At 67.9% G+C, this 47,362-nt stretch carries 53 protein-coding genes; 23 read left to right on the forward strand and 30 right to left on the reverse strand.

Annotated elements, in window-relative coordinates; translation table 11 throughout:
- Positions 1-179: 179 nt before the first annotated feature.
- Entirely contained in the window at positions 180-1,169 is a 990-nt protein-coding gene (locus E6J58_18760; protein TMB34318.1) for a nucleotidyl transferase AbiEii/AbiGii toxin family protein, read from the reverse strand.
- On the reverse strand, positions 1,151-1,954 hold the full coding sequence (locus E6J58_18765; protein TMB34319.1) for a transcriptional regulator: 804 nt from the start codon (positions 1,952-1,954) through the stop codon (positions 1,151-1,153). Before E6J58_18765 ends, E6J58_18760 begins: the two co-directional genes overlap by 19 nt.
- Positions 1,955-2,116: 162 nt before the next feature.
- Between E6J58_18765 and E6J58_18770 the strand changes: the two genes are divergently transcribed.
- The 3 genes from E6J58_18770 (at position 2,117) to E6J58_18780 (ending at position 4,015) form a co-directional block, all read left to right on the forward strand.
- Positions 2,117-2,998 carry a hypothetical protein gene (locus E6J58_18770; GenBank protein ID TMB34320.1) on the forward strand — a complete coding sequence of 294 codons (882 nt, stop codon included), beginning with the start codon at positions 2,117-2,119 and terminating at the stop codon, positions 2,996-2,998.
- 72 nt (positions 2,999-3,070) lie between these two features.
- Positions 3,071-3,637, forward strand: a complete 567-nt coding sequence (locus tag E6J58_18775) for a hypothetical protein (GenBank protein ID TMB34321.1) — start codon at positions 3,071-3,073, stop codon at positions 3,635-3,637.
- Between the two features lie 192 nt (positions 3,638-3,829).
- Entirely contained in the window at positions 3,830-4,015 is a 186-nt protein-coding gene (locus E6J58_18780) for a hypothetical protein (protein ID TMB34322.1), read from the forward strand.
- Between the two features lie 450 nt (positions 4,016-4,465).
- Here the strand turns inward: E6J58_18780 and E6J58_18785 are convergent, their stop codons facing one another.
- From E6J58_18785 to E6J58_18795, 3 genes are all read right to left on the reverse strand, one after another.
- Entirely contained in the window at positions 4,466-4,750 is a 285-nt protein-coding gene (locus E6J58_18785; protein TMB34323.1) for a hypothetical protein, read from the reverse strand.
- 253 nt (positions 4,751-5,003) lie between these two features.
- Entirely contained in the window at positions 5,004-6,629 is a 1,626-nt protein-coding gene (locus E6J58_18790; GenBank protein TMB34324.1) for a vanadium-dependent haloperoxidase, read from the reverse strand.
- 145 nt (positions 6,630-6,774) lie between these two features.
- Positions 6,775-7,869 carry a mandelate racemase gene (locus E6J58_18795; protein TMB34325.1) on the reverse strand — a complete coding sequence of 365 codons (1,095 nt, stop codon included), beginning with the start codon at positions 7,867-7,869 and terminating at the stop codon, positions 6,775-6,777.
- 94 nt (positions 7,870-7,963) lie between these two features.
- On the opposite strand from E6J58_18795, the gene E6J58_18800 reads away from it, so the two are divergent.
- The 4 genes from E6J58_18800 (at position 7,964) to E6J58_18815 (ending at position 11,293) form a co-directional block, all read left to right on the forward strand.
- Entirely contained in the window at positions 7,964-8,365 is a 402-nt protein-coding gene (locus E6J58_18800) for a hypothetical protein (protein TMB34326.1), read from the forward strand.
- 128 nt (positions 8,366-8,493) lie between these two features.
- Positions 8,494-9,480, forward strand: coding sequence for a TRAP transporter substrate-binding protein (locus tag E6J58_18805; GenBank protein TMB34327.1), 987 nt, complete (start codon positions 8,494-8,496; stop codon positions 9,478-9,480).
- A 14-nt stretch (positions 9,481-9,494) separates the two neighbouring features.
- Positions 9,495-10,007, forward strand: coding sequence for a TRAP transporter small permease subunit (locus E6J58_18810; GenBank protein ID TMB34369.1), 513 nt, complete (start codon positions 9,495-9,497; stop codon positions 10,005-10,007).
- Complete coding sequence (locus tag E6J58_18815; protein ID TMB34328.1) at positions 10,007-11,293, forward strand: TRAP transporter large permease; 1,287 nt, start codon at positions 10,007-10,009, stop codon at positions 11,291-11,293. Before E6J58_18810 ends, E6J58_18815 begins: the two co-directional genes overlap by 1 nt.
- Here E6J58_18815 and E6J58_18820 read toward each other — a convergent pair.
- Positions 11,290-11,505: a hypothetical protein gene (locus tag E6J58_18820; protein ID TMB34329.1), complete on the reverse strand. Its 216-nt coding sequence runs from the start codon at positions 11,503-11,505 to the stop codon at positions 11,290-11,292. The two genes, E6J58_18815 and E6J58_18820, sit on opposite strands and share 4 nt — an antisense overlap.
- Positions 11,506-11,517: 12 nt before the next feature.
- Between E6J58_18820 and E6J58_18825 the strand changes: the two genes are divergently transcribed.
- Entirely contained in the window at positions 11,518-12,009 is a 492-nt protein-coding gene (locus E6J58_18825) for a heme-binding protein (GenBank protein TMB34330.1), read from the forward strand.
- Positions 12,010-12,248: 239 nt separating this feature from the next.
- Here E6J58_18825 and E6J58_18830 read toward each other — a convergent pair whose 3' ends face one another.
- From E6J58_18830 to E6J58_18850, 5 genes are read right to left on the reverse strand one after another with little or no spacing between them, the layout of a single operon-like run.
- Positions 12,249-13,433 carry an aminotransferase class V-fold PLP-dependent enzyme gene (locus tag E6J58_18830; protein TMB34331.1) on the reverse strand — a complete coding sequence of 395 codons (1,185 nt, stop codon included), beginning with the start codon at positions 13,431-13,433 and terminating at the stop codon, positions 12,249-12,251.
- Positions 13,434-13,441: 8 nt separating this feature from the next.
- On the reverse strand, positions 13,442-14,221 hold the full coding sequence (locus tag E6J58_18835) for an enoyl-CoA hydratase (GenBank protein TMB34332.1): 780 nt from the start codon (positions 14,219-14,221) through the stop codon (positions 13,442-13,444).
- Positions 14,218-15,420, reverse strand: coding sequence for a CoA transferase (locus tag E6J58_18840; protein TMB34333.1), 1,203 nt, complete (start codon positions 15,418-15,420; stop codon positions 14,218-14,220). The genes E6J58_18835 and E6J58_18840 overlap by 4 nt, the downstream gene beginning before the upstream one ends.
- Before the next feature lie 13 nt (positions 15,421-15,433).
- Complete coding sequence (locus E6J58_18845; GenBank protein TMB34334.1) at positions 15,434-17,380, reverse strand: TonB-dependent receptor; 1,947 nt, start codon at positions 17,378-17,380, stop codon at positions 15,434-15,436.
- Positions 17,356-18,330 carry a hypothetical protein gene (locus E6J58_18850; GenBank protein TMB34335.1) on the reverse strand — a complete coding sequence of 325 codons (975 nt, stop codon included), beginning with the start codon at positions 18,328-18,330 and terminating at the stop codon, positions 17,356-17,358. Before E6J58_18850 ends, E6J58_18845 begins: the two co-directional genes overlap by 25 nt.
- A 63-nt stretch (positions 18,331-18,393) precedes the next feature.
- On the opposite strand from E6J58_18850, the gene E6J58_18855 reads away from it, so the two are divergent.
- On the forward strand, positions 18,394-19,665 hold the full coding sequence (locus E6J58_18855; GenBank protein TMB34336.1) for an amidohydrolase: 1,272 nt from the start codon (positions 18,394-18,396) through the stop codon (positions 19,663-19,665).
- A 366-nt stretch (positions 19,666-20,031) separates the two neighbouring features.
- Here the strand turns inward: E6J58_18855 and E6J58_18860 are convergent, their stop codons facing one another.
- From E6J58_18860 to E6J58_18885, 6 genes are all read right to left on the reverse strand, one after another.
- Positions 20,032-20,658 carry a class I SAM-dependent methyltransferase gene (locus tag E6J58_18860; GenBank protein TMB34337.1) on the reverse strand — a complete coding sequence of 209 codons (627 nt, stop codon included), beginning with the start codon at positions 20,656-20,658 and terminating at the stop codon, positions 20,032-20,034.
- Positions 20,594-21,370, reverse strand: a complete 777-nt coding sequence (locus E6J58_18865) for a Stp1/IreP family PP2C-type Ser/Thr phosphatase (GenBank protein ID TMB34338.1) — start codon at positions 21,368-21,370, stop codon at positions 20,594-20,596. The genes E6J58_18860 and E6J58_18865 overlap by 65 nt, the downstream gene beginning before the upstream one ends.
- A gap of 121 nt (positions 21,371-21,491) precedes the next feature.
- Positions 21,492-21,878, reverse strand: a complete 387-nt coding sequence (locus E6J58_18870) for a hypothetical protein (protein ID TMB34339.1) — start codon at positions 21,876-21,878, stop codon at positions 21,492-21,494.
- Positions 21,879-22,006: 128 nt separating this feature from the next.
- Positions 22,007-23,170 (reverse strand): DUF4097 domain-containing protein, encoded by a 1,164-nt coding sequence (locus tag E6J58_18875; protein TMB34340.1) that lies wholly within the window; start codon positions 23,168-23,170, stop codon positions 22,007-22,009.
- Positions 23,167-23,817, reverse strand: a complete 651-nt coding sequence (locus E6J58_18880) for a hypothetical protein (protein ID TMB34341.1) — start codon at positions 23,815-23,817, stop codon at positions 23,167-23,169. Before E6J58_18880 ends, E6J58_18875 begins: the two co-directional genes overlap by 4 nt.
- Positions 23,814-24,497: a sigma-70 family RNA polymerase sigma factor gene (locus E6J58_18885; GenBank protein TMB34342.1), complete on the reverse strand. Its 684-nt coding sequence runs from the start codon at positions 24,495-24,497 to the stop codon at positions 23,814-23,816. Before E6J58_18885 ends, E6J58_18880 begins: the two co-directional genes overlap by 4 nt.
- Between E6J58_18885 and E6J58_18890 the strand changes: the two genes are divergently transcribed.
- Positions 24,454-24,876 (forward strand): OsmC family protein, encoded by a 423-nt coding sequence (locus E6J58_18890; GenBank protein ID TMB34343.1) that lies wholly within the window; start codon positions 24,454-24,456, stop codon positions 24,874-24,876. The two genes, E6J58_18885 and E6J58_18890, sit on opposite strands and share 44 nt — an antisense overlap.
- Here E6J58_18890 and E6J58_18895 read toward each other — a convergent pair.
- Complete coding sequence (locus E6J58_18895; GenBank protein TMB34344.1) at positions 24,854-25,525, reverse strand: NUDIX hydrolase; 672 nt, start codon at positions 25,523-25,525, stop codon at positions 24,854-24,856. The two genes, E6J58_18890 and E6J58_18895, sit on opposite strands and share 23 nt — an antisense overlap.
- A gap of 98 nt (positions 25,526-25,623) precedes the next feature.
- Between E6J58_18895 and E6J58_18900 the strand changes: the two genes are divergently transcribed.
- The 3 genes from E6J58_18900 to E6J58_18910 are packed head-to-tail and all read left to right on the forward strand — an operon-like array spanning position 25,624 to position 27,819.
- A complete protein-coding gene (locus tag E6J58_18900) occupies positions 25,624-26,235 on the forward strand; it encodes a hypothetical protein (protein ID TMB34345.1) in 612 nt (203 codons plus the stop codon).
- A 12-nt stretch (positions 26,236-26,247) separates the two neighbouring features.
- On the forward strand, positions 26,248-27,477 hold the full coding sequence (locus E6J58_18905; GenBank protein TMB34346.1) for an FAD-dependent oxidoreductase: 1,230 nt from the start codon (positions 26,248-26,250) through the stop codon (positions 27,475-27,477).
- Between the two features lie 9 nt (positions 27,478-27,486).
- Positions 27,487-27,819, forward strand: a complete 333-nt coding sequence (locus E6J58_18910; protein TMB34347.1) for a hypothetical protein — start codon at positions 27,487-27,489, stop codon at positions 27,817-27,819.
- A 3-nt stretch (positions 27,820-27,822) separates the two neighbouring features.
- Here E6J58_18910 and E6J58_18915 read toward each other — a convergent pair whose 3' ends face one another.
- Both E6J58_18915 and E6J58_18920 read right to left on the reverse strand, forming a co-directional pair.
- The gene (locus E6J58_18915; protein ID TMB34348.1) at positions 27,823-29,334 is read right to left on the reverse strand and encodes an insulinase family protein; all 1,512 of its coding nucleotides are present in this window, start codon (positions 29,332-29,334) and stop codon (positions 27,823-27,825) included.
- Positions 29,331-30,665: an insulinase family protein gene (locus E6J58_18920; protein TMB34349.1), complete on the reverse strand. Its 1,335-nt coding sequence runs from the start codon at positions 30,663-30,665 to the stop codon at positions 29,331-29,333. The genes E6J58_18915 and E6J58_18920 overlap by 4 nt, the downstream gene beginning before the upstream one ends.
- A gap of 96 nt (positions 30,666-30,761) precedes the next feature.
- Here E6J58_18920 and E6J58_18925 point away from each other — a divergent pair, with 96 nt between their 5' ends.
- A complete protein-coding gene (locus E6J58_18925; GenBank protein ID TMB34350.1) occupies positions 30,762-31,871 on the forward strand; it encodes an AI-2E family transporter in 1,110 nt (369 codons plus the stop codon).
- Between the two features lie 3 nt (positions 31,872-31,874).
- On the opposite strand, the gene E6J58_18930 is transcribed toward E6J58_18925, so the two are convergent.
- Together E6J58_18930 and E6J58_18935 are read right to left on the reverse strand one after the other, a co-directional pair.
- Positions 31,875-32,459, reverse strand: a complete 585-nt coding sequence (locus E6J58_18930; GenBank protein TMB34351.1) for a septal ring lytic transglycosylase RlpA family protein — start codon at positions 32,457-32,459, stop codon at positions 31,875-31,877.
- On the reverse strand, positions 32,237-34,474 hold the full coding sequence (locus E6J58_18935; protein ID TMB34352.1) for a penicillin-binding protein: 2,238 nt from the start codon (positions 34,472-34,474) through the stop codon (positions 32,237-32,239). Before E6J58_18935 ends, E6J58_18930 begins: the two co-directional genes overlap by 223 nt.
- On the opposite strand from E6J58_18935, the gene E6J58_18940 reads away from it, so the two are divergent.
- From E6J58_18940 to E6J58_18950, 3 genes are read left to right on the forward strand one after another with little or no spacing between them, the layout of a single operon-like run.
- Positions 34,454-34,651 (forward strand): hypothetical protein, encoded by a 198-nt coding sequence (locus E6J58_18940; protein TMB34353.1) that lies wholly within the window; start codon positions 34,454-34,456, stop codon positions 34,649-34,651. The two genes, E6J58_18935 and E6J58_18940, sit on opposite strands and share 21 nt — an antisense overlap.
- Positions 34,652-34,663: 12 nt before the next feature.
- Entirely contained in the window at positions 34,664-36,277 is a 1,614-nt protein-coding gene (locus E6J58_18945) for an isovaleryl-CoA dehydrogenase (GenBank protein TMB34354.1), read from the forward strand.
- Positions 36,274-37,029, forward strand: a complete 756-nt coding sequence (locus E6J58_18950; GenBank protein ID TMB34370.1) for an alpha/beta hydrolase — start codon at positions 36,274-36,276, stop codon at positions 37,027-37,029. Before E6J58_18945 ends, E6J58_18950 begins: the two co-directional genes overlap by 4 nt.
- Here the strand turns inward: E6J58_18950 and E6J58_18955 are convergent.
- From E6J58_18955 to E6J58_18980, 6 genes are read right to left on the reverse strand one after another with little or no spacing between them, the layout of a single operon-like run.
- Complete coding sequence (locus E6J58_18955) at positions 37,013-37,450, reverse strand: DoxX family membrane protein (GenBank protein TMB34355.1); 438 nt, start codon at positions 37,448-37,450, stop codon at positions 37,013-37,015. The genes E6J58_18950 and E6J58_18955 overlap by 17 nt on opposite strands.
- Complete coding sequence (locus E6J58_18960; GenBank protein ID TMB34356.1) at positions 37,447-37,965, reverse strand: rhodanese-like domain-containing protein; 519 nt, start codon at positions 37,963-37,965, stop codon at positions 37,447-37,449. Before E6J58_18960 ends, E6J58_18955 begins: the two co-directional genes overlap by 4 nt.
- Before the next feature lie 15 nt (positions 37,966-37,980).
- Positions 37,981-38,799, reverse strand: a complete 819-nt coding sequence (locus E6J58_18965; protein ID TMB34357.1) for a dicarboxylate/amino acid:cation symporter — start codon at positions 38,797-38,799, stop codon at positions 37,981-37,983.
- 9 nt (positions 38,800-38,808) lie between these two features.
- Positions 38,809-39,150, reverse strand: coding sequence for a hypothetical protein (locus E6J58_18970; GenBank protein ID TMB34358.1), 342 nt, complete (start codon positions 39,148-39,150; stop codon positions 38,809-38,811).
- 27 nt (positions 39,151-39,177) lie between these two features.
- Positions 39,178-40,656, reverse strand: a complete 1,479-nt coding sequence (locus E6J58_18975) for a DUF3482 domain-containing protein (protein ID TMB34359.1) — start codon at positions 40,654-40,656, stop codon at positions 39,178-39,180.
- Entirely contained in the window at positions 40,653-42,746 is a 2,094-nt protein-coding gene (locus E6J58_18980) for a DUF2868 domain-containing protein (protein ID TMB34360.1), read from the reverse strand. Before E6J58_18980 ends, E6J58_18975 begins: the two co-directional genes overlap by 4 nt.
- Between E6J58_18980 and E6J58_18985 the strand changes: the two genes are divergently transcribed.
- The 3 genes from E6J58_18985 to E6J58_18995 are packed head-to-tail and all read left to right on the forward strand — an operon-like array spanning position 42,523 to position 45,138.
- Positions 42,523-44,016 (forward strand): hypothetical protein, encoded by a 1,494-nt coding sequence (locus E6J58_18985; GenBank protein ID TMB34361.1) that lies wholly within the window; start codon positions 42,523-42,525, stop codon positions 44,014-44,016. The two genes, E6J58_18980 and E6J58_18985, sit on opposite strands and share 224 nt — an antisense overlap.
- A gap of 13 nt (positions 44,017-44,029) precedes the next feature.
- Positions 44,030-44,575: a hypothetical protein gene (locus E6J58_18990; GenBank protein ID TMB34362.1), complete on the forward strand. Its 546-nt coding sequence runs from the start codon at positions 44,030-44,032 to the stop codon at positions 44,573-44,575.
- A complete protein-coding gene (locus tag E6J58_18995) occupies positions 44,572-45,138 on the forward strand; it encodes a hypothetical protein (protein TMB34363.1) in 567 nt (188 codons plus the stop codon). The genes E6J58_18990 and E6J58_18995 overlap by 4 nt, the downstream gene beginning before the upstream one ends.
- Positions 45,139-45,141: 3 nt before the next feature.
- Here the strand turns inward: E6J58_18995 and E6J58_19000 are convergent, their stop codons facing one another.
- Together E6J58_19000 and E6J58_19005 are read right to left on the reverse strand one after the other, a co-directional pair.
- Positions 45,142-45,594, reverse strand: a complete 453-nt coding sequence (locus tag E6J58_19000) for a hypothetical protein (protein ID TMB34364.1) — start codon at positions 45,592-45,594, stop codon at positions 45,142-45,144.
- 225 nt (positions 45,595-45,819) lie between these two features.
- Complete coding sequence (locus E6J58_19005; protein ID TMB34365.1) at positions 45,820-46,026, reverse strand: hypothetical protein; 207 nt, start codon at positions 46,024-46,026, stop codon at positions 45,820-45,822.
- Between the two features lie 122 nt (positions 46,027-46,148).
- Here E6J58_19005 and E6J58_19010 point away from each other — a divergent pair, with 122 nt between their 5' ends.
- The 3 genes from E6J58_19010 to E6J58_19020 all read left to right on the forward strand — a co-directional run.
- The gene (locus tag E6J58_19010; GenBank protein TMB34366.1) at positions 46,149-46,805 is read left to right on the forward strand and encodes an RNA polymerase sigma factor; all 657 of its coding nucleotides are present in this window, start codon (positions 46,149-46,151) and stop codon (positions 46,803-46,805) included.
- A complete protein-coding gene (locus E6J58_19015) occupies positions 46,802-47,062 on the forward strand; it encodes a zf-HC2 domain-containing protein (protein ID TMB34367.1) in 261 nt (86 codons plus the stop codon). The genes E6J58_19010 and E6J58_19015 overlap by 4 nt, the downstream gene beginning before the upstream one ends.
- Positions 47,059-47,362 (forward strand): hypothetical protein (locus tag E6J58_19020; protein TMB34368.1); only part of this gene is annotated, 304 nt, incomplete at its 3' end. The genes E6J58_19015 and E6J58_19020, both read left to right, overlap by 4 nt.

Genomic DNA, 47,362 nt, shown 5'->3' on the forward strand with positions numbered 1-47,362 from the left:
GGCGGCCGGGGCCACTCACTTCAAGCACATGCGCGATTTTGCCTGCCCTCGCGCTTGCCTTCGCGCATGCCTCGCCGCGTGCCTAGTTTGACTTCAACCCTCAGAGGCACCCGCGAATGCGGTCTCGAAGGCATCCTGGAAGGCAGGCGCGTCCACGTGGACGAAGCGTCTTGCGCACCTCACTCCGCTTGCTCTGCAGTCGGCAACCCTCGATGCTTGCGCACGTTGATCGCCTTCCAGCGAAGCGCTGGGTGCTGCTGAATCGCTCTCCCCATCGCAGTATCGTCGGTGAGCAAGTTCGGCGCGATCTCGCCACGCTCGTTCAGGCGCTCGATGAACTCGCGCTCCTCGCGCGTCAGCGGCAGGACTGCCGAGAGGAGGTCGCGGCAGTCGGACACGAGCGTTTTCGCTTTCGCCTTCGGCAGCGCTCCCGGCCGCACCGTCGGAAGGAGTTGGCTCTTCAGCTCTGCGGCATCGAGCTTCACGTCCTTGGCCGAGACGGTGCGCCAGTCCTTGCGGTTGGCGCCGCCGTAGACGACGAAGCCCAGGCGCAGCTTCGCGCGATCGAGGTCCTCGGGACGCAGCAGCTCGACCGCGTCGAACACGTCCCGGCTTGCGTTGCGGGATAGCAGGGCCGCAAGCTTGCCGGCAGCGAGCTCGTGAAGATCCAGCAGCCGCACTTGCGTCGCCTGGAACGAACCGACCGGGTGCGAGTCCGCAAGCTCGGCGGGCCACAGCGGCGTCCTGAGCAGGTAGTTCACGTCGAGCTCCAGGTTGCCGCTCCGCCCAGACGCCGCGATGTACGTCAGCCGCCACTTGACGCCTGCGTGATCGGACGGGAGACTTCTCACCGTCAGCCCCTCGCGACCGCAAACGGCTTGCAAGGCTTGCTCGAGCTTCGGCCGCTCGGCGAGCATCAAGTCGCGGTCAGGCGCGCCGATGTAGTTCAGGTCGATGTCGACCGAGAGGCGCGGTACGTCGAAGATGAAGAGGTTGAGCGCCGTCCCGCCCTTCAGGGCAATGCGCGTCTTCAGAAATGGATGGCTGCGCAGCACATTCAGCAGGCTCACGATCCGGATGGATTTCTCCAGCGTCTCGGCAGGAAAGCCTGTCGCCGCCGCCTCTCGCTGCAGATCCTGGAGCGAGAGGTTCAAGGCACCTCCGCCCACGAGCGCGAGAGCACGTGCTCCGGCACGACCAGGTTCCACGGCCGCACGAACTTCCCGGGTCCGCGGTCGCCGTCGAAGTAGCGCGGCTGCGCCGGCGCCCGCGCACGCAGCGCCTTGAGATGGCGATCCTCGACCATCAACTGCTCGCGGTGCTGCTCGAGGTAGAAGCCGACGCGGGCGACCGTTAGCGCGGAGCCCAGCTTGAGGGCGTACTCGATCACGGCGTCGAGATCGAAGAACTCGATCGACTCCAGCGAGCGCCAGATCTCCTCCCAGCCGCCGCCGTGCTCGGGCGCGTCGAGCACGTCGACGAGAGTTCGCTCCAACGAGGTCACGCGAACAAATCCGCCGGCATGACGTTGCTCCAGGAGACCGCCGGCCGGACGCCGCGAAGCCCGCAGCCTTGCAGGCAGCAGTACAGCGACGAACTCCGCGCCTCGGAACTCGAAGGACCGCAGGCGATGCCGCGTGAGGTAGGTGAACCGCCTCGAGACCGAATAGGCCTTGCCGTGGAACTGGAGCGCCGCGTGATAGGCCACGATCGCGTCATCCGTGGCCTGCGTCGCGATCAGGTACGAATCCGGCTCGAACGATTTCGGATCGACGCCGGACGGCACGGTCGCGTACAGGCCCCGATGGACGCGGAGCAATCGACCGCCCGCGACATGCTGCGCAAGGACGTTGTTCGTCGTCTGACTGCTTCGACGGCCGCCCCCAGAGTGCGCCAGGGCGAACTCGCGGTGCGTGAAAATGACATGCTGGTCGAAGAAGGCGAGCGGCTTCATGATTTGCCTATTTGGGTCGCTGCCACCACACATACTAGCTGCTTCGGCGCATAATAGCAAGTATATATTGCTGCGACGCATCGATACACACATTGCGAATAGCGACATCGGTGCCATTTAGCAAGCGGCGCCCGAACTCCAGCTGGCATGTTAGACGTGCTCATGCTTTACGCGATCAAGCTCGGCCCCATCGAAACTAGCGAAGGACGAGTCAGCGCGTACGTCGGCTTCACCGAGACCCATGCGCTACCGCCCGTGGTTTCGAACCAGGACAAGGACGGCCTCGAGCAGCTTGCCCAGCAAGCGCAGGGCCACGATCTGCGCTGCGACCGCGGTCTTGCGCGGGCCGGCAAGCCGCTGGGCTTCACCGCGGCGCCGCTGCCGGACTGGGCACGCTTCGGGCGGGCGACTCTCGCGTTCGCGCTCGCGCGTCCAGGAGGACGTATTCGCAATCTGGACGTGGTCGAAAACTTCCTGGCGAGCGTGGCCGCCTTTTGCCGTGCAACACCATGGCGCTTCTGGAGCGACAATGATCCGCTCAGCCTGACCGTCTCCGGCAGCGAGTTCGAGGCCTGCATCATGGGGGCTGGCTGCCAGGAGTATGGCATCGCGCTGTATGAACAGAAGGGCGCCGTCAAGAAGATCACGCGCCTCATCGATGCCGGCCGGATGCAGGATGCGGCCGCTCTCGGCAGCCTCGCAGTCACTGTCGATGACGAACCGCGCTGGGCTGCCAAGGCGATCGGCGATGCATTCGGAGCGGCGTGCGTACCCGTCCCGCTCAAGATTTCCGCGGGCAGGCCGCGGCAGGTTGATGAGGGAGAGATGGTTACGCTCGCAGCGGCGTTGCGCGCCATCGCTGGCCTGGATGCCGATCGCCTTGAGGCGACCTCCGACCTCTTGATCGCCGGCTCGCGGATTGCAGCACGCGTGATCGCACCGAAGCCCGATTTGGTCTTCGGTGAGCTGAGCGAAGATGAGGCGATGCAGATTGCCCTCGAGGCTCAGCGCGCTGTCCGCCGGGGCGTGCGGAAGCGCAAGTAAGGTCAGCCGCGCTTCCGAACAAACGCCGCTGACCTCCTCTGGACGGATCCGGCGGGCGCCAATCTTCAGGTCATGAGTGTCGACGGCGGGAGGGTGTCCGATTACGCATTGCGCGCCGCCTCTGGGACCGCTGCACCGAACGCGGTCGCAGTAGACGATCGCAACGTCTACTGGAACGACGTGAGTCAGCAGACGGTAAACGAGATGCCCCTTGGGGGCGGCCCGATCACCACACTCGCGTCGGGCCAAGGTTATCTTTCAGCGATCGCCACAGATGGCGGAGACGTTTTCTGGATTTCTGTCGTCGGTGCAGCGGCGAACCAAACCACCTACGTGATGAAGACGAGTCGAAATGGCGGTACCCCACAGCAACTTGCGACCCTGCCAACCACGTTCGGGGCGGCGCTAGTCGTTGACCGGCCCTACATATACTGGACCGCGCAGGCCATCTCGACACCCACTGCGATCGTCGGGAGCGGCTCGCTTTCGCGGGTGCCGGCTGACGGCGCGGGTGTGTCAGAGGTTGTAGTGGGCGAGCTGATGTTTCCCGCAGGCGTAGCGACGGACACCCACTTCGTGTACTGGATCGAGGATTCACTCGGGCCCTTCCGAGGGCGCGTGATGCGACTCGCAAAATAGGGTCGCCGAACGATTAGTGATGGGTCGGGGTCGAATGTTCGAGGGTGCAGGACGATGCTCAAGACACTCATTGTGGTCGCAATCGGCAGTGCTTCCTGTGTCACTACGACGTTCACGGGGAACCCCAAGGTCCCGCATGGCGCGGCCGGATGCCGAGCGATTTGCGCCTCGTACGAAATGGAGCTCGCGGGCATGGTCGCGCTCGGTGAATACTCCGACGGCTGCATCTGTGAAGTTCCGGGCAAACGCGCCTCCGTGGCGGGCGCGAGCGGGCCCGCGGCCGTCGCCGTGATGGGTGACATGGCGAATCGGTCGGAGCAGGGAACGGACGTGGCCCCCCCCGCCGCCTCCGCCGGTGACTCCTTACGGACCGAGTAATACATCGGCGCTGCCCATTGACGCATTGGCTGGGCAGTCCTGCACAGCAAATATGGCGAGTGCGCGATGATTTCCTGAACCAAGTCGAACCGAGTCGCGCGCGCTCGTCGTCCTCCGACCCGGCTTACAACTCGCAAGCAAATTTCGAGGTCGTGCTCTCGCCGGCGATCGTCGATGAGGTTCTGCGAGCGCTCGGGTATCGCAAGGTGCGTCGGCTCCTCCCGGGAACAGACGCTCGGCTCTGGTTCGAGGACCTCATCGGGCCGGCCGATGTCGTCGCGGACAGGCAGCTGTCGGCGTCTGCGAGGATCTTGATAATGACAAGTACCTGGCTGCGGCTTTCAAGGGCCGTGCGAGTCACGTCGTCGCCGGCGATCGCCGCTTCCTTGCCCTCGGTTAGCACGCGGGCGTAGCGCTCGTGCCGCGGCTCACACCCTCCAACCGGTTCACCTATTTTGCCGCCTTCTCGATCGCTGCCTCCACCTTCGCCTTGGGCAGCTTGAGATGCTCTTCGCAGAGGAATCGGAAGCGCGGCCCCTTCGAGCGGTTCTTGCAGCCGGGATAGCGGCAATGCATGTCCAGCTTGCGACCCTTGAGGGTGGACAACCGGCGACCATTGCCCTTGGTCATCCCGTTCCGCATCCCGCTCTGAACGCGCTCGTTGATCTTTTCCAGGGCTCGCTCCGCAATCAGGTCCGCGATCTGATCCACCATGCGATCAAAGTTGAATGGCATCGCCTGCCCTCCCAAGAGAGGCAATAGCACTTGGCTATGCTGGGCGCTAACCCGCCCCAGATCTGGGGCTCCATTCGCCACCCGGCGTATTGCTGCCCCGCACGGCAGTCGTCATCGTGCTTCGCGGCGCATGAACGTGCAGATCCTCAGCCGCTGGACGGAAGCTGAGGATCTGCCGCACCGGTGAACGTTTTACTCGCCGCCATCTCCTGCAGTGATTTGCCCGTCGGGAGTCATCTCCCGGACGCCGTGGTCATGCTTCGTCTGACCCGAGCGCCGGGGATGAGCGCGGCTCCGCCACGTGGGCCAGCACGTACTCGGCGACCGCCTTGCCGGCGGCGCGTCCATCCACGACGGCAGATCGGAAATGGATCCCGAAATAAACGCGCGCGTCATTGACCTCGAGGGCCGCGTCCGAGAACCGCGCCCAGTTCCGCACGATACCGGGAAGTGGATCGGACGTGGCGCTGAAGCTCGTCTCGTCGCCGAAGAACGCCGCGAGCACCACCGCCGCCGCCCCGGTGTTCGTGCTATGCGCGGATGGATACTCCTGGTGAGGGGGTGTCAGCGGGCGCAGCGGAAGCCAACCCGGATCCGCCTCCGTCCAGGGATTGCTGTCGGTGGCACCCAGGGGAATCGCAGTCACGGGGCGCCAGGAGCTGTAAAAATACTTGCCGTCCCACGCGGCGATCCCTGCGTCCGCCAAGGCGATGTTGAGCATCGCGAGCAGACGGGCGTTCTCCGACAACGTGTTGTGGTGGTGGGCAGCGACGGCAACCGCGATCCGATTCCACTGCACTCCGCCGTTGTCGTCCCAGAAGAATGCGATCTGCGTCTGCTGCGCGGTGCGGGTCGAGCTGGATCGGCTGCCGAAAGACTTCACCTCGTTGAAGTCAGAGGCGTACTGCGCGCTGGTCAACGCGGGCGGCCCAGGCGGCCGTGCCCACGACGGAGAAGGAATTGCAAACGGCACCATCGTGGCGATCTGCTGGAACACCGCCGTCCGGAAATCCGGAGGCGTCGGGCGCCACTGTCCAGGCGCCGTTCCGCCCACGTACGGAGGAAAGGCAGCGCTGAACCCGTCGGCGCTGCGCCAGGCGAGGATGTCACCGGCAACGGCCTGACCCCAGGCGATCCCGCGCGCGACATGCTCGGCGTCGTCGCCGTCGTTGTCCTCGGAGTCGCCGCCTTCCGCGGTTTCCTCGATGAGCGCGAGCGAAGCCGCCCGCCGGACGTCGAGCGTCGCCTTCTGCGCCGGGAAGAGCTTGACGAGCGCGCCGTAGGCGGCCTGGACCGCAGCAGCGCGACGAGAGGCATCTTTCGGCGCATCGAAATCGACATGGTAGGGCACGTACCGTCGCTCGATGCCGTTCACCGCATCGAACACGGCCGCATGCACGATGGCGAAGACGCGGGCCGTCGCCGCCGGAGCAGTATTCGCGGTTTTGATGGCCGCCTGCGTGTTCTCGTTCCAGTCGGTCACCACGTCCGCTCTCGCCGCCCTTGCGGCGATCACACCCGCTGCCGCAAACGCGAGTAGCCCGATCGCGGCCCTCGCCTTCATCCATTCCCGATTCATCTGAGTCCTCCCCACGAGACGCTGTCGCGGCGCTCGCAGCAGGCGAGCTCGCCGGAAACGGTCTCTACAAGGAGGTGCGCCGTCGGCCGGATTTGTCGCGCGGCGCTTCAGAATACGGCGCGATACCGCTCCGATCTGGTCTTCAGGTCGGCGATCTGCGGCAAGGAGCGCTGCCAGCGCGGAGGCCCTGCCTTCGGCCGTCGCAGCGGATGCGGAGCGTGTCGAGAAGGAAGGATCCATCGCGGTGCCGCCGCAGGCGACAGCGGCGCTGCAGAGCAACGTCATCAGGAATCGGTTCAAAGGTGCTCCTCCGGATGGGAAGGCTCGCGGACCAGCCCGCGCTCCAGGCTACGTAAGCGAACCGCGCCGAAGAGCGGAGGGAAGAGCAGCGAGTTGGACGCGCGCTGCCGTAATCCGGCCCGCGTCCGCAGCCGCTAGTCCGGTTTCACTCGATGCGGTAGCGCTCGACGGCGTCGTCGTTCCAGACGACGCCGCTCCCCGGACGATCGGGAGCGGCCGCCTGCCCATTCACGATCCGCAGCGGCTCGGCGAGGATCGGGGCGGCCCAATCGACGTACTCGAGCCAGTGCGAGGTCGGCGTCACCGCGAGCAGGTGCGCGCTTACCTCGGGGAAGAGGTGCGACGACATCTCGAGCCCGTGGGCGCTGGCGAGCGCAGCGGCCCGAAGCCAGCCGGTCACGCCTCCGATGCGCTCCAGATCGGGCATCACGTAGTCGCTGGCGCGCATCCGGATCGCTTCCGCCATGGCGAACGGGAGCGAGAAGTTCTCGCCGAGCTGCACCGGAACGTCGAGCTCTTTGGCGAGTCTGCTGCAGCCGCGATAGTCGTCGTGTCGAACGGGTTCCTCGATCCAGTACAGGCCTTCGTTCTCCAGCGCGCGGCCGCGCCGCATCGCCTCGGCGACCGTCAGCGCCTGGTTGAAGTCCGCCATCAACGCGACGCGGTCTGGCAGGCGCGCGCGCACGGCGCGTACCGCGTCGAGATCAGCGGCAAGCGTCGGGTGCCCGAGCCGCAGCTTCACCGCCGTGAACCCGCCCTCGAGCAGCTTCTCCGCCTCGTCCGCTGCCGCTTCCTTTGGCATCAGACCGAGCCCGTTGCTGTTGTACGCGGGGATCGGCCGCGGAACGCCGCCGAGGATGGAGACGAGCGCCTTCCCCGCAGCGAGGGCCAGCGCGTCCCAGCAGGCCACGTCGAATCCCGACATCGCCATGCGGACGACCCCCTGCACGCCGATGAGCGTGAACCTGCGCGCGAGTTTCGCCCACAGCTCGGCGGGCGCGACGCGGTCGCCTTTGACCACCCGGAGGACTTCCGAAAGAACGCTGGCGATGGCCGGGGCGGCGGCGCGAACGTAGCAAAAGAGATAGGACCGGCCGGTGATGCCCTCTTCGGTCTCGACGTCGATGAGCAAGAGCGGCGCGGCGCGGATGGTGGCCGCGCTGGTCCCGAGCGGCAACTTCATGGGGACTTCCACGCCGATGGCGCGGATCGAATTGACGGTGAGCAGTTCTGCAGTCATGGCGACTGCGTTCATAGCACCGGCCGTTTCTTCCATGCGGGACGTGCGCGCGAAAGGGTTGACGGAGCGCCGCACCAGACGCAGAACCGTGCCCATGAAGGGCGTCGTGATCGCGCTCATCGCGCTCGGCTGCGCTCCGACGGGGCACTGGCCTCCACGTCCGGCGGAACATCCGCCGACAGCCGCTGAGCTCGCCTTCTACGAGCTGACGGTCCGCGCGGCGTCCGCCGACGAGCGCACCGGTTTTTCCCAGGCGCTGGCGGCGAGGGGCTTCAACGTGGTCGATCACGACCCCAGGAAAGGGCATCTCGAGGTCACCCTTACGCACGAGGGTGATTCCCTGGTGGAGACGCTGCGCAGCGATGGCTGGTTCGTCGACGAAGCGGTCGGCAAGGACCTGGGCGCGCTGGCGTACACCTTGGCAGTCTCGCAGCGAGTGACGGACTTCATCCGCAACAGCGGGCTTCCCCAGCAGCACATGATCCCGGAGAAGTGACGGGCGCCCGCGCTCCGTCTCGCTGAGACGCCCTCTGCGGACCTCCCCTTGACTTCGCCGCGCCGTTTGGGCTGTACCATTCGGCGCCGAGTCCATCCGCTTCCACTCTTGCCACGCGGAGCATATCCATGAGAGCGCTCTACGCCGCAGCAGCGCTGATGCTGGGAAGCATCGTCCTCCCCCGCGCCGCCGTCGCCCAGACCATCGAGCTGAAATTGGGGCACGTCGGTTCGCCAGGATCGCTGTTCGACCTTTCCTCCATCGAGTTTGCAAAGCGCGTGAAGGAGAAGACGGGAGGCAAGGTCATCCTCCAGGTTTACGGCGCGAGCCAGCTCGGCGACGACACCGAGCTGATGCAGAAGGTGAAGCTCGGTACGGTGGACATGGCGCTGCCGTCGACCGTCATGTCCTCGGTCGTGCCGGCGTTCGGACTGTTCGAGATGCCGTACCTGGTGAAAGACCGCGATCACATGAAGCGGATCGACAAGGAGATCGTCTGGCCGACGCTGGTGCCGATCGCGGAGAAGGCCGGCTACCGGATCCTCGCCACCTGGGAAAACGGCTTCCGGCAGATCACGAACAACCTGCACGCGATCAAGGTTCCAGCGGATCTGAAGGGCATCAAGCTGCGCGTGCCGAAGGGGAAGTGGCGCGTGAAGATGTTCCAGGCCTACGGCGCGAGCCCATCGGCGATGGGGCTCTCCGAGGTGTTCGTCGCCCTGCAGACGGGGGTCATGGACGGTGAGGAAAACCCTCTGACCCAGATCTACACCTCCAAGTTCCAGGAGGTGCAGAAGTACCTCTCGATGACCGACCACGTGTACACGCCCGCGTACGTCGTCACCTCGCCGCGCAAGTTCGACGCGCTGCCGGAGGCGCTCCGCAAGCAGATCCAGGAGGCCGCTCAAGAGACGCAGGCCTTCGTGTACCAGACCGGCGCGAAGATGGACGACGAGCTCCTCGGCAAGCTGAAGCAGGGGGGAATGCAGGTGAACCAGGCCGACAAGCTAGCCTTCCAGAAGGCCAGCAAGTCCGTCTACGACGACTTCTCCACCGAGGTCCCGAACGGCAAGCAGATGATCGAGAAGGCGATCGCGCTCGGATCCGCGAAGTGACGGCGACGCGCGCGATCTGGCGCCGGCGGGTCGAGCGGATCCTGGAGTGGATCAGCGGTACGCTGCTGGTGGCCCTCGCCGTCGAGGTGCTCGCCGGCGTCATCTTCCGCGCCGCTGGACGGTCCCTCTCCTGGTACGACGAGGTCGCCTCCGTCCTGCTCGCCTGGATCACGTATTACGGCAGTGCGCTTGCTGCGTTGAAGAAGTCCCACATCGCCTTCCCGGGGCTGGTGAACGCGATGCCGACGCCGGCGCGTTTCGTCGCCCTCGCCGTCCGCGAGGTAGTCGTCCTTGGCCTCTTCCTCGTGCTCGCCTGGCAGGGGACGGCGATCCTGCACGCGCTGGCGGGCGAAACGCTCGTCACCGTGGACATCCCGGTGACGCTGACACAGTCGGTGATCCCGATCGGGGCGGCGCTGTTCATCCTCGCGGAGATGCTCAACCTGCCGGACCGCCTCGAATGGGCCCGGGGACGAACGGCTGCAGCAGCCCCGGAACAGGGCGTGGAAAAGGAGCTGTCGCACTGATGGCCATGTTCGTCCTCTTCGGCGCCGTGATGGTGCTGGTGCTCCTCAACGTGCCGATCGCCATTGCGCTCGCCGTCGTGGCGCTCGTCGCCATCCTCCACACCGGCGGCATCCCGGCGCTCGCGAACGTGCCGCTGGTCATGTACACGGGCTCGACCAGCTTCCCGTTGATCGCCATCCCGCTCTTCATCCTGGCCGGCGCGATCATGAATGCGTCCGGCATCTCACGGCGGCTGATCGCGCTCTCTTCGGCGGTCTTCGGGTTCGTTCGCGGCGCCCTGGCCCAGGTCACGATCGTGACGTCGCTTTTCTTCGCCGAAATCTCGGGCTCGGCGGTCGCGGACGCGGCGGCGCTGGGGACCATCCTGATCCCGGCGATGAAGAGCAAAGGCTACACGAAGGAATTCTCGGCGGCCGTGCTGTCGTCGGCCTCGACGCTGGCAGTGATCATTCCGCCGTCGATCCCGATGATCCTCTACGCGGCGATGGCCGACACGTCGGTGGTGAAGCTGTTCGTCGCCGGCGTCGTCCCGGGAGTCCTCGGCGGGCTGCTGATGATGGTCATCGCGTACCGGTTCGCCCGCGTCTACAACCTGCCGGTCGAAGAGAAGTTCCAGCTCAGCCGCGTCTGGGCGGCTTTCAAGGAAGCCTCCTGGGCGCTGATCCTCCCTGCGCTGATCCTGGGCGGAATCTTCGGCGGGGTGGTCACCGCCACCGAAGGCGCTGCGCTGGCGGTGCTGGCCGCGATCGTGATCGGGACACTGATCTACCGCGAGCTCAACCTGAAGGATCTCTACACCGCGATGATCGACGGCGTCGTCCAGACGGCGGTGGTGATGTTGCTGGTCGCCGCTTCGGCGTTGCTCGGTGTGCACCTCACCGAGATCCAGGCGCCGCAGCACCTGGCCGCCGCGGCATCGACGTTGACCAACAGTCGCTGGGTCGTCCTGATGCTGCTCAACCTGCTCTTCCTGCTGCTCGGCCTCTTCCTGCACTCGGCGGCGGCCATCATCCTGGTGGTTCCGGTGGTGATGCCGCTGGTGAAGGCGGTCGGAATCGATCCCGTCCATTTCGGGATCATGGTGACGATCAATCTCGGCATCGGGCAGCAGACGCCGCCCGTCGCCAGCGTGCTCACCGTCGCCTGCTCGATCGCGCGCGCCGACATCTGGGAGGTGACCAAGGTCAACCTCTGGTTCATCAGCGTGCTGCTGCTGGTGCTCCTGCTGACGACGTACCTGCCGGTCGTGCCGCTGTCGCTGGTGCGGTTGTTCTACGGCGGTTAGGCGGCCCGGTCGAACTCGGGCTCCGAACCTGCGTCGGGGTGCGCGGGCTGGGTCGGCTGGCGGCGGGTCTTTCGCGTCACGGCCGTCGCGAGGATGGCGAGGTACAGGAATCCGACGAACGCGGTGCCGGCGATCTCCATGAAGTCGAGCACAGCGACCCCCGAGAACAGGTGCGCGGCGAGGTTGCCGCGTTGCTGTAAAAGAAAGACCATCGGGCGGGTGGGATCGCTAGGTCTTGCGCTCGCACTCCGGCACCAGATATCGGCTCCACGCGCTCCTTTCCCCGCCAAGGGGTAGGATTCAGCGCACCCACGCATCGAGGAGGATCAGAGGAATGCCGCCGGCTGATCGACGCCGCTCACGCCCGCGCCGGGCAGATCGGCATCCGCGTGACCGTCGCCGTCGTCGACGAAGCCGGCCTCCTGCTGGCGCTCGCGCGCATGGACGGCGCTCCCCCCATCTCCGCCCAGATCGCTGAAGCAAAGGCAAGCGGCGCGGCCCTCTGGCACCGCGACGGCGCCTCACTGGCGCAGGTGGCGCAGGACCGTCCCGCCTTCTTCCAGGCGGTCGGAAAGATGACCCGGGTGCCGATCGTTCCCGGCCTGGGCTCGACGCTGGTGCGGCGCAAGGAAGCGGTGCTCGGCGCGGTCGGGGTGAGCGGGGGAAAGCCCGAGCAGGATCTCGACTGCGCCGAGGCGGGCCTGCGGGCGATCTGATCAGCGCAAGCCGAGCACCGCGCCGGCGATCAGGGCGCCGATGAGGAGGATGACCCGGCCCGCGGCAACCAGCGCCGAGCGCGGCTTCGGCGGCGACATCCTCGGTAAATCCGTGTTGCTCATCGTCCGCGCCCTCCCGATTTTCCGGCGTACGACGATCCCGGGGTGAGGGCGCAAGTCGCCGTCCTGCGGAAGGCGGGGCAGCTGTCGAGGAATGGCGGGGCGGCGGGAAGCTTGTCTCACTTCTGCGTGGCGTCCGCCGTCGCGGCGAGGTGCTCCATCGCCGCGGTGACGCCGCCCTGCCGGTGGGGAACGCCGGCCAGGGCGAGACCCATCTCCACGCCCGCCAGCGTGCCACACAGCGTCACGTCGTTGAATGCGCCGAGATGCCCGATTCGAAAGATCTTTCCTTTCAACTTGCCGAGGCCCTGGCCCAGCGACATGTCGAAGCGGTCGAGGATGACGCTGCGCAGCTTGTCCGCATCGTGGCCCGCGGGAATACGGATGCCCGTCAGCGAGGGCGAGTGCTCGCGCTCGTCGGCGCAGTTCACTTCCAGGGCCCAGGCGCGTACCGCCCGCCGCGTCGCTTCGCCATGGCGCGTATGGCGGCGGAAGACGTTCTCCAGGCCTTCCTCCTCGAGCATGGCGAGCGCCTCGCGCAACCCGTAGAGCAGGTTCGTCGCCGGCGTGTATGGAAAGAAGCCACTCTCGTTCGCCCGAAGCATCGCGCCCCAGTCCCAGTACGAGCGCCGCAGCCCTGCATCGCGCGACGCCGCCAGCGCCTTCTGGGAGATGGCATTGAAGGAGAGGCCGGGTGGGAGCATCAGGCCCTTCTGCGAGCCCGCCACCGTCACGTCGACCTTCCAGTCGTCGTGGCGGTAATCGATGGAGGCCAGCGACGAGATGGTGTCGACGAGCAGCAGTGCCGGGTGCCCGACGCGATCGATCGCCGCCCGCACTTCGGCAACGCGGGTGGTCACGCCGGTCGAAGTCTCGTTGTGCACGACGCAGACGGCACGGACCTTTTGCTGGGAATCGGCACGCAGCTTGTCCTCGACGACCTTGGGATCCACTCCATGGCGCCAATCGCCGGGAACGAAGTCGGCCTCGAGACCGAGGCGCTGCGCCATCTCCAGCCAGAGAGTGGCGAAGTGGCCGGTCTCGAACATGAGCACGCGGTCGCCGGCAGAGAGCGTGTTGGCCAGCGCGGCCTCCCACGCGCCGGTGCCGGATGCGGGATAGATGATGACCGGCTGCTTCGTGCGGAAGATGCGTTGCAGCCCGCTGAGGACTTCCTTGCCGAGCTTCGCGAACTCGGGCCCCCGGTGATCGATGGTGGGCCGGTCGATGGCGCGCAGCACCCGGTCGGGCACGTTGGTAGGGCCGGGAATCTGCAGGAAGTGACGGCCGCTGGGAAACGCCATGATGACTCCTACTTGCCGGTCCAGCGCGGCTTGCGCTTGGCGAGGAAGGCTTCCACGCCCTCGCGAAAGTCCGCGCTCATGTAGTTGCGCACCACGAAGTCGTCGCCCCCGCTTGGTGGCGCCCAATGCCGGATGACCCGGTTCAACGCTTCCTTCGCTGCCCGCAAGGTCAGCGGGGCGTGCTCGAGGAGCGTACGAGCCAGATCCTCCGCGCGTGAGTACAGGTCGTTTTCGCCCGTGATTTCGTTCAGCAACCCGGCGGCGAGCATCTCCTGCGCGTCCATCAGACGCGCGCGAAAGAGGATGTCCTTCGTCCGCGCCACGCCGATCAAGGCCGCGAGGCGCGCGTGATTGCGCATCGAGAGCGTGTTCCCGAGCGTCCGCGCGATGGGAAACCCAAACTTCGCCGACGGAGCGCCGAGCCGCAGATCGCACGCCGCGGCGATCCCCGCTCCGCCTCCGGTGCAGGCGCCCTGGATGGCGGCGATGGTCGGGACGGGAACGTCCTCGAGCGCGTCGAAGACGCCGTCCATCGTTGCCTCGTACTCGATGGCGTCCTTCGGCGTCTTGAACTCCCGGAACTGCGAGATGTCGGTGCCGGACACGAACGCCTTGTCGCCCGCGCCGCGCAGGACGAGCACCCTCACGCGCGGATCGGGCTTCCGGCAGATCTCCCCGAGGCGGCGGTACATCCCGAACGTCATCGCGTTGCGGGCCTCGGGCCGGTTGAACGTCAGCCAGGCGATGCCGTCGCCGCCGATCTCGAACAGCGTCTCTTCCGCGCTCATCCAGGCCCCCGGATCACGCCCGCGCTGGTGAGCTTGCCGATCTCGTCGCGCGAGTATCCCAGCTCGGAGAGGATCTCGGCGGAATGTTCGCCGAGCAGCGGACCGGCGCGGACCATGCGCGTCGGCGTCTCCGACAGCCGCATCGGCGAACCCACCTGCTTCACCGGGCCGAGCTTCGTGTGCGGCGCGTCGGGAAAGAAGCCGCGGGCGTTCAGGTGGGGGTCGTTGAACACCTGATCGTAGGTCTGCAGCAGCCCGCAGGGCACACCGGCGCGTTCGAGGGCCTCTACCCAATGCCGCGCCGGGCGCCTCGTGGTGACGTCCTCGATCAGCGGAATCAGCGCATGGCGGTTCTGGTGACGGACATGGTTCTTCGCGAAGCGGGGATCCTGCTTGAGGCCGGCGAGCCCGAACACGTCGCAGCAGGCTTCCCAGTTCCGCGTCGTGGTCGCTCCCAGGGTGAAGAACCCGTCGGAAGCGCGCAGCGCCTGGTAGGGAGCGGAGGTCTGGTGCGCCGAGCCCAGGGGCTGCGGAACCTCGCCGGTGGCGAAGTACCGGCCCGCTTCCCAGACGGCCAGGGCAACGCCGGCCTCGAACAGGCAGACGTCGATGAACTGGCCGCGGCCCGTCCGCTCCCGAGCCCGCAGCGCCGCCACGGCTGCGAGCGCGCCCCAGAGCGCGCAAGTGAGGTCCGTCACTGGAACGCCGATCTTCACCGGCGCCTTGCCTCCCTCCTCGCCGGTGATGGACATCAGTCCGCTCATCCCCTGGGCCATGATGTCGAGGCCGGGCCGCTGGGCATACGGACCGTCCTGGCCCCACCCCGACGCGGCGACGAAGACCAGGCGCGGGTTCAGCTCGGAGAGGCGCGGGTAGTCGAGCTCCAGGTCGGCCATGGTGCCGGGACGGAGGTTTTCGACGACGACGTCCGCGCGTCGAATCAGGCGGCGGAACACTTCCTTGCCCTCCCGCGACTTGAGATCCAGCGCGAGAGAGCGCTTGTTCCGATTCAGGCGGACGAAGCTGGACGACTCCCCGTCGAGAAACGGAGCGGTGGTGCGCACCTGGTCGCCTCCGTCGGGGTTTTCGATCTTCACCACGTCGGCGCCGAGATCGGCGAGTTGCAGCGTGCAGAAGGGCGCGGCCATGAAGTTGCCAACCTCGACGACGCGGATGCCGGCCAGCGCGGACTCGGGCATGGGCGCACCTTTATCAGAAGAACCGTGCGCGGACGCCGGCCCGGACGCACAGCGGTTGCCCCACGGTCGCCACGCCGCCCTGCAGCCCGACCAGGTACCGCCTGTCGAGGAGGTTCTCGGCGGCGGCGAACAGCGTCCACCCCGGCGCGAACATCCGTGAGAGCTGCACGTCGAAGACGGCGAACCCGGGCAGGCGGAAGACGTTGCGATCGTCTTCGAACTGGTCGGAGGTCCAGCGCAGCGCGAGGTCGGCCTCGAACCAGCGCAAGTCGGCGAAGCTCGCCGCCGCTGCGATCCTGTGGCGTGGATCCTGCGGCAGGGCGCGGCCGTTCAGGTCGCCGGAGGTGACGCGCGCATCGGTGAAGGTCCAGGCGAGCGAAAGTCGAACGGCTTCGAACGGCGCCCAGAAGGATTGCACTTCGACACCGCGGACGCGCGCGGACCCGAGGTTCTGACGCATCTGGAGATTTGGGACGTTGGGCACGGTGGCGTTGGTGATGGGATCGCGCAGTCCGGCCAAAAAGGCGGTCGCGCGCAACCAGCGGGTCTCGAATCCCGCTTCGGCGCCTAGCAGCGTCTCCGGGCCGAGCTGCGGATTCGCTTCGGTCCGCACCGGTCCGGCCTGGAACGGACGATACAGCTCATTGAGGGTTGGGGCCCTGAAGGACCGGTAGGCGGCCGCACGCACCGATAACCAGGGGAGAGCCTGAACGTGAACCCCAAGGCGCGGACTCACCGCCACGTCGCTGCGATCGGGCAGATCGGGATCCGGGACCGACGACGGGACCTGGTGACGCAGACCGCCGAGGTTGTGCCAGTAGTCGAAGCGGACCGCGGCTTGCACCCGCAGCCAGGGCAGCACGTCGAGGAGGCGCTGGGCGAACGCTCCGCCTTGACGCTGCTCCCCAGAGACGGAACGTGACACCGCCGTCGGCAACCGGACGTCTTCGAGCGATCTGCCGAAGACGCGTCTCGCGTCCGCGCCGATGAGGAAACCGCCGCCTGACCACTGGACCGAGATCCCCTCATCGTCCGCCGGCGCCTGCTGCCTGGAGGCGAGCTGTTCCCCGATGCGGCCGGCTTGCACCTGGGCGCGGTCCTGTGCGAACCGCGCCCAACGCGCGAATGCGCGGGCCTCGACTCCGAAGGCCGATACGCCGAACGCGACCAGACCTTCGCGCGCCAAGGCGGTGGTATAGCGTGTGCCTCCGTTCTCCTTCTCCACGAATCCAGCGAGTCGGGCGCTCGCGGTGACGTTCTCGGTGATCCGCGCCTCGACGCGCCCGCGTGCCGCCGCACGCCGGGACCAGGCCGGCTGATCGATGGGCCCCGGGAGGGCGATCACGCCGTAGCCATCGGTGCGCAGCCCCTCGACGTCCAATGACGCGCCGATCCGTTCGCCAAGCATGCTCACGGTCGCCGCTCCTTCGGCGGTGCCGAAAGCGCCTGCCTGGAGCTCGAGCTCCGCGCGATCGTCGATGGGGCGCGTGAGCACCTGGACTACGCCGCCGAGCGCCGAGGACCCGTAGAGCGCAGAAGACGCTCCGGGCGCAATCTCCACGCGGGCGATGCCCAGGCGCGGGACCGAGCCCCAGTACATCCAGCCGCCGAATCCGTCGTTCAGCGGGACACCGTCTTCCAGGACGAGCGCACGGGAGACTCCCGAAGGCCCGATGCCGCGCAGGTTGACGCCTTGCGAGCTGGGGTCGGCGACCAGACTGGAGGATCTGCGGAAGACCGCGAACGAGGGGTCGCGCCGCAGCGCCTCGTCGAGGGATTTGGCGCGCCCGATCTCCGTCCCCGGAATGACGGTCACGGGCGCGGTCGCCTCTCCCGACGCCTCCGCCGCGCGGGCCGGCGTGATCACGATGGTCTCGCTCATCTCCTCGCCGCCTGCGGGCAAGGCGAGCGCAAGCATCGCCCCAGCCAGGCACTTCACGGCGCGACAGCAATGCCCCATGGCAATTTCCCTACCGTGATCCGCTGGACGATCTGGCCGGTCGCGACGTCGATGACGGAGACGTCGTCGGAAGGGCCGTTCGCCGTGTAGAGCCGGTCGCCCTGCGGGCTCAGGCCGATGCCCCACGGGCGCGGTCCGACCGATTCGAACGTCCGCAGGACCTTGCCCGAGCGCGCGTCGATGCAGGCGACGGCGCCGCCGCGACCTGTAGTGACGAAGAGGCGCGAGCCGTCCGGCGCCATGGCGAGCCCCATCGGCTTCGCTCCCGGTCCTTCGATGCGAATGCGGCCGCTGCGGCGGCGGGTGCGCGCGTCGATCACGTCGACGGCTGCGCCCTGCTCGGCGCTGACGAATGCGCGCTTGCCGTCGCGCGCGAATGCGACCGCTCGCGGACGGGCGGCGACCGCAGGCCGCGCCAGCAGCTTGAAGGTGAGAGCATCGATGATGTCGACCTCGTTGTCCTCCTCGCTGGTGACGTAGATCGCCCGACCGTCGGGAGCCACGGTCACGCCCTCCGGCTGTGCGCCGACCTTCACCGTTCGCACGATCCGCGCCGCCGGGATGTCGACGACGCTCAGCGCGGCTGCGTCCTCGTTGGAGACATAGAGAAACCTGCCGTCGGGGCTGAGATCGAACGATTCCGGATCGGGCCCGCCCGGAAGGCGGCCGACCGCGACGCCGCGGGCGAGGTCGACGACCGCGATGCCGTCCTGCGCGCGATCCGGAGGCGGAAGATCCTCGTCCCGCTGCCCCGGTCCGCCCCGCGGCGACCCGCTGACGGCGACGTACAGCTTGCCGCCGGGGCCGAGGCGAATGCCGCGCGGGCGCTTTCCCACCGGGATGTGCGCGACGACTGCGTCGTTTTCGATCACCGCGACGTCGTCGGATGCCTCGTTGCTCACGTACACGCGGTACGGCGAGGCGAGCAGCAACGCGGCGAGGATCACCATCGCCCTGCTTTGTCTCCGAAGGATCGGTCGTGTCAATGCCGCAGGCGGAGTATGTTGCGCGCCATGCTCACGTTCCTCGCCGTCCTCCTCGCCGCCTCGTCGCTCGATGGCCTCGACCAGATGTATCCGCAGCTCGACGCGCTCTACCTCGACCTGCACAAGAACCCGGAGCTCGCGATGAAGGAGCAGCGCACTTCCGCGCGCATGGCGGAAGAGCTGCGCAAGCTCGGGTACGAAGTGACCACCGGCGTCGGAGGCACCGGTGTCGTCGGCGTCTTGCGCAACGGGAAGGGGCCGACGGTATTGCTCCGCACCGAGCTCGACGCGCTGCCCGTGGAAGAGAAGACGGGCTTGCCGTACGCCAGCACCGCCACCGCCGTGAACGCGGCCGGGCAGACCGTGCCGGTGATGCACGCCTGCGGTCACGACGCGCACATGGCCGGCTGGACCGGCGCCGCCGCGTTGCTGGCCCGGATGAAGGACAGCTGGCGCGGCACCGTCTTGATGATCGGTCAGCCGGCCGAGGAGACCGTGCAGGGGGCGAAGGCGATGATCGCCGACGGCCTGCTCAAGCGGTTCCCCAAGCCGGACTTCTCCGTCGCCGTGCACGACAGCTCGGACGCGCCGGCAGGCAAGGTCTACTTCGTGCCCGGTTACGGGATGGCGAGCGTCGATTCGGTGGACATGACGATCTTCGGACGAGGCGGGCACGGAGCGAAGCCGAACACGACCGTGGACCCGATCGTGATCGCCGCCCGGACCGTCCTCGCTATCCAGACGCTGGTGTCGCGCGAGAAAGATCCGCTGGACCCGGCCGTGGTGACCGTGGGGTCGATCCACGGCGGCACCCGGTACAACATCATTCCAGACGAGGTGAAGCTGCAGCTCACGGTGCGCACCTACAAGCCGGAGGTGCGCAAGCTGCTGCTGGAGGGGATCGAGAGGATCGCGAAGGCGGAAGCGGCGTCGGCGCGGGCCCCGAAGGAGCCGGAGATCAGGTTCAGCGAGCACCAGGACGCGACCTACAACGACCCTGCGGTGACCCAGCGGCTCGCAGGGGCCGTCGCGAAGCAGATCGGCGCGCAGAACGTCCTCGAAGCTCGCCCGGAGATGGTCGCGGAGGATTTCGGCGAGTTCGGGAAGGCGGCGGGTGCTCCCTCCGTGCTCCTGCGGGTCGGCGCGGCGGAGCCGTCGAAGTACGAGGCAGCGCAGAAGTCCGGGACGCCGCTCCCTTCGCTGCATTCGTCGGGGTTCGCGCCGGATCGCGAGCGAACGATCAAGACGGCCGCAGCCGCCTTGACCTTGTCGGCGCTCGAGCTGCTCGGGAAACCCTAGCGCCTAGTGGGCCGCCTTACGGCGGGACGCGCGTACGGCCCTCGCGTCGGCGTCGGCGAACGCCGCTTCCCAGGTGGCGCCGCGGCCGCGGATCCAAAAACGGCCTCCGCGAAGCTCGCCGACCAGGCGCCGCGCGCGCGGAAAGTTGTCCGCCACGGAGACGGCTCCCGCAGGTCCCCACCTGCGTCTCGCCTCGGCAATCGCCGCGTCCGCGGCACGATGGTCGAGGTCCTCTGCGTGCAGCATCGCAGAGAAACTTGCGTCTCCTCGCGGGTGGCCGCCACGGGAAGAAAGAGAGATACGGCGGTTCCCAGGCTGTCTGCTTTCAAGGCACCGCCATACGCAGGGCAGCCGCTCGCCTGCACGTCAGCAGAAGACGAGGAAGTGTTGCTGCGGCAGGAAATCGTGCTCCGCGGCGACGCGCAGCCCGGCGGCCTTGCCGGCGCGCAGCACCCGCGCTTTCTCGACCTTCTCGTGAAAATCGATGAGCGCGATCCGGCCGCCCGGCCGAAGCGCCCGGCGGATCCGACGCAAGTAGGCGCGGGGCTCGGGGAAGTGATGATACGTGTTGATGGAGACGATCAGATCGCACCGGCCGCTCGGCAGGAATGGATCCTCCGGCAGGCCGAGGACGGGCGTGACGTTCCGGGCGTCGGCGGCGGCGAGCCGTTCGCGGAGGATCTCCACCAACCGCGGATCCGCATCGGAAGCGAAGACGTGCGCGGCGGCGCGCGCCAGCGGCAGCGTGAAATACCCGGAGCCGGCGCCGATCTCGCCGATCACCGCTTCGCGCCGTACGTCCAGGACGCGCAACACCTCGTCGGGCTTCTGCCACTCGTCGCGGCCGGGGTCTTCGAGGCGGGAGACGTATGCGTGGAGGTCTTCCGGATTGCCGAAGCGGCCGTGGGAGTGGTGATCGCCCAACCTGCTATCCGTCGTAGCGGGCGAGGATGACGGTCGAGTTGTCCACCCCGCCGTTGGCGTTGGCGGTATCGAGCAGCTTCTTCGCGCACGCTTCCAGGTTTGCCGACTGCTTCTGCAGGATCGACTCCAGGATCCGGTCCTCCACCATTCCCGACAGCCCGTCGGAGCAGAGGAGGAAGAGATCTCCGGGGCGCGGATCGTGCGGATTGATCTCCACGTCGACCTGCCGCTGCTGCCCGAGCGCGCGCAGGATGATGTTCTTCTGCGGGAAGTTCTTCGCCTCTTCCTCGGTGATCTTGCCGAGGCGAAGGTATTCCTCGACCAGCGAGTGATCGATGGTGATGCGCTTGAGCTTGTTCTCGCGGAACAGGTAGCCGCGACTGTCGCCGGTGTGCGCCACGTAGACGCGTGGCTCGCCGTTGCGCTCGGTGAAGTGAAGCGAAACGCAGGTGGTGCCCATGTTCTTCTTCGAGCTGTCCTGCTCCGCTACCTCCATGATCCGCGCGTTGCACAGCTTGATGGCGGTGACCAGCCGGTTCTCGTCGTAGCTGCGGGAGCGGTCGTCCTTGAAGGGCCAGGTGGCCTCGGGATCCTTGCCCGTCAGCTCGAAGAACTCCTTCATCTCGCGGACCGCAATTCCGCTCGCCACCTCGCCGGCCGCGTGCCCGCCCATGCCGTCGAAGACAGCGAACAGGTTCTGCTCGGGATAGACGAGGTAGTTGTCCTCGTTGTTGTCCCGCTTCATCCCGACGTCGGTCCGCGCGGCGTGGCTGATGCGCACGATGCGGCTCTACAGCAGGCGCTCCCGCGCCGCAAGGTGGCGGGCGTACAATCAAAAACACAGGCCCAATCCCGCGCCTACGCGGGAGGGGCCTGATCCGGCGCCTTGGGCGCCGGAGGGATTAGAAGTGCTGTGACGTCAGTCGGTAGGAGTCTCTGAACCCGACCGGTGCCCGGTCCGCGTTCGCCGCGGCGTCGATCGCGCCGAACACGCCGCCGATCAGCAGGCCTGCGCCGGCGCCGATGGCCAGATCGCGGCCCCAGTTGTCGCCGCCGTTCAGGAGCGCGACGCCGGCGCCGATGGCGAGACCAGCGATGCCGCCGTACAGCGCATCCTGCGCGATGATCGCGGTGGCGCTGCGGCGGGTCTGCACTTCCACGACCTCTGCGGCGAGCTGGTCTTTCGATTGCGCGCGCTCGCTCAACGTGAGCGTCTGCAGCGTACCGGCGTTCGCCGCGCCTACCACGAGCAGGGCCGCGAATGGAGCAATGAAGAGCTTCCTCAACATGGATGACCCCCGGCTGTTCGTTCGGTGATGGTGATGCCGGAAGGATGGGGAGCCCGCGCCTCAGTGGGCAACCGGACGGAGCACCACAGGGGGGCCCGCTCCCTCGTCAATCGGCCGGGCTCTCCGACCTACTTGCGCTTGACGACCAGGCTGCCGGAGAAGGCGTCGGCCTCGATCATGCCCTCCCCCTTGCCGAACGTAGCCTCGAGCCAGCCGCTGCTCATCCCGTGCTTTCGCTTGGGAGCGCGCTTCACCGCGAGGTTCACCTCGTCCCGGAGCTCGCCGCTGTGCGAGCTGTAGCTCAGCTCGAACGAGCTCTTGGGGTCGACGTTCAGCCGCAGCTCGCCCGACACCGTCTCGGCGCTGAGATGGCAGTCGCGCGCGCAGATGCCCGCCCAGTCGAGGCCGCCAGACGCCGACCGGAACTCCACCTGCGGCGCGGCGCCCGATGTAGCGACGACCGCGTGCCCGGAGACGGTATGGAGCCTCACCGGCCCCGCGACGTCCTCGATCCGGGCATCGCCGGAGATCATCTGCAAGTCGATCTTCCCCACGCCGGCGAGCTTCACGTCGCCGGACATGGTGCGGATGCGCACGTCGCCGATCCGCTGCGCGGTCACGTCGCCCGACATGGAAGCGACATCGAGGCGGCTTCCGCGGGGAAGCTCGACGCGGAGCTTCCCACGGCGCAGCGTACGGCGGCCGCGGAAGGCGGGCTCGACGCGATCGCCGAAGGCATACAGAGCGATGTCCTCGGCGGGGGCGTCGCTCAGCGTCACCGAGACCTGGCGCTTCTCGGTCGCGATCACCTCGACTTCGCCCGCCTGCGCGCGCATCTGGAACGTGACCGGACCTTTGACCTGAAGGGTCGCGCTCCCGCGGCCCCTGGACCGGGCGGTTGCGTTCTCTTCGTCGGACTCGGAGTCGTCTTCGCCGATGCGCATCCGGGGGAGTCGGATGGAGCGTTGCTGGTTCAGCTTGTAGACCTTCACGTTGCCGCCGTGGTCCTCGTCCGCCTCGACGTCGTGGTCCATCTCGTGGTCGTCGTCCTCCTCGTCATCGACGTCGCGGTCGTGCGGCATGGCGCTCGCGAGAAGCTCCGGCAGGTCGATCTCGATCCCGGACAGGTCGATCTCCGGCAGCGGGGGGAGGCCGGGAATGCTCGGCACCTGAATGTCCAGGTGGCGGTCGACGCGATGGCGTTGCGCGGGCTTGCCTTCGTCGTCCTGAGTCTGCGCCTTCGCCAGGACAGGGATTGCCAGAAAAAACACGATGACGAGCACTCGGATCACGGATTTGCCTCCTCAGACTCCTGCACGACGTCGCGCAGCGAGCGCAGGTACCCCGCGTACCCGTCGAGCACGCGCATGCGGACGTTCACGTCGTCGCTCGCCACCGCGCGCGACTCGCCGAGCTGCGCCCTGGCCCGCGTCAGCGTCTCGTCCCAACGCCGCGCCAGCTCCGGATCGAGGCGAGGCCTCAACCGCTCGTACTCGGCTTCCAGCACCTTGGCGGCATCGCGGTAATCCGATTCCGCCCGGTCCAAAGCCGCCAGCGTCTTCGGATCGATGGCCGGGCGAGGGCGCTCGGCACGCGCCGCTTGCGGCGCCGGCGGTTGTACGGGCTGCGGCTTCTGCGGACGGACCGTCACCAGCAGGACGGCGGCCGCCGCGGCGGCCCCTGCCGCGCCGACCGCCACCCGCCATGCCCAACGCGGGCGCCTGCGAGGGTGCGTCAGGCGCGCAGCGACACCCGGCCAGAGATGGGCGGTATCCGGCGAGGGCCGGCGGGCGAGCAATGCCTGTTCCGCCTCGAGCCAGGACACCTCGCGCGCGCACTCCAGACAGGTGCCGAGGTGGGCGCGCACGTCCGCCGTCCGATCGGCGGACAATTCATCGAGCGCGAGCGCCTCGAGATCCTCGATCGGGAGGTGCGTCATCGCGCCCCCTCCAGATATCCGGCGAGGCTTCTGCGCAGCTGCAGCCGCGCCCGGTGGATCTCGTTCTTGACCTTCTGCAGCGACCAGCCCATCGCCGAGGCGATCTCCGAATACCCAAGGCCGTGATCGATCCGCATCAGCAGCGCGGCCCTTCTCTCCTCGGTCAGACCGGCGATTGCGCCGTCCAGCATGCGATCCGACTCCGCGGAGAGCAGCAGCGCCTCGGGGCTGGGCGCGCGATCGATCTGGGGCGTCTCGTCGACAGGGTCGATCGGGGCGCCGTTGCGCCGCCTGCGCCGGATCTGCTCGAAAAAGACCATCCGGGCGATGCCGAACAGCCACCCCTGCAGCTTGCCGGGTTCTTCCAGCGTGCCCAACCGGTTGTGAGCGCGCACGAAGGTCTCCTGGGTCCCCTCGTCCGCCGCGACGTCGTCGCGGAGGAGATCGCCCAGGAACCTGCGCACACCCGGAGCTTCCCGATCGAAGATCACGCGAAACGCCTCCGCATCGCCGGCACGGGCCCGCGACAGCAGCTCCTCGTCGGAATGACTGTCACGGGGAGAAACCAACCCGCCCGGTAGTGACGCGCCGCCCACGCCGGTTTCAACGGGCTGGAAGCGCTGGTATGTCAGTCGGATGGACGTCAAGGTCACCAGCGGATCCGGGCTGCAGCAAGACATCCAGATCGGGAGACACCGGCTCGTCTCGGACGAGCCCCAGGCCTTCGGTGGCGCGGATCTCGGGCCCTCGCCCTACGAGCTTCTCGCGGCCGCCATCGGCGCCTGTACCTCGATGACCCTGCGCATGTATGCGCGAGCCAAGGGCTGGCCGCTGCAGCGCGTCATCACGACCATCCGTCACGACAAGATCCACGCGCGCGACTGCGCCGATTGCGAAACGAAGGAGGGTCGCATCGACCGCCTGGAGCGCGAGATCGAGCTGGAAGGCCCGCTCGACGACCCCCAGCGAAAGCGCCTGCTGGAGATCGCGGAACGCTGCCCTGTGCACCGGACGCTGTCCAGCGAGGTGAGGCTGGTCACGCGCCTGAAGACCCCCTGAGCCGTTCCGCCAGCCGCCGCAACCCGATCTCCGTCTTCATGTCGCGGATGTCGCCGCTCGCGCAACGCGACAGCGCCGCCTCCAGAGACGCCCACTCCAGTCGCGCGCCTTGCTCGAACGGCGAACCGTCGCCAGCGACGGGGTGCGTTTCCGCCTGCGCATCCACCTCGCAGCAGACGAAGTGAAAGATCTCGGCGCACATTCCCGGCGTGGGAAACAGCGGCGGACCCAGAGGCTGGACCGCCGCTGCATCGACGCGGAGACCCGCTTCCTCCATCGCTTCCGCGGCAGCCCGCGCCATCACGTCATCGCCGGTTTCCACGATTCCCGCGACGAGCTCCGGAAAGAGGACCGTTCGAGGCCTTTCTGCCCGGCCGAACTGGAGCGGAATGCGGACGCCGTGGCGCAGCAGGACCTCCACCCGATCGCCCCGCCGGAAGAGGGCGACGACCACGGCGTCCAACCCCATGGGGCGCTCGACGTAATCCCAGCTGGCCTCGCCCGTACGCGACCCGTCCGAAAGGACGAGGCGCATGCGCATGCGCCGCAGCCGCAAATGTCCTCCTTCGCCGACGCGCTGGTCGCCGGTGACCTCGAAGCCCTTCACCTCCAAGTCCGCCTCCTGTCTCCGGTTTCCCGGCAGGAACATGCCCGAATGCGACCGCGCCAGCCGGTTTCCGTCAACTGGAAAGAAAGTGGAAATGAGCGATCCGCATTCGTTAAACTGCAAAATCTGGGGGTAGGAAAATGCCCGACTCCTTCCAGCTCGAGATGATTGTCGCCGCGGAGCCGCAGCGCGTCTTCTCGGCCTGGATGGACAGCCGGGAGCACGCGGCGTTCACCGGCGGCGGGGAGGCCGTCGTCGAGCCTTGGGCGGGCGGCCGGTTCATTGCCTGGGACGGGTACATCCACGGGATCCTTCTCGGGGTCGACGAGGGGCGGCGGATCGTCCAGACCTGGCGCACCTCGGAATTTCCCCCGGAAGCGCGCGATTCGCGGCTCGTCGTTGAATTCGAGCCGGCGCGCGGGGGCACCCGCGTCATCGTCAGGCACAGCGATCTGCCTTCCAGCCACGTGAAGAAATACGAAAGGGGCTGGACCGAGCATTACCTGAAGGCACTCGCCCGCTATTTTGCAAAAGGCGCAAAGCAGAGGACTCCCGCTGCACGGGCGCCAGAATCATCCTGGGGACGGAAGGCGGAACGCCCGGCCCGGCATCCGCAAAAGGCGCCCGCGCGCAAGGCGGCACCGGGAAAAACGACCCGCAAGGCAGCAGCGAGAAAGCCGGCGCGCAAGCCCGTCCGCAAGACGCGGCCCGCTCCCCGGCGCAAGGCTTCCGCGCGCCGTTCCAGGCGCTGACCGCCCCTGGCCATGGACGCGATCGTGATCGGCGCCGGCGTGGCAGGGCTTGCCGCGGCGCGCGAGCTCAAAAAGCGGGGCTTCGAGGTGGTGGTGCTTGAAGCGCGCGACCGGATCGGCGGCCGCGTGCATACCGTCAGGCTGCCCGGGTGGCCTCTCCCGCTGGAAGTGGGCGCCGAGTTCCTCCACGGCAGGCCGAGATCGCTTCTGCCGCTCGCGCGCGACGCCCGCGAGCTCCGCGGCGGACATTATTTCGACGGAATGGAGCGCCGCGACGAGCTGTGGCAGTCGACGATGGAGAAGATCGGCAAGTTGCCGTCGGTGCTCGAGCGGCCCGTCGACAAGGCGCTGCGGACGCTTCGCTGGCGGTTGCGGACCACGCCGGACGAACGGCAGCTCGCTGCCGACTTCCTCGAAGGATTCAATGCGGCGCGCCTCGATCGCGCCAGCGTGAAGGCCATCGCGCAGCAGACGCAGGCGTCCGAAGAGAATGGAGGCAACCACATCGCGCGCCTCCCGCGCGGATACGATCTGGTGCCACGACGGCTCGCCCGCGGCCTGCACATCGAGCTCGGGGTGCGCGTGCGGATGGTGCGTTGGTCGCGCTCGCGGGTCGAGGTCCACGCCGGACACCGCTCCTGGGAGGCCCCGCGCGCGATCGTCACCGTGCCGTTGGGCGTGCTGCAGGCGGGCGCCGTGGTCTTCGAGCCCGCCCTGCCGCGATGGAAGGCGTCGGCCATCGCGGCGCTGTCAATGGGCCCGGTGGTGAAGATCGCCCTGCTCTTCGAGGAGCGTCACTGGCCGCAGGACCTGGCATTCCTGCACGCGCGCGGAGAGGAAGTGCCCACCTTCTGGCGGCCGTTGCCCTCGCGCGCACCGGCGTTGATCGGATGGGCCGCGAGCCGCAACGCGGAAGCCCTGCGGGGAAAGAATCCCGTCACGGTCGCGGTCCGATCCCTCTCCGCGGCGCTGGGCCGGCGCGTCCGGCCCATCCGGGCCGTCTCGTTCGACTGGCAGAAGGACGACCTTTCGCGCGGCGCGTACAGCTGGGTGCCGGTGGGGGCCATGCGCGCGCAGAGGGCGATCGCCGACCAGGTGGGCCCGCTGCATTTCGCCGGCGAGGCGTCGCACTTCGACGGCGCCTGCGGGACGGTGCACGGGGCAATCGAGACCGGCATCCGGGCAGCGCGCGAAGTCGCGACCGCGCAGCGAAAGTTGCCGGTCCGAGCGCGCCGGCCGTAGCATCGCCGGATGGAGGTCCTCGAGCGGATCCAGGCCTGGCACAAGGCACAGCTCGAGCGCGGGCGCGATCCTTCCCTCGGGGTCCGCATCGAGACGTTGCGGGAGCGGCCCGGCTGGAGCGTACAGATCGATCTCGCCGGCACGCGGCTCTCCGGACTGAAGCTCGCTCCCTACAAGGAGGGCGTGACGGACCGCGACTGGCTCGCATATCGCATCAAGGACGACCGCTTCGAAGGGATCGGCGACCCGACCAAGCTGCAGGCCCTGCTTTTTGCCTTCCTCGATCTCGCCGACCGCACCCTGGCGGGGCTCTCTCGCGAGCGCCAGCGAGAGAAGAAATAGAGGCTACCGTCCCGCCGCGGCGGACACGGCCTTGGAGGCCTCCCCCTCGGCGTCGCGGAGCTCGATGCGGCCGAGCTTGAGGGCCTCCAGGCGCTGCGCGATCAGCGCCGAAGGGCCGACGACGACGATGGCCATGTTCTGTGGATGCAACCGCTCGCGCGCAGCGCGAGCCACGTCATCCTTCGTCACCGAGTGCACGCGCTGCTGGTACGTCGCGTAGTAGTCGAGCGGCAAGCCGTGCGACCAGGCGCGCGCATATGCGCCAGCGGTCTGATCGTTGCTCGCGAACAGCGCAGGGATGGCGCGGATGAGCGCCTCCTTGGCGTCGGCAAGCTCCGGGTCGCTGACCTCGCCCGACTTCATCCGGGAAAGCTCCCTCATGAACTCGCCGAGAGCATCGGCGGTCTTCTCGCTGACGACGCCCCCCGCGGCGACGAACGGACCTGCCTCGCGATGCACGTCGTAGAAGCTGAAGACGCCGTACGAATAGGCGTGCTCGGTGCGAAGGTTACCGTTGAGCCGCGAGTTGAAGCTGCCGCCGAGGATGTTGTTCATCACCCGCACCGGAAAGATGTCGGCCGCGGCGGCGGAGACGCCCACTTCTCCGATCCAGATCTGCGATTGCGGCGCGCCTGGCTTGTCGACCAGGGTCACCACGCGCGTCGCGGCCTTCGCCCGCCGGGAACGAACCGCCGGGGGGTGCTTGCCGTTCTTCCACGACGCGAATCGCTTCTCGAGCAGCGGCAAGAGGGCAGCCGCGTTGGTGTCGCCGACCACGAACAGGGCCGCGTTGGAAGGCTGGAACCACGCCCTGTGCCAGGCGACGAGGTCCTGGCGGGAGATGGCCTTCACCGAGCGGGCCGTGCCCTCGCCCGGATAACCCCAGGGATGCTTCTCGCCGAAGATCACGCGCGAGAGCACGTGCTGTCCCACCGACTGCGGATCGTCGAGGGTCTGCGCGATCTGGCCGAGCCGCTCGACCCGGACGCGCTCGACGTCGGCGTTCCGGAACTGCGCATTGAGGGCGACGTCCGCGAAGATTTCCAGCACTGGATCGAGGGTATCGGAGAGCGTCGTCACCGAGACCCGCGAGGAGTCCGCCTCCGCGGCGGCGGCATACCGCGCTCCGAGATCCTCGAAAGCACGAGCGATGGCGGCGGCATCGCGAGAGGGGGTGCCTTCGTCGAGGAGGTCGAGGGCGAGGGAAGCGAGCCCGGCCTTGCCGACGGGCTCGGTGTCGGCGCCGGAGCGCAGGGCAAGATCGATGGCGATCAGCGGAACGTCGTGGCGCTCGATCAGGTAGACGGGGAGTCGATTGCTGAGGGCGAGCTGCTGCGGAACGGGGGCGCGGAATTCCACGGGGCTGCCCGGAGGCGGCGGCTGCGCGCGGAACGCGGAATCTGGCGTTCCTTGCGGCGCGGCCTCTGCCTTGGGCGCGGGTGCCGGCGGTTGGGCGGGTTTCGGGACGGCGGACGCGCAGCCCAGGAGAACGAATGCCGCCCAGAGCGGTCTCATCGGGTGCCTCCCGCCGCTGCCTGCTTCTGTTCCGGAAGCACCGTGATCACCACTCGCTGCTCTTCGTTCATGTACCGCCTTGCCAGTTGCTGGACCTGCTCCGGCGTCACTGCCAGCGTCGCCTCCAGGTTCCTGGTGAAGGCGGCGGGATCCTTCGCGAACATCTCGAAGTAGTTGAGCTGATCCGCCTTTCCGCCGAAGCCCCCGACGTTTTCCAGCTGCGCGAACAGCCCGGACTTGAGGTTGCGTTTCGCGCGCTCCATCTCGTCGGCCGAGGACGGCGCGTCGCGAAGGCGCTTCACTTCCTCGGTCAGCGCCGCGGCGACTTCCTCGGGGGCGTGGCCCGCCTGCACCGTGGCCGTGATCTCGATCAGTCCGCCGAGCTGCATCGCCGGATCCCACGTCGCCGTGACGTCCTGGGCGATCTTCTTGTCGTAGACGAGGTCGTGATAGAGCCGGCTCGACTTGCCGCCGGCGAGCATGCGCATCAGCACCGGCGGCGCAGGGTTCTCGAGAGGCCGCGGGCCGATGTATCCGATGAGCACCTTCGCGAGCTGCACCTGATCGCGCACCGTCTCGGCGACCTCCTTCGTGTGGGGCTGCGTCTTCGCCGTCACCTCCGGCGGCTGGAGGCCGCGCGGGATGGGCGCGAAGTATTTCTCCACCAACCGCTTGACCTCCGCCGGGCGGAAGTCGCCGACGATCGCCATGCCGGCGTTGTTCGGCGCGTAATAGGTGCGGAAGAATTCGCGGACGTCGTCGAGCGAGGCGCGCTGCAGATCTTCGTGCGAACCGATCACGTAGCCGAAGTACGGGTGCGGATCCGGGAAGAGCAGCTGGATCAGCCGCTCTTCGGCGCGTCCGTAAGGAACATTCTCGACGCTCTGCCGCCTCTCGTTGCGGACGACGTCGCGCTGCGTGTCGAGCTTCGTCTGGTCTACGGTATCGAGGAGGAAACCCATCCGATCGCTTTCCAGCCAGAGCGCCAGCTCGAGCCGATCCGAAGGCATGGTCTCGAAGTAGTTGGTGCGGTCCCAATCCGTGGAACCGTTCAGGTTCGTGGCGCCGTTGCGTTCCAGCATGGCGAACACAGTCCGCTCGTCGCCGTTCAGGTGCTTGCTCCCCTGGAACATCAGGTGCTCGAACAGGTGGGCGAAGCCGCTCCGCCCCTTGCGCTCGTTGACGGCGCCGACGTGGTACCAGAGATCGACCGCGACCACCGGGGCACGGTGGTCCTCGGAGAGCATCACCGTCAGTCCGTTGGGTAGCTGATACTTCTCGAACGGGATCTGCGGCAGAGCCGCGGCGGCGATCAGCATCGCGAAGAGCATGCGCGCTCCTGTATTCGGGTTCGCACCGTCTGGCAAATGACGCTGTACGGCCGCAGGGGTGCCGGATTTCACCCTCCGTGACTACCTGCGTCGTGAATGGCCGTCATTGAACGGACCCGACTCCAGCAATCGACCTTCCTGGTCCTGTTCGCTCTCGCGGCGTATGCCTTCTGGCGAACGCTGGAGCCGATCTGGGTGCCGGTGCTGCTCGGGCTCGTGATCGCAGTCGGCGTCTACCCCGTCCAACAGAGGCTGCTGCTCCGCTTCGGAGGGAAGCATCCGGGGCTGCCGGCGGCGGCGGTGACGGCGCTGGTGATGGTCCTGACGCTGGCGATCGTCACCTTTCTCGTGTTCGTGGTCGGCCAGCGCCTCCTGGAGTTCGCCCGCCAGCTCGCAGCCAACTACGAAAAGAAGGGCGCCGCCGGATTGCTCGGACACGATCTGAACGCCTTGCTCTCGCGGTTCGGCGTCTCGCCGGACGAGATCAACCGGCGCATCGCGGAGCTGGCGCGCGATTTTGCCGCCTTCCTCGGCAAGGGTGCGACCAGCATCGTCACCGGCCTGTTCACCGCCGTCTTCATCTTCATCTTCACCGCCATCACCTCCTACTACCTGTTGCGCGAAGGAACGGGCGGAACCTCATGGCTGGTGGAGATGGTGCCGCTGCCGAACGGCCAGGTGGCGGAGATCGTCCGGGACGTCCGCGACGTGACCCGCGCCATGCTCTTCAGCACGGCCGTCATGTCCGCCTACCAGGGCATCACCGCCTGGATCGGATACTGGATCTTCGGCGTCGACAGCCCGCTCGTCTGGGCGGCGCTGACGGGCGTGGCCTCCATCCTGCCTGCCGTCGGCACTGCGCTCGTCTGGGTGCCCGTCGGCATCGTGGCGATCATCATCGGGCACCCGGCGCAAGGGATCGGGATTCTTCTCTGGGGCGGCCTCGTGGTGGTCTTCGTCGCCGATTACATCCTGCGGCCGAAGCTGGTGGGGACGCGCATCAGGATGAGCGATCTCCTGGTGTTCATCGCCATCTTCGGAGGCATCGAGGCGTTCGGAATCCTCGGCGTCGTCCTCGGCCCCATCGCGGTAGCCGTCCTGCTTTCCCTGCTGCGCATCTATCAGCGCGACTACCGCCCGGAGGGACCGGTGCACGTGCACGATCCCACGCAGCCAGACCGCTCCGCGCTGCAGAACGTTCCGTGAGCGTCAGGCGCAGAGGAAGAGCTTCACGCGCGTCACGCCGCGCTGGATGAAATCGAGCGCGCGCGCCGCGGCCTCCGAGACGTCGACGATCCGTCCCTGGACGAACGGGCCGCGATCGTTGATCCGCACCTGGACCGAGCGGCCGTTGTCCAGGTTCTCGACGCGCAGGCAGGTGCCGAACGCGAGCGTCCGGTGGGCCGCCGTGAATGCATCGGGATCGAAACGCTCGCCGCTCGCCGTGCGATTCGCGCGCAGCGCGCCACCATAGTAGGAGGCAAGCCCTTCGCCGATGGGCGCGGTGGGGACCTGGGGCGGCGCATGCGCGCAGGCGGCGGCGAGTACCAGCAGGACGCCAGCGCCTCGCCTCAATGGAACCACTTTCCGAAGGTCCGCTCGAGGAACCCGGCGATTCCGCTGGCGTGCTCGGGGCAGTCGTTGGGAATGGTGCCGGGAAGGAACCACTCCCGGGAAACCTGCTGCGAGGGACAGCCGCCGCCCGCCAATCCTCCGGTGCGGGTGTCGATGTCGTGCTGCTCGAGACCCTCGGGAGGTTGCCAACGCGGCGGCAGCGGCCGGCCTTTCTCCCATGCGGCCATCACCCGCGCCCAGACCGGAGCGGCCAGCCGGCCACCCGTCGCGGCCGGTCCGAGCGGACGCGGGTGGTCGAATCCCATCCACACTCCGGCGACCAGCTCCGGCGTCGCGCCGATGAACCAGATGTCCTGCGCGCCGTTGGTGGTGCCCGTCTTTCCCAGGACCGGCAGGTCCGCGGGGAGGCCAGCGCGCGCCGCGGTTCCCGTGCCACGCTCGACCACGTCCGCAAGCAGCGACGACATGATGAACGCGGCCCCGTGCTGCAGCGCCGGCGAAGTGACGACTCCGTTCTTCAAGAGGACGTCGCCGGTGGCACTACGAACCTCGTCGATGAAGCGAGGCAGGATGCGATCCCCGCCGTTGGCGAACGGCGCGAATGCCGCGACGAGCTCGAGCGGGACCACGTTGGCGGCGCCGAGGAAGCTCGAGGGATACGGAGGGATCACCGCGTCGCCGATCCCGCAGGAGTGCGCCGTGTCCACGACCTGCGCCATTCCGACGCGCTGCCCGAGCGCGACCGCGGCTCTGTTCGAGGATACGCGCAGCGCCTCGCGAAGGTTGAGCGGCTTGTCGCTCGCGACCTGCCCGTCCGCCGGCGCGTAGTCGGCCGGGAGCTGCGCGGGATCGAGCAACGTCGACACGGGAATGCCCGCCTGCACCGCCGCAGCCCAGACGAACGCCTTGAAGGTGGACCCAGGCTGGCGCCTCGCCTGCGTCACGCGGTCGAACTCCGAAAGCGCGTAATCGCGTCCGCCCACCAGGGCGCGGACGTCGCCGGTGTGCGCGTCTAGGGCGACGAAGAGACCTTCCAGGCATTCTTCCGGATCGCCGTTGCACTTTTCGACCGCGAGGCGGCCGAGCTTCCCGGACTCGGCGGCCTCGATCTGGCGCGCCAGCTCCTTTTCTGCCGCCCGCTGCAGCCCCGCGTCCAGCGTGGTCCGCACCCGGAGACCCTGCGTCTCGGCGTCCTGCCCGAAGCGGTCGTTGAGCTCGCGCCGGACGGCGGCCACGAACCAGGGCGCACGGCCTTCCTGCTCCTGCGCGCTCAGCCGGAGCTTGCTCTTGCGCGCGATCGCTTCCTCCTTGGGCGAGATCACCTTCTGCTTGAGCATCTGCGCGAGGACGAGGTTGCGCCGCTTCAATGCCGGCTCGGGGAAGCGGCGGGGATCGTAGTTGGAAGGCGCCTTGGGAAGCGCGGCGAGGAGCGCCGCCTGGGAAACGGACAGCTCGAGCGCCGTACGCTCGAAGTAGCCATGCGAGGCTGCCTCGACGCCGTAGTAGCCGTTCGCGAGATAGATCTGGTTCAAGTACATCTCGAGAATCTGCGGCTTCGTGAATTCGCGCTCGATCCGGCGGGCGACGATCATCTCCGCGAGCTTGCGGCGCAGGGTCCGCGCGCGGGTGAGGCTGTCGGGGAAGACGTTGCGGGCGAGCTGCATCGTGATGGTGCTCGAGCCCTCGCGGAGCGAGAAGGCGCGGATGTCGCGCCAGATCGCTCCCGCTACGCGGCGCCAGTCGATGCCCGAGTGCTCGTAGAAGCGGATGTCCTCCACGGCCAGGATGGCGCCGACGAGCTTCGGCGACATGGCGGTGAGCGGAACGACGATTCGTTCCTCGGGCGCCAGCCGGGCGAGCAATTTGTTGTCGCGGTCGAAGACGAGACTCGCCTGCGGCGCCTTGTACTCCTTGAGCGCGCTCACCGGCGGGCAGTTGATCGCGATGATCCCGACGCCGGCCGCTATGAGCGCGAACAGCGCCGCGGCGCACCACGCCCCGATGCGCACACCTTTCGGCACAGGGGGAAGCCGGGGCATCCTCCCCGGAACAACTGGACGGGCGCTCTTCCTCCCGAACCACCTCATGCGACGGAGCTTCCGCCCGGCGCGTCGAATCCACAAGCTCTTTGCATGCGCATCGACCGCTTCGAGGACGAGGGTCGCTGCGAGCTCAAGGTCCACGGCGAGTTGCATCTTGACGACGCCCGGGAGTTGCTGGAACAAGTCCTGCACGAAGACTGCAACCGCGTCGTGCTCGACTTCTGCGCCTGCGACGTGGAAGACCGCGCGCTGTCGGCGCTGGCGGATCTGTTGAGCCAGTCGCAGCTGCGTCTGGGCGTGCGCGGTCTTCGCGAGCGGCAGCTGCGGCTGCTCGAGTACCTCGGCGCTACCCGGCCACTCGACATGTGAGAGAGTGGGCTCATGCCCACGCACGAGGTCCTGAACCAGGCGCCGCCCCTGCAGGGCTACGACCCGTTGGCATGCGACCTCGCGCTGCTGGATGGGTTGCGCCGGGAAGGGGCTGGCTGGGCCGAGACCGAGGTGGGCGCCTTTGCGCGGCGAACCGCCAGCCCCGAGGTGGTGGCCTGGGGGTTCCAGGCGAACGAGAACCGCCCGCGCCTTTGTACACACGACCGCTTCGGAACGCGCATCGACGAAGTCGAGTTCCATCCGGCGTGGCACGAGCTGATGCGGCTATCCATCGGAAGCGGCGTCCATTCGGGTCCGTGGCGCGATCCGCGCGAAGGGGCGCACGTCGCGCGCGCGGCGAAGATGCTGCTCGTCTCGCAGGCAGAAGCGGGTCATGGCTGTCCCATCTCGATGACGTACTCTGCGTTTCCGGCGCTGCAGCGGCAACCGGATCTGCTGGACGAGTGGGCGCCGCGCATCGTCTCGCTCGATTACGACGCGCGGATGCGTCCCCCGGTCGAGAAGCGAGGCGCGCTGATCGGGATGGGGATGACGGAGAAGCAGGGGGGCTCTGACGTGCGGGCGAACACGACCCGCGCGGAGCCGCTCGGATCGGGTGCCTACGCGCTCAGCGGACATAAATGGTTCTGCTCGGCGCCGATGAGCGACGCATTTCTCGTCCTCGCGCAGGCGCCGCGCGGACTCTCCTGCTTCCTGTTGCCGCGCTGGAGTCCGGACCGGGACCGGAACCACTTCCATCTGCAGCGCCTGAAGGACAAGCTCGGAAACCGCAGCAATGCTTCGGCGGAGGTGGAGTTCGACCGCGCCTGGGCACGGCTGGTGGGCGAGGAAGGCCGCGGCGTGACGACCATCCTGGAGATGGTGAATCACACGCGGCTCGACTGCGTGATCGGCGCCGCTGCGGTGATGCGGCAGGCCCTGGTGCAGGCGATTCATCACTGCAGCCATCGGCGCGCATTCGGGCGCCGCCTGATCGAGCAGCCGTTGATGCGCGCCGTGCTCGCGGACCTGGCGATCGAATCGGAGGCGGCGACGATCCTGATGATGCGCCTGGCGCGTGCGTACGACAGGCGCTCCGCGGAGGAGGCCGGGTTTCGGCGGCTTGGGACCGCGGTGGCGAAGTATTGGGTCTGCAAGCGCGCGCCGGCGATGGTCGCAGAGGCCCTCGAGTGCCTCGGGGGCAACGGGTACGTCGAGGAATCCATCCTGCCCCGCCTGTACCGGGAGGCGCCGCTCAATTCCATCTGGGAAGGCTCGGGCAACGTCATCTGTCTCGACGTGCTGCGCGCGCTGCAGAAGGAACCACAGGCGCGCGACGCGCTGGTCGCCGAGTTACGGCTGGGCCGCGGAGCAGACCGCCGGCTCGACGTCGCGCTGGACCAGGCGGAGGCGCAGCTCGAGTCGCCGGACGAATCCGGCGCGCGCAGGCTGGTGGAGTCGCTCGCGCTCGCGCTCCAGGGCTCGCTGCTCGTGCGTCACTCACCGCAGGCCGTGGCCGGCGCCTTCTGCGCCACGCGGACGGCCGGCGATCACGGGTATGCGTTTGGATCGCTTCCGGCGGGAATCGAGACGGGCGCGATCCTGGAGCGCGCGTGGCCGGAATGATCACGGTCCGCGGCGCGAAGATCGAGGTGGAGCACATCGGACGCTCCGGCGGACCGACGCTGGTATTCCTGCATGAAGGTCTAGGGTCTCTGGATCTGTGGCGCGATTTTCCTCGCAGGGTATCGGAGGCCACCGGGCTGCCGGCATTCGTCTACAGCCGGGCGGGCTACGGGAAGTCGAACCCCGCTCCCCTACCGCGGCCCGTCCGCTACATGCACGACGAGGCGGCACTGCTGCCGGACCTCTTGAAAGCGGCAGGTATCGACGACCCGGTGCTCGTCGGTCACAGCGATGGCGCCTCGATCTCGATCATCCATGCCGGCAGCGGCGGGAAGGCGCGCGCACTTGTGCTCGAGGCTCCACACGTTTTCACCGAGGAGATGGGGCTGCGGAGCATCGCGAAGGCGCGAGAGGCGTACGAGAGCGGCGACCTGCGCACGCGCCTCGCGAAGTACCACCAGAACGTCGACGCCGCGTTCTGGGGCTGGAACCGGCCCTGGCTCGATCCGGAGTTCCGAAAGTGGAACCTGGAGGAGTTTCTGCCGCGGATTCCCGTGCCGATCCTCGTCGTCCAGGGCGAGGACGACGAGTACGGGACGCGCAAGCAGGTCGACGCCATCCAGCGAGGCGCGCGGCAGGTCGAAGTGCTGATGTTGCCGCGATGCGGCCATTCGCCCCATCGCGATCAGCCGGAGGCTACCCTGCGCGGGATGGTGGAGTTCGTGCGGAGATACGTTACGCCGGGTCCGTGAGGTCCTTGCCGACCTGCCGCTGCGGCACCGGGCCTCGCGCGACGACGACGGCAGCGGCGAGCATCAACAGATCGCGCGCCACCGTCCACCACGAGGCGGGCTCGTCGCCGCCGAAGCAACCGCAGCGCAAGTCGATGCCGCGCAGCAGCGCCTGGGAAAGGAAGGCGATGAACGCGACGAGCAGGCAGGCGATGACGGCCGCCGCCGCGCGCTCCATCACTCCCGCGACGAGCGCGATTCCGCCGAGCAACTCGATTCCCACGACCGCAGACGCGACGAACGGCACCAAGGCCGCTGGAACGATGCGGTAGTTCGCCACGTCCTGCGCAAAGCCCGCCATGTCGGGCAGCTTGGTTACTGCCGCCCAGATGAAGAGGGCGCCGAGCACGATGCGGACGCCGGTCAAGACGCGCGCCATCATCGTCCCTCGCCCGTGCAAAGCGCGCACGTTCCCGACTCACCGGGGCCGCCCGCCGCGAGCCAGTCCGCCCAGGCGCCGGTGAGCACCCGCACGTCGCGCAATCCTTTCGCCTGGAGGCCCGTGGCGACCTGGTCCGCCGCAGCGCACTCGCGGTCGCGGTCGTAGACGATCACCATCGGCGCGGCGCCCAGCTTCGGCAAGAGCGGTTCAACCGGGTCGCCGGGGCGCACATGCACGGCGCCGGTGACATGACCGCTCGCGTACTCCTGTGCGGACCTCGCATCGACGAACGCTGCCGCGCAAGCGATGCAGAGCGGCTTCGCCTCCTGCACAGAGATCCGCGCAACGCTGGCGCGGGGATCCTGACAGACCGCTCCGGGCGACTCGGCTGCGGCGAAGACCGGTCTCCCGAGGGCCGAGGGCCGCGGCGAAACGAAATTCGCGGCGATCCCAATGACAGCGCCAGCGACGGCGATGAATCCTGCGCGCAGCAGCATTCCCACGGGTCCAATCATAACCGGCAGGACGATCTAGGCGAGGGCTCTCGGTGGGGTTCCGGCCGGTTCTCCGCGCGCGACGTAGACGGCGGCGGCGAGGTCGCCTGTGACGTTGACCGTCGTCCGGCACATGTCGAGCAGCCGATCCATGCCGATGATCACCACTCCGACGTACGCCGCGATGGGCCGGATGACCGCCGGACCGATTCGCGCCGTCATCACGAAGAGCAGCGCCGCGACGCCGTAAGGCGCCAGCTTGAGCACGCCTTCCACCAGCTTCATCGAAACGTCGTAGAGGCCCTGGAGCATCTCTCGCAGGCGCCGTGACGCATCGCTTTCCGCGGCGGAGAGCGCGATCCCGAAGAGAATCGCGAACACGATGAGCCCGATCAGGTCGCCGGTCGCAGCGGCCTTGACCGGGTTGTCGGGAACCGGCGCCAGCAGGACGGCGGAAACTCCCTCGCCGGCGGGAAGCGCGGCTGGTTTGATCCCGGTCCCGTGGGACAGCTCGCGTACGGCCGCGGGAAGGCCACGTCCAGGTCCGAGCAGGTTCACCAGCGCGACGCCGATGAGAACGGAAATGCCCGAGACCACCACCGTGTAGCCCAGCATCCGCGCTCCGAGGCGGCCGAGGTGCCTGAGCTCCAGATCGGCGACGCCGAGCACGAGCGCCGAGAACAGGAGCGGGATGACCAGCATGAACAGCAGCCGGATGAAGAGCTGACCGAGCGGCTGGGCGAAGTTTCGAATCACCGCGTCGAGCCAAGGCGCTCCGCCGGCGGCAAGGTTTGCGACGATGCCGACGCCGGCGCCGAGGATCAGCGCAGCGATCATCCTGCGATGGGAGACCATTGCCCTACTTTAGTCGGAGTCGGGGAGCAGCGTCCTGCGCCGCACCGTCACGGAGACACCGAGCACGCCGCCGAGATCGATGCCGGCCACCCGCAGGCCGAGATACGTCTCGGTTTCCTCGCCCAGATCGTGACGCCGCCTCAGGCGTCCAAGGTCGTACTCGTTCCGCTTCGCGGGATCGGAGAGAACGACGAAAGCCTCGGTGATTTCGCGAAAGTGCTCGACCGCTTCCGGCTCGGCGTTGACGTCGGGGTGAAACGTGCGGGCAAGCTGCCGGTAGACTGCCTTGATGTCGCCGGCGGTGGCATCGTCGGCAACACCGAGCACGTCGTACAGGTCGCGTTGCGGCATAGGGACAAGATAGGCGTTCGCCCGCGCTCAGGCAGGAGGGACTTCCGAGTCACCCGGAAGCGGGTCGATCCGCTGCAGCACCCGGCCGACGAACCACTCCAGCGAGTCGCGCAGCTCGCGGGGCGGATCGGCGGCGGAGCGGCGGATCTTGCGAAACAGATCCTCGAGATTGCGCCGGTCCGCGCGCGCGAGCTCCGCGACCACGCCTGCGCGTCCGGTGCCGTCGGAAATCGGAATGGTGCCTCGCCGGGCGTGCGTCCTGCGGACCACGCTGTCGTAATGCAAGAGCGCCCGATCGAGCAGCACCCAGGGAAAGTTCGGCTGCGCATGGGGACCGATGCGAAAGCGTCGGCCGCCTTCCCAATAACGCCGCGCGGCGCTCCACCATCCCGCGATGCCGCCGGGCCCGATCTGCCGCACGCTCGCGTACCGACGGCCGAGACCGAAGAGTGCGGTAGCGCCTCCGACTGCGCCGCCGATGGCCGTTCCGGCGAGCAGGCTCGCTCCGCCGACGAGCGCGTCGACCGCGCCGCCCACCGCGGCGCCGGCCAGCGTGCTCGCCGCAACGAGCTCTACGGGAGCGAGACCGAGCAACCTCCACGTCTCTTCGGCGAAGAGGTCCTGCTGGAAGATGGGCCGATCGAGCGACGTCGTCTCGAAGCGGACTTCGCCATGCGCGTAGAGAGCCTCGACGCGCCGACGCGCCTTCTCTTCGCGCTCCCTGAGGTGGTCATGGAAGCTGCGCTCCAGCCGGTCGCGCTCCGCCTCCAGCGCCGCTTCGTGCGCGACGGCGATCTCCTCCGTGTGCGTGAGCTCGTCGAGCAGGAGGTCCGCGATCTCGCTGCCCGCATCCGCGCGGCGGCGCCGCCGCTGCGCCGTCAGCGCCGTGATCGCCTCGTCGATGGCGGCGCGGGACTCCGGCCGGAGCTCGCGGAACGATTCGAGCAACTTCAACCGCTCTTCGAAGCTGACGGAGAAGGCGTCGAAGTCGCGCACCATCTTGAAGTACTGATCCAGGGCTCGGTGCCACTCGAGGCCGTAGTCCTCATCGCCGATGCGGTTGACGAGCGCCATCCCGGGCCGTCCGGTCCAGCGCAGGATCTCCATCTCCGCTTCGTAGTTGCGCCGGAAGGGCCGCGTGCCATCGACGACGTACAGCACGTTCGCTCCGGCGAGGATCGGCGCGAGAAGCTTGCGCTCGTCCGCGAACTCGCCGGTGCCCTGGTATGCGCGGAGCAGCTCCGCCACGCGGGCGGGACGATCGGCGGCGGACACCTGCCGGGATCGAAGCCACGCCAGGGCGCGGGGCGCGTCCTCGAATCCCGGCGTGTCCACCAGCACGAACAGCGTACGGCCGTCCACGCGCACCGGATATTCGCGGACTTCGGTGGTGGTTCCCGGACGGGGATCGATCCGGACGGTGTCGTCTTCCGCGAGGGTGGCCACGATGCTCGATTTGCCCTTGTTCACCCGTCCCACCACCGCAAAGCGCGGAGGGTCGTTCATGGCGCAGCCTCCAGCGGCTGCACGGCGATGTACGGGTCTTCCAGCGCAGCGAGGCTCTCTTCCCAGATGCGCACTTCCGAAGTGGAAGCCGGGCGGACGCCGGCCGCGTCGACGGCCGCCAGGAGCACCACGAGGTGGCGGCGCGATCCCAGCGAACGGCGAAGCTCCCGCATCAGCCTGAGCATGGCCTTGTCCGGCGCTTCCCATCCCTCCGCGACGATCACCACCGGATCGGATCCATTCGCAAGCCGGGTCCAGTCGATGCGGCCTTCCTCATAGTCGCGTCCGCCCACGGGCTGGACGGAGGCGATGGCCCACCTGGTCTGCCGTGAAACTGCGGCCTCCACCGCGGGAAGCGCGGGTACGTCGCGCCACAGAACGAGGGTGCACCGGCTGGCGGCGCTCGCGGGGACCAGCGCCGGTGCGGCGTGCGAAGACTGCGGCGCAGCCAGCTCCGGCTGCGTGCTACGCGTCTCGATGCGCGGCTCCGAAAGCCGGCGAACCACGCGCATCACCTCGGAATCGTCGAGCGGAAGCCGCGCCAACAGCCGCGATCCGCGGACCGCGGCGATGCCGAGCGTCAGGCATCTCGGCAAGAGACCGTAGAAGGCGAGCGACGCGAGAAGGAACGGCCACCAGCCGCCGACGAGCTCGGGATGTGCCGCGCGGCCTCCCCCTGAGAGAACGTAAGATCCTTCGAGCCGCGAGTAGCGCGTCGCCTCCACCAGGGCGCGCGAAGGGTCCGCATCGGGCCAGAACCAGGCAAACGGGGCTGCCAGCGCGTGCACCAAACCGTGGAACCGGGGCGCGTCGAGCTGGAGCAGCGTCGTGCTCCAAGAGAACGCGATGTCGGAGAACACGATCAGCCGCAGGCAACCGAGCAGCGCTCCGACGTTGAAGGCGACCCCGAATGACTGGGTGAGACCGAGCAGGATCCAGGGCTCGAGGTGATGATAGAGCGACCGGCGGCTGCGCAGCCGGTGCCAGAGCGCGCGCCACTCCGCGAGCCGGTCTGCGTTGGCCCCGACCGCCCGGGCGGCAAGCCGTGGATACACCGCCGCTACCAGGCCGCGGAACAGACCGAAGAGAGGCGTGCCCAAGGCGGCGACCGGGAAGAGAAACGACGCGATCAAGAACGCGAAGAGCAGCAATTGAAGCCCGACGAAGACGAGAAGAAAGTCCCAGGCGTTCACGGGCTGCTCGCCGGTGTAGCGCAGCACCGCCGTCGCCGCGGTCCATCCGAGCACGAGCCCGGCGATCAGGAGCGCGGCGCGAATGCCGCGCAATACGTTGGCCACGGCGCGACCGGGGTAGAGCTGACCGGGCTCCGCGTCCCGGCGCGCTTGCAGCCAACGCGCGATGAGGACCCCGCGATCCCGCGGTGCCTCCGGAAAGCTGCCCGTGTCGCGCCCCTCGAGCGCGGCGGGATCCGCGCTCCGGTCGCGGGCGAGCTGCGCTTCGAGATCGACGAGATCGGCGAGCGTCATCGTTCCTCGTGGCAGAACATACCAACCCCGTTGCACACAGCCTTGCGGGAAATGGGTCGCTTGACGACGGCATCGTCGCCCGGGTACACGGCGCACATGGGCGGTTCCGGCCTGTTCGCGCGCGCTCTGACCCTTCCCTGGTGCCGGGCGCTTGCGATCATCGGCGTCTGGCTCTTCGCGGCGAACACGTTGGGCCTTTCGCGCCTCACCGCACCCGGACCTGCTTCCTGCTGCTGCGGTCATCACACTGGCGACGCCAAGTGCCACTGCCGCGCCTGCACACACGCCCGCGAGCTCGCCTCGAACAAACCTCTGGTGAAGACGTGCGGTTTCACGGGCGACATGCCCAGCGTCGTCTCGCCTGAGCCCGCGTACGCGCATGCCGTCCTGCGACCGGGGCGCGTGGTCACCCCTCCGCGGCTCGAAATCGTCCTGCTGGAATCTCCCGCTCCTTCCGACCCTTTCTTCGAAGTGCCAACGCCTCCTCCGCTCTCGCGATCCTGAGGACGACCGTGCCGGCAGCGTCCTGCGCTGCCTGTTCCTGGATCCCGGCCAAGGAGGAAGAATGCGCGCGCGCGCGCTGCCGTGTTTCATGTGTTGCATCGCTTTGGCTGCTTCGGCGCAGGAACGCGAGGTCGCCCTCGACCGCGGCGAGGCGTCCGGTCCTGGGCTGGAGGTGGCCGGTTTCAGACTCTCGGGATTCTTCGTCGGCTCGGCGAACTACAATTCGCGCATCCAGATGGTGCCCGAGTTCGCCGGCAGTGCTCCCGTTTCCTCCGAGCCGACGCGGATCGACTTCCGATTCGATCAGTTGTCCGTCGGCGTGAACCGGATCTTCTCGCCTTGGCTGTTCGCCGGCGCCAGCGTCGAGATCGAGCGCCACCGGCACCGGCACAGCCACGGATTCGATCCCGCGTTCGGATGTCCGGGCGCCGGTCCGTGCGTCGAGCAGTTCGGGACGGAAGCGATCGACACGGAAGTCAGCCTCCATCGCTTCAACGTCACTGCGGTCGCGCCCGTCGGCAACGGGATCGCGCTGTCGTTCGGTAGATTCGACACGCCGTTCGGCTACGAGCGGCACGACGCGGCGCTCAACCTGACCGCGACCACCTCCGAATTGCAGCGGTTCGGCCGTCCCCAGAGCATGACGGGCTTCCAGGCCTCGTACCAGTTCTCGCCGTTGCTCGACGTCTTCACCTGGGTCGTCAATCGTTGGGAGAACGAGACGATCGAAGATCCGCCCGAAGACAACAACCGCGCGAAGAGCATCGGCGGGCGGATCGGCTTCACGCCGCTGCAAGGTGCCAGCCTCCTCAACTTCGGAGTCGGCGGATTCTGGGGACCGGAACAGGACGAGAGCAATGCGCACGCGCGCTGGATTGCCGACGCGGACCTGACCTGGTCAGCATCGTCGCTTCTCGTCGCCAGCGAGTTCGTCTACGGCGGCGAATCGGGCGTCTCTTTCCGGCGCCGCGGGACGCCGTTCGCGGCAGACGGACTCGACAATGCCGACGTGCATTGGTTCGGCCTCTATGTCCTCGCCCACTACGACGTCGCGCCCTGGCTCGGCCTTTCCCTGCGGTATGGCGCCTTCAGGGACGATGAGGGCGCCCGGACGGGCGTGGCGCAGACCCTGCAGTCATTCACGATCGTCCCCATCGTCCACCTCTCGCGTCTGATCCCCGAGTTGCGGCCGCGCGGCGTGACCTACGCGCGGACGCGGCACCCGATCGACTGGGTGGATCTGCGGCTCGAATACCGGTTTGGTCACTCCAACCGGACCGTCTTCTCCGACGTTGCTCCCGGCCTGCCAATCACCGAAGCCACGAACGGCGCGCACGTGGTCACCGCGCAATTCGTGGTCAACTATTAGGGAGAGGCCAACCATGGAGGGAATCCGGCTGTCCCGCTTGACGATCAGCGGCAGGATACTTTGCACGCTCTTTCTCGTGGGGATCGGCTGCGGTGCCGTCGCGGCGTTCGCCCAGGCCGCCACCGCCGTCGGCGTTTCGCCCGCGGCAGTCCAGGCGAGCCTGGCGCCGGAGATGCCGATGGCCTCGATGCGTCACGGGGAGGCGAGCGGAGAGCGGGAGATCGACCTGGGGGAAATCTCCAGCGCGGCGAAGGTCTGGATGCGCACGCCACTCCTCATCCAGACCAGCCACACCCACCTCTTCAGCCAGACGCTCATCGCCGGCCTGCTGGGACTCATCTTCCTCTTCGCGTCGGTGCGGGAAGGACTGAAGGCGGCGATCATCGCACTGCCGTTCGTCGGCACCTTGCTGGACATCGGTGGAATGTGGTTGACGCGCTTTCTTTCGCCTGCGCTGAGCTTCCTGGTCATCGCCGGCGGCACGCTGTTCGCCCTCGGCTACGTGCTGATCGCGGCGTTGTCCATGTACGACCTCTGGCTGCGAAAGGAGAGCGCATGAGAGTCCGCATCGCGCTGGTCGTTGGCATGCTCGCCGCCGGCTCCGCACTCGCGCACATCACTCCGCCCGTCGTTCTCGCGTCGGACCGCGACGCGGTGAGCGCCTTGCTTGCGGGCGCAAGGCGCTACTTCCTCCGCGAGGTCCGGCTGACGGCGGCCGAGCGGCAACAGATGGAGAAAGAGACAGGCTGGCATCCGGACGAGGACTTCTATCGCTTCTACATCGGCCGCGACGAACAGCTGCACGACGTCGGCGCGGTCGCCTTCCTCACCGAGTACACCATCCACGGGCTGGTGCGCGTCGCGGTCGCGCTTGCACCGGACGGCAAGGTGACGGGCGCCCGCGTCGTCGAGCTGACCGAGGAGACGTACCCGTGGGTCAAAGGGCTCATTGACCGCGGCTTCTTGCAGAACTTCAACGGCCGGGATGCGCACGCTTCGTTCGCCATGGAGAGGGGACCCGGAAGCTCGATGCCGCAGTTTTACGGCAACGTGATCGCAGGCCTCGTCCGCCGCGCGGCGCTGCTGTACGAGGCCGGCATCCTCAGGCGCGGACGGCCTTAGCGGTCACCAGCCGACGCCGAGGTTCAGGAAGGGAATGCCGAGCGGGAGCACGCTGTACAGGCCCCCGCACCCGTCGCAGATCAGGTCCGCGAGCGCAATGTCGCCCCAGAAGGATTGGCCGAAGAGGCGGACGCCCCAGAGCACGACGCCGATCCTGCCGAGCCCGGTGCTGCTCACGTCGCGGCCGTACGCACCGGGAATCCAGACCTCGGCGCCGATGCGGACGCCCCGGGTCGCGAGCACGGAGAATCCGGCATGTGGAATGATCACGCCGTCTCCGTTCGAGGTGACGAAGTACGAGAGCACGCCCAGGTTCAGATAGCGATCGGGATTGCCGAACGTCAGGATGGGCCCTCCTCCGGCAACGAAGTAGGTCGACGTGCTGCCTACGAACGGGGCGAAGAGGAGCGCGTCGACCTCCAATCCGACAGCGCCGCCCTGGAAAGGAAGGCTCATCCGCACGGTCGGGCCGAACACGAACGCGCCGACGGGAATGGCGGTATGCAGGCCGAGGGCGATGTTGGGCGTGATTCCGTGATCGAAGGTCAGTGTTCCGAGCTCGAATGCGTTGAACGAGCTCGTGCCCTGCGGGCGGGTGAATGCAGTCGGGGCGAGGATGACGCGCGTCGGGTCACCGGATGGCGTCGTCGACCCGTACAGGCGCGCGTATGTTTTCGCGGCCTAGTCGCTCAGGACGGAATCCTGATTCGCCATTTCCGCGATGGTTTCCTTCGCTTGGCCGCCCGGATCTCCCTGCGCCGCGATGGAGTGCAGGCAATACGAGCGGGCCGCGGGATCGATGCTGCGGCAGAGTCCGAGCAACTCGGGATCGAGCTGGCGCGGCTCGGCGGGTTCCTGGGCCAGCGCCGCAACGGAGAAGCAGCACATGCTTGCCGCCAGCATACGCATTCATTCCCCTCCGCCGTACGACGACCTGCCGTCGCGAACGGCCACTCCACATCGTGGAAACTGCGACCGTAGCTTGCTAGTGTGCCCGCCCCGGGGGTTCCATGGTGGAGCAGACCGCTCTGGCGCGCACGATTTCGGACGACGAGCGCGTGCTTGCCGCGCTTCGCGTCGGCGACGAGCAGGCCTTCCTCGTCCTCGTCCAGCGGCTCCATCCATCGATGCTGCACGTCGCCCTCGCATTCGTGCCCAGCCGCGCCGTCGCCGAGGAAGTGGTGCAGGAGGCGTGGCTCGGCGTCCTCAAGGGTCTGGCGCAGTTCGAAGGGCGCTCCTCGCTTCGCCGATGGATCTTCGGCATCCTTTCCAATTGCGCGCGGACCCGCGGCGCCCGGGAGGCCCGCTCGGTCCCTCTCTCGTCGCTGGGCGCGGAAGACGACAGCGAGCCCGCCGTCGATCCCTCCCGGTTCCGGCCGCCCGATCATTCCCACTGGCCGGGGCATTGGTCGTCGCCGCCGACGCCTTGGCCGGAGGAGCAGTTGCTCCGGCGCGAAGCGGTCGAGGCAGTCGAGCGCGCGATCCAGGACTTGCCGCCCGGGCAACGCGCGGTGATCACGCTGCGCGACATCCAGGGTTGCGAGTCCGCCGAAGTGTGCGACGTACTCGGCATTTCCGAAGGCAACCAGCGTGTCCTTTTGCATCGGGCCCGCTCGAAGGTACGCGCGCACCTCGAGCGACGACTGCAAGCGGAGAAGCCGCGATGACGCTACGCGCGCCCGAGCAGATGACCTGCCGCGAGTTCGTCGAGTTGGTGACCGAGTACCTCGAGGGAGCGCTCTCGCTCGAGGACCGCACGCGATTCGAGCACCACCTCGTGTTCTGCACCTGGTGCGTCGACTACCTGCAGCAGATGCGCGAGACGCTCCGCGCCGCCGGACGACTGCGCGAGAGCGACGTGCCCGAGAATGCGAAGGAGAAGCTGCTGCGCGCCTTCCGGCAATGGAAGCGAGGCATCCCGTGATCGCCTACAAGTTCCTGCGTGTCGGCGCCGTCGGTCCCTTCACCGGTCACCGCTGGTCGCCGGGAACGTGGGTCGACGCGGCCGATGTCCACGAAGGCCTCGGCGTGCACGCCTGCCGCGTCTCCGATCTCGCGTTCTGGATCGGCGAAGAGCTGTGGCGCGTCGAGTTGCAGGGGCACGTCTGGGAGCGCGCGACGCAGATCGAAGCCGCGCGGGGACGGTTGCTCGACCGCGTCGCGGGCTGGCACGGGAAGGCGCGAACGGAGTTCGGACTGCACTGCGTGTTCCAGGCGCGAGACA

It is taken from the genome of Deltaproteobacteria bacterium, from assembly GCA_005879535.1.
Classification (GTDB): Bacteria; Myxococcota; Myxococcia; order Myxococcales; family 40CM-4-68-19; genus 40CM-4-68-19.

Excerpts from the sequence above, each read along its gene's own strand:
- E6J58_18765 (TMB34319.1), bottom strand. The coding sequence starts at position 1,954 with ATGAAGCCGCTCGCCTTCTTCGACCAGCATGTCATTTTCACGCACCGC.
- E6J58_18770 (TMB34320.1), top strand. The coding sequence starts at position 2,117 with ATGCTTTACGCGATCAAGCTCGGCCCCATCGAAACTAGCGAAGGACGA.
- E6J58_18775 (TMB34321.1), top strand. The coding sequence starts at position 3,071 with ATGAGTGTCGACGGCGGGAGGGTGTCCGATTACGCATTGCGCGCCGCC.
- E6J58_18780 (TMB34322.1), top strand. The coding sequence starts at position 3,830 with ATGGTCGCGCTCGGTGAATACTCCGACGGCTGCATCTGTGAAGTTCCG.
- E6J58_18785 (TMB34323.1), bottom strand. The coding sequence starts at position 4,750 with ATGCCATTCAACTTTGATCGCATGGTGGATCAGATCGCGGACCTGATT.
- E6J58_18795 (TMB34325.1), bottom strand. The coding sequence starts at position 7,869 with ATGACTGCAGAACTGCTCACCGTCAATTCGATCCGCGCCATCGGCGTG.
- E6J58_18800 (TMB34326.1), top strand. The coding sequence starts at position 7,964 with ATGAAGGGCGTCGTGATCGCGCTCATCGCGCTCGGCTGCGCTCCGACG.
- E6J58_18805 (TMB34327.1), top strand. The coding sequence starts at position 8,494 with ATGAGAGCGCTCTACGCCGCAGCAGCGCTGATGCTGGGAAGCATCGTC.
- E6J58_18815 (TMB34328.1), top strand. The coding sequence starts at position 10,007 with ATGGCCATGTTCGTCCTCTTCGGCGCCGTGATGGTGCTGGTGCTCCTC.
- E6J58_18820 (TMB34329.1), bottom strand. The coding sequence starts at position 11,505 with ATGGTCTTTCTTTTACAGCAACGCGGCAACCTCGCCGCGCACCTGTTC.
- E6J58_18830 (TMB34331.1), bottom strand. The coding sequence starts at position 13,433 with ATGGCGTTTCCCAGCGGCCGTCACTTCCTGCAGATTCCCGGCCCTACC.
- E6J58_18835 (TMB34332.1), bottom strand. The coding sequence starts at position 14,221 with ATGAGCGCGGAAGAGACGCTGTTCGAGATCGGCGGCGACGGCATCGCC.
- E6J58_18840 (TMB34333.1), bottom strand. The coding sequence starts at position 15,420 with ATGCCCGAGTCCGCGCTGGCCGGCATCCGCGTCGTCGAGGTTGGCAAC.
- E6J58_18845 (TMB34334.1), bottom strand. The coding sequence starts at position 17,380 with ATGGGGCATTGCTGTCGCGCCGTGAAGTGCCTGGCTGGGGCGATGCTT.
- E6J58_18850 (TMB34335.1), bottom strand. The coding sequence starts at position 18,330 with ATGGTGATCCTCGCCGCGTTGCTGCTCGCCTCGCCGTACCGCGTGTAC.
- E6J58_18855 (TMB34336.1), top strand. The coding sequence starts at position 18,394 with ATGCTCACGTTCCTCGCCGTCCTCCTCGCCGCCTCGTCGCTCGATGGC.
- E6J58_18870 (TMB34339.1), bottom strand. The coding sequence starts at position 21,878 with ATGTTGAGGAAGCTCTTCATTGCTCCATTCGCGGCCCTGCTCGTGGTA.
- E6J58_18880 (TMB34341.1), bottom strand. The coding sequence starts at position 23,817 with ATGACGCACCTCCCGATCGAGGATCTCGAGGCGCTCGCGCTCGATGAA.
- E6J58_18890 (TMB34343.1), top strand. The coding sequence starts at position 24,454 with ATGGACGTCAAGGTCACCAGCGGATCCGGGCTGCAGCAAGACATCCAG.
- E6J58_18885 (TMB34342.1), bottom strand. The coding sequence starts at position 24,497 with ATGTCTTGCTGCAGCCCGGATCCGCTGGTGACCTTGACGTCCATCCGA.
- E6J58_18895 (TMB34344.1), bottom strand. The coding sequence starts at position 25,525 with ATGTTCCTGCCGGGAAACCGGAGACAGGAGGCGGACTTGGAGGTGAAG.
- E6J58_18900 (TMB34345.1), top strand. The coding sequence starts at position 25,624 with ATGCCCGACTCCTTCCAGCTCGAGATGATTGTCGCCGCGGAGCCGCAG.
- E6J58_18905 (TMB34346.1), top strand. The coding sequence starts at position 26,248 with ATGGACGCGATCGTGATCGGCGCCGGCGTGGCAGGGCTTGCCGCGGCG.
- E6J58_18910 (TMB34347.1), top strand. The coding sequence starts at position 27,487 with ATGGAGGTCCTCGAGCGGATCCAGGCCTGGCACAAGGCACAGCTCGAG.
- E6J58_18915 (TMB34348.1), bottom strand. The coding sequence starts at position 29,334 with ATGAGACCGCTCTGGGCGGCATTCGTTCTCCTGGGCTGCGCGTCCGCC.
- E6J58_18920 (TMB34349.1), bottom strand. The coding sequence starts at position 30,665 with ATGCTCTTCGCGATGCTGATCGCCGCCGCGGCTCTGCCGCAGATCCCG.
- E6J58_18925 (TMB34350.1), top strand. The coding sequence starts at position 30,762 with ATGGCCGTCATTGAACGGACCCGACTCCAGCAATCGACCTTCCTGGTC.
- E6J58_18930 (TMB34351.1), bottom strand. The coding sequence starts at position 32,459 with ATGGGAGAAAGGCCGGCCGCTGCCGCCGCGTTGGCAACCTCCCGAGGG.
- E6J58_18945 (TMB34354.1), top strand. The coding sequence starts at position 34,664 with ATGCCCACGCACGAGGTCCTGAACCAGGCGCCGCCCCTGCAGGGCTAC.
- E6J58_18950 (TMB34370.1), top strand. The coding sequence starts at position 36,274 with ATGATCACGGTCCGCGGCGCGAAGATCGAGGTGGAGCACATCGGACGC.
- E6J58_18955 (TMB34355.1), bottom strand. The coding sequence starts at position 37,450 with ATGATGGCGCGCGTCTTGACCGGCGTCCGCATCGTGCTCGGCGCCCTC.
- E6J58_18960 (TMB34356.1), bottom strand. The coding sequence starts at position 37,965 with ATGATTGGACCCGTGGGAATGCTGCTGCGCGCAGGATTCATCGCCGTC.
- E6J58_18965 (TMB34357.1), bottom strand. The coding sequence starts at position 38,799 with ATGGTCTCCCATCGCAGGATGATCGCTGCGCTGATCCTCGGCGCCGGC.
- E6J58_18970 (TMB34358.1), bottom strand. The coding sequence starts at position 39,150 with ATGCCGCAACGCGACCTGTACGACGTGCTCGGTGTTGCCGACGATGCC.
- E6J58_18975 (TMB34359.1), bottom strand. The coding sequence starts at position 40,656 with ATGAACGACCCTCCGCGCTTTGCGGTGGTGGGACGGGTGAACAAGGGC.
- E6J58_18985 (TMB34361.1), top strand. The coding sequence starts at position 42,523 with ATGCCGTCCTGCGACCGGGGCGCGTGGTCACCCCTCCGCGGCTCGAAA.
- E6J58_18980 (TMB34360.1), bottom strand. The coding sequence starts at position 42,746 with ATGCAACACATGAAACACGGCAGCGCGCGCGCGCGCATTCTTCCTCCT.
- E6J58_18990 (TMB34362.1), top strand. The coding sequence starts at position 44,030 with ATGGAGGGAATCCGGCTGTCCCGCTTGACGATCAGCGGCAGGATACTT.
- E6J58_18995 (TMB34363.1), top strand. The coding sequence starts at position 44,572 with ATGAGAGTCCGCATCGCGCTGGTCGTTGGCATGCTCGCCGCCGGCTCC.
- E6J58_19000 (TMB34364.1), bottom strand. The coding sequence starts at position 45,594 with ATGAGCCTTCCTTTCCAGGGCGGCGCTGTCGGATTGGAGGTCGACGCG.
- E6J58_19005 (TMB34365.1), bottom strand. The coding sequence starts at position 46,026 with ATGTGCTGCTTCTCCGTTGCGGCGCTGGCCCAGGAACCCGCCGAGCCG.
- E6J58_19010 (TMB34366.1), top strand. The coding sequence starts at position 46,149 with ATGGTGGAGCAGACCGCTCTGGCGCGCACGATTTCGGACGACGAGCGC.
- E6J58_19015 (TMB34367.1), top strand. The coding sequence starts at position 46,802 with ATGACGCTACGCGCGCCCGAGCAGATGACCTGCCGCGAGTTCGTCGAG.